We start from the raw sequence: 54,156 nt of genomic DNA, 5'->3' as shown, positions 1-54,156 counted from the left end.
ATCCTGTTCTGGAACTTCAACCACTTCGTCGTCCTCGAAGCCGCGACCGAGCACTACGTCGACGTCATCGACCCCGCGTTCGGGCGCAGACGGCTCAGCCGTGCCACCGTCGCCGAGTCCTTCACCGGCGTCGCCCTGGAGTTCGAGCGGCCACTGGCCGCCGCGAAGGGCGACCGCACGGCCCGGGACAAGGCCCGCCCACGCAGCCCCTGGCGCCAGATGCTGCACTTCGTCCCGCGCGGCAGGGAACTCGCCAAGCTGGCCGCGGTGTCGGCCGTGCTGATGTCGTTCGAGTTCGTCCTCCCGCTGACCCTGAGCCACCTCGTCGAGCGGGTGCTGCCCGACCGGCTGTCGGACCAGCTGTGGCTGACCGCCGCCGGTCTCGGCGCCCTGTGCCTGCTGTTCCTGGTGATGCAGCTGATCCGGTCGTTCCTCGTCACCCGGCGCCAGGCGGCCGTCGAGACCCGGCTCACCTGGGGCGTACTGGAACACCTGGCGTCCCTGCCCTACGACTACTTCACCGTGCACAACTCCGGTGACCTGGCGATGCGGGTGCGCACCAGCAGCTCCCTCAACCAGGTGCTCAGCCTCACCGCGGTGACCGCCGTCTTCGACAGCGTCCTGATCGCCGTCTATCTGACCGCGATCTTCTTCGCCAACGCGGTGCTCGCCGTCGTCGTCGTCACGCTCATCGCCGTCCAGACCGGCGTCCTCGCGCTCGCCTGGCGGCGCCAGACCACGTTGAGCCACGAGGTGCTGGAGCGCCAGACCCGGGCGCAGAACGAACTGGTGGAGATGCTGGAGAGCATCACCACCCTCAAGGCGGCCGGGCTGGAGGCACGGGCCGCCGAGCGCTGGTCGCACAGCCTGGTCAGCGAGGTCAACAAGCGGCTGGCCGCCCGCCGCAGCCTCGCCGTGTCCACCTCGCTCAGCCGCACGGTCCAGTTCAGCGCGCCCGTCGTCATCGTCCTGGTCGGGGCCTGGCGCGTGCTGCACGGACAGGACTCGCTCGGCGCCACCCTCGGGTTCATGGCGCTGACGATCGCCCTGTTCGCCCCGCTGGAGGCCATGTTCGACGCCGCCGCCCAGCTCGCCACCGTCCGCCCGGCGCTCGCCCGGCTCGACGACGTCCTGGGCGCGGAGCCCGAACCGCGCGGACTGCTCGCGGGCACCGGCGTCGCCGAACCCGGCCGCATCACCGCCCGCGACGTCGCCTTCCGCTACCGGGGGGCCCGCACCGCCTCGCTCACCGGCGTGGACCTGTCCATCACCCCCGGCCAGTTCGTCGTGGTCGTGGGCCGCTCCGGCTCCGGGAAGTCGACCCTGGGCATGCTGCTCGCCGGCCTCCACCTGCCCACCGGCGGCACGATCGAGATCGACGGCGTGGACCTCGCCGCCCTGGACCGCCCCACCTACCGGCGCCAGATCGGCTACATCAACCAGAACGCCCACCTGTTCGGCGGCTCCATCCGCGAGAACATCAACTTCGGCGCCGACGACGTCACCCACGCCGACCTCGTCGAGGCGGTCCGCCTCTCGCACATCCACGAAGAGATCGAAGCGCTGCCCATGGGGTACGACACCCTGGTCGGCCCCGGCGGCCACGGCCTCTCCGGCGGCCAGCGCCAGCGGATCGTACTGGCCCGCGCCCTGGCCAAGAAGCCCCGCCTGCTCGTCCTGGACGAAGCCACCAGCGCCCTCGACCCGGCCCTGGAGGAGGAGATCCTCAAGGACCTGCTGGACCGCGGCATCACCGTCGTCGCCATCGCGCACCGGCTGACCGTGCTCGAACGCGCCGACCAGGTCGTCGTCGTGCGCGACGGCCACGTCGTCGACAGCGGCACCCCCGAGGAACTGCTGGCGCGAGGGGGCGAGTACCTGTGCCTGACCTGAACCCGGCCGCCGCCACCGCCCGGCCGTACGTCCCGTTCACGTACGAGCAGGACTGGTACCGCGCCAACATCCGCCAGAGTGGCGGCGCCCACAAGAACGTCCGGCTCTCCTACGAGATCCTCGGCGACTTCGACCCGGACGCCTTCACCGAGGCCCTGCGCGGCTTCGTCGCCCGCCACGACGCCCTGCACCTGGCCCCGCTCCCCGAGGGCGGGCCCGAAGGCCAGTACCTGCGACCCCCGCGGCCCGACGAGCAGACCGTGGAGCGCCAGAGCGTCACCGCCGCCTCGGCCCGCCAGTTCTCCCACTACGCGGCGGCGCTGCTCTCCCGCGACTTCGTCACCCCCTGGTCGGAGCCCGACGCGCAGCGGCCGTTCACCCTGCGGCTGCTGCGCCACACGCCCCGGCACCACGCCCTGCTCGCCACGTTCCAGAACCTGGTCTTCGACGGACGCGGCCACGCCCTGTTCGCCCACGAGATCTGGCGCGACTACGCGACCCTGCTCGCCGGCGGGACCCCGCCGGCCACCGCCCCCTCCTTCGCCGACGCCGCGCTGAGCCAGCGCACCCGGTACGGGCCAGGCCACCTCGCCCGCGCCGCGCGGAGCTGGCGCGAACGGCTCGACTTCGCCGCCCGCAACCCCTGGCCCGGCTCCGGCGGGCAGAGCTCGGACGCCGGCTCCGTGCACGTCGAGTTCGGCGCCGAGGCCGTCGCCGCGCTGCGCCGCGCCTGCGAGCGGGAGCACTGCACCGTGCCCCAGTGGCTCGTCGCCTCCTTCGCGCGGGCCACCGCCCGCCGCACGGGCCTGGCCCGGCTCGCCCTGTGGGTCACCATGGACTCCCGCCGGGCCCGCGAGCGCGACCTGGTGGGCATGCTCGCCGGGGCGAGCCCGCTGGCGCTGCGCCGGGCGGACGCCGACGCCGCGACCGTGCGCGACGAAGTCCGCGGCCAGCTCCTGGAAGCCCTGCGCCACCAGCAGCTGACCGCCGCCGAACTCCTCGCCCTGAGCCAGGAGTTCGGCGGCGCCCAGGCGCTGCGGCGCGACATCTACGTCAGTCTGCGCACCATCGTGGACGACGACCGGGAGGTGCGCCGCGCCACCGGGCCGCTGCGCGTGACGGCGGACGCCCACCCGCTGCGCCGGACCACCCTCGTCAGCCCGTCCGCGCTCCACCTGAGCTGCGTCGAGCACCGCGACAAGGTCGTCGTCGACCTCGTCTTCGACGGTCTGCGGGCCGGGCGCCCGCTCGCCGGGGCCATCGTCGACGCCATGGCCGCGGACCTCGCGTCCCTGCCGTCCGCCCCGCCGGTACGCCCCGCCGATCCGCCCCACTGATCCGCAAAGGACCCTCCCATGACCGACCGCCCCGACGTCCCCGAGGTCCCCGACGTCCTGCACCAGGTGCTGACCGCAGCCGCCGCCGTCTTCGAGTGCGAGGTCGGGCCGTGCGACGGCTTCTTCTCGCTGGGCGGCGACTCGGTCATGGCGGTCGAGCTGGCCACCGTCCTGGAGGAACTCCTGGACACCGAGGTGCACATGGAGACCGTCGTGGACGCCGACGACTTCGGCGCGCTCGCCGCCGCGCTCGCCGCCGACGCGCCCCGCGCCACCGCCCCCGAGGCGGCGCGGCGATGACCCGGCCGCACCTGTGGAGCCCCTGGGAGACGGCCGCGCGGCAGCCCGGCCGCCTCGCGGTCGTCGCCGACGGGGAGAGCCGCACCTTCGCCGAACTCGTGCGGGCCGCCGACGCGCTGGGCCACGGCCTGCGCGGCCACGGCCTGGCGGCCGGAACCGTGCTCTCCACCGACATCCCCACCGGCCCCCGCTTCTTCGCCCTGGCCCTGGCGGCCCTGCGCCACGGCTACGGGCTGCTCCCCGTCGACGTGGCCCACTACGGGGCGGCGGTGGCGCCCGCGCTCCTGCGGGACATGGCCGTCGCCCTGCACGTCACGGACGACGCCGCCCGCTCCGGCACGATGGCGCTGCCCTGCCCCACCCTGCTCGACACCGAACTCGCCGCCGCGCCCCCGGCGCACGACCCGTACGGACCGGCGCCCGCCCCGCACGCCGGCTTCCTCGCCTTCACCACCTCGGGCACCACCGGACGGCCCCAGGGCGTCGCGCGCCCCGCGCCCCGGCGCGCGTACAAGGGCGTGGCCGTGGCCGAACGGTACGGCGCGGGCATCGGTCTCGGCCCCCACCTCATGGCCAACCCGGCCTACCACCTCGGCACCCTCGGCCCCGCCCTGTACGCGCTGCAGGCGGGCAGCGCCGTGGTCGTGCAGCGCACCTGGTCACCGGACGCCTTCGCGGCGCTCGCCGACCAGTACGGCGCGGACAGCGCCTTCCTCAGCCCCGACTGCCTCCTTGAGCTGGTGGCCGCCGGACAGGCCCCCGAGCGGCGGCTGCGCACCGTCTTCCACGGCGGGGACACGTGCCCGCCGGGCATCAAGCACCGGGCGATCGAGCTGCTGGGGCCGGTGCTCCACGAGTACTACGGCACCTCCCGGGGCACCCTCACCGAGATCACCACGCCCGAGTGGCTGCGCCACCCCGGCTCCGTGGGCCGGCCGCTGCCCGGCATCCGGATCGAGGTCCGCGGGGACGGGCGGCCGGTGCCCACCGGGGAGAGCGGCGAGATCCACGTACGGCTGCGGGCCGCCGACCTGGCGCCCGGCGAGGACGGCATGCTCGCCACCGGCGACATCGGCTTCCTCGACGAGGCGGGCTACCTCTTCGTCGTCGGCCGGGCGGGCAGGGAACACCCGTACGCGCAGCCGCGGTTCGAGTACGAGATCCGGCGGCTCGCGGGCGTCACCGACGCGGCCGTCGTGGCCGGTACGGGCCTGGAGTGCCATGTCGAGGCCCAGGCGGACCGCGACGCCGACGCCCTGCGCGCGGACATCGAGGCGGCGGCCCGCCACCTGCACCTCCCCCTCGCCCGCATCCACCTGGCGGCGCCCGGAACGCTGCCGAGGACACCCAGCGGCAAGATCCGCCGAGCCGCCCTCGTTCCCGCGCCCACGGCGCCGGAGCGGGGGTGAGCGGCAGCGGGGTGGGGGCGGGGGTGAGCACCTGCCGGGCGGATACGGGTACGGACACGGGCGCGAGCCGCACCGCCGCGGCCACCGGCACGGAACCGAGCACCACCGCCGCGAGCCCGGGGCCCACCGCCCACGACTGGCTGGCGCACCACGCCGCCGTGCGCCCGTACGCGCCCGCCGTCACCGTCGAGCGCGGCGGCCACACGGTGGCCCACCTCGACTTCGGCGGGCTCGCCGCCCTGGTCGACCGCTGCGCGGCGGGGCTGCGCTCGCGCGGCGCGGTCGCGGGCGACCGGGTGCTGCTCTCGCTGCCCAACGACCACACGTTCACCGCCGCCCTGCTCGCCTGCGTCGGCGCCGGGCTCGTCGCGGTGCCCGCCCCGACGCCCGAGGCCGTGCGCGAGGAGGCGTTCCGCGAACGGATCGCGGGCATCGCCGCCGACTGCCGTCCCACGCTGGTGATCACCTCGGCGCGGTGGCGCGACCACCTGCGCCGCGTCCTGCCCCCGGCCACCGCGCCCGAGGCGGTGCACACCTGGGAGGACCTGGCGGACCCGGCCGCACGGCCGCTGCCCCCTGGCACCGGCGCCCGTACCTGCGACATCGCGTTCCTCCAGTACACCTCGGGCTCGACCGGCCGCCCCAAGGGCGTCGCCATCGGCCACCGGGCGCTGCGGGCGAGCTGCGCGCAGGCCGCCGAGGCGTACGGGGAGCGCCCGACGGACACCGCCGTCACGTGGGTGCCGCTCCACCACGACATGGGGCTCGTCACCGGCGTACTGCGCCCGCTCCACAGCGGATACCGGTCCGTGCTGCTGTGCCCGCGGGAGTTCGTCCGCTCCCCCGCCGGCTGGCTGTCGGCCGTCACCCGCCACCGCGCCACGCTCTCCAGCGCCCCCGACTTCGCCTACCGCCACTGCGTCCGCAAGATCCCCGCGGCGGAGGCGGCGGCGTTCCGGCTGGGCACCTGGCGGGTGGCCCGCGACGCGGGCGAAGTGGTGCGCGCCGACACCGCCGAGGCGTTCACCGGCCGCTTCGGCCCGGCCGGTTTCCCCGCGTCCGCCTTCTGCCCCTCGTACGGGATGGCGGAGGCCACGCTGACCGTCACCGCCAGCACCCCGGACCGGCCCCCGCTGCGGCTGGCCGTCGCGCGGGACGCGCTGCTGCGGGGGCGGGCGGTGCCGGTGGATGGTCTGGCGGTGCCCGTGGACGGCTCGGCCGGGGACGGCCGGGCCGGGGGTGAGGGCTCCGCCGTCGTGCTGCTGTCCTCCGGCACACCTCTGCCGCACACCCGGGTACGGGTCGGCGGGGTGCCGCAGGACGGGTGGATCGGCGACATCCTCGTCCAGGGGCCGCAACTGTTCAGCGGGTACTGGCCCGTGGCCGGGGGCCGCTCCCGCGCCGCCGGGGACGGGGACGGGGACGGGGACGGCTGGCACGCGACCGGCGACCGGGGCTTCCTGCACCAGGGGCACCTGTTCGTCGTGGGGCGCGGCGACGACACCCTCGTCCACCACGGCCGGAACTTCTACGCGGCGGACGTGCAGGCGGTGTTGGCGGCGGTACCGGGTCTGCGGCCGGGCCGCAGCGCGGCCTTCACCCTCGACACCGGCACCGGCACCGGCACCGCCGACCGGAGCCCGGGGGTGTGCCTGGTCAGCGAGATCGACGAGGGCGTCGGGCCCGCCGGGGAGGACGGGGACGCCCGGGACGCCCGGGGCGAGCTGGCGGCCCGCGTCCGACGGCAACTGGCGCGGACGCTGGACCTGTACGTGTCCACCGTGGTCTTCCTCGCCCCGGGGCACCTGCCCGTGACGACCAGCGGCAAGGTGCGGCACGCGGAGACGAGGAGGCGCTTGGCGGCCGGGGAACTGGCCGCGCTGTATCCGGTGCCGCCGGTGTCCCCCGTGTCCCCCGTGTCCCCTGTGGGCGCGGCGGTCACACCGGGCTGAGCACGCCCTCCTGCGACGGCAGGGCGCCCGCGTCGACGGAACCGACGGGGGTGACGGGCGTGACGGGGCCGACGGGAGCGACGGAAGCGACCGGAGCGGCGGGGCCGGGCAGCGCGACCGCCGCCCGGTCCGCCACCTTGACCAGCCACTTCACCACGTCCCCGCCGTCGAGATCGGCGGCCTCCTGCCAGCGCACCCACTGGTGCCCGGCCAGTTCGAACTGGAGGCGGGTGCGGAAGACACCGGGCGGCTCCTCGCCGTCCGGCTTGCGGCGGATCTGCCGGCGCAGCTCCGCCTTGGACCACTGCGCCTCGACCGCCCGATCGAGCCACGCGTCCTGCTCGTCCGGCGGCAGCGCGGCCACCTCCTGGTGGTGCTGGAAGCTCAGCTCGGACCGCCGCCGCTGCGGCGCGAACTTCCGCGCCACCCAGGCGTAGTTGCGCAGCGTCTGGTAGTCGAGCGAGGTCCGCTCGACGGCGTCGCGGTAGCGGTCCGGGTAGGTGTGGTCGCCGTAGACCAGCCAGTCCCCGGCCCACCAGGCGGAGGAGTTGGTGAAGGAGCCCAGCTGCTTCCCCACCCGCAGCCACGCCGACAGCGGAAGGTTCTCGGGCATCAGCAGCGTCGTGCGCAGCGCCCGTACGGGTCCGTCGAAGCCGAGACGGTCACGGGCGGAGGGCTTGCACTGATCAATGGGCGTAGCAGCGGGCGACTCAGGCATCCGTTCTTCCTCACGCTGAATGGCGGACTGGCCCTGCCGAGCCTGCCGCAGCCGCGCCGCGGGCACGATGCCCGCGCCCCGCCACCAAGCTGCATGACCTCAACATGAAGGGGCGACATATCGTCACATTGGCAGCAGAAAGGACGTGCACCGGAGTGCCCGAGAAGCACCCGGCGCACGCCCGGCGAGCGCCCGGAAACACCCCCGCCCTCCCCGTGTCCCGCCGGCAGGACACCCCCTCCGCACCTGCGGGGACGGGGCCCCGGCCCGCCCCCGCGCGGGCGGCTGGGATTTCTTGACGAACGATTCGGCGGCGTTTCAGGATGCGTTGCACCGGCTCGCCGACGAGACCGGAACCCCCGTTCCCCACCCCGCCGCGCCCGCCTCCCGGCAGGCCCCGGCACACCCCCGACAGGCGCGGGCCCCCGGTGGCGCGCCCGCCCCGGAGCGCACCACCGGGCCCCGGGCCCGCACCGCCCCGAGGCGGCCCGGCGGACGAGCACGCCACGGCCCGCGCCCCAACGGGCTGGGCCGATATGTCCCGTACGCCAGGGACGTACCGGGGGCCCCGGCCCTCCCCCGTACGGGGCCCGCGAAGCCCGTGCGGAGCCCGTACAGCCCCGTCATGACAGGACAGAAGGAGACCCCGGTATGTCGTCCCCGTTCAGCCTCGGCCAGTTGGTCGGCGAAGTGGAAGAGTTCCTCACCACCACCTGGCGGCGGCAGCCGGCCGTGTTCCGGCCGGAGACCGCCGTCGAGCCGCCGCTCACCCTGGCGGGCCTCGACGCCGCGCTGACGACCGGCTCCCTGCCGTCCTGCTACGCCCAGGTGACCCGGGGCGGCGCGACGGTCCCCGCCGAGGCGTACTCCACTCCCCGCACGATCCACCAGACCGCCTACCCCGGATTCGTCGACGGCGCGAAGGTCCGCCGCCAGCTCGACGAGGGCGGCACGCTCCTGCTGCGCTGCGTCGAGCAGTGGCACGCCGGCACCGCCGCCCTCACCGCCGCCGTGGGCCGCGAACTCGGCCGGAAGGTCGAGGCGTTCTTCTTCGTGACCCCGCAGGGCCGGCAGGGGCTCGACATCCACCGCGACGACGCGGACGTCCTGGTCCTCCAGGTCAACGGCAGCAAGCAGTGGCACGTCCACGCCGGTCCCGCCGACGGCGACTGGCAGCCCGGACCAATCGCGGACGGCGGCCCCGAGCTGCTCTCCCTCCAGCTCCAGCCGGGCGAGGTGCTCTACATCCCCCGGGGCTTCGCCCACTACGCGACCGGGCAGGACGGCCTCTCCGCCCACCTCTCGCTCACCATCCGCGAGACGGGCGGCGCGCACCTGTACAAGGCGCTCCAGCGCGTCCTCGCCAAGGGCCTGCGCCTGACGCCCCGCCCGCTGGACGACGAAGCGCTCACGGAGCAGGCGCGCCTGCTGCTCGACCACATGGCCGACCGCCTGGCCGCCACCACGCCCGAGCAGGTCGTCGCCGCCGCCCGTGCCGCGCTGCTGGCGGAGGCCCACCGCAGCACGAGCCCCGAACTCACCGCGCTCGCAGCGACGTTGGCGGCGACGGACACCACCGACGCCCAGCCCGCCGGGCCCGGCGCCCCCGGACCCGCGGTCCCCGCCGTCCCCGTGTCATGACCTGCCTGTCACCGGAGGCCCAGCGCAGCGCGGAGAGCCGGGGGGAGCACGGCCGCGCGTGGATCGCCGCGCTCCCCGCGCTCGTCGCCGACCTGTGCGCGCAGTGGTCGCTCACGCCCGGCCGGTCCATCGACGGCGGGAAGTGGGCGTACGTCGCCCATGTGACCACCGCGGCCGGGGACGACGCGGTGCTCAAGGTCCTGCCGCCCGAGGCGGAGTTCGACCTGAGTACGTCGCTGATCGCGGCGGCCGACGGGGACGGCTACGTACGTCTGCTCGCCCAGGACACGGCCCGGCGCGCCCTGCTGCTGGAGGCCCTCGGCCCCCCGCTGGGCGCGGCGGACCTGCCGCCGGAGCGGATGCTGGACATCCTGGCCGCGACCCTGCGACAGGCGTGGCGCGCGCCCTGCGTGCCGGGGGTGACCGTGTCGGAGGAGAACGACAAGGCGCGCGGGCTCATCGGCCTGCTCGACACCCTGTGGCCCGCGACGGGCAAGCCGTGCTCGGCGCGGCTGATCTCCCTCGCGCGCGGCCTGGCCGAACAGCGCGCGGCCGACTCCGCCACCGCCCTGGTCGCCTGCCACGGCGACGCCCACCCCGGCAACATCCTCCGGGCCCGCACCCCCCGGCCGGGAGCCGAATCCGGTTACGTCCTGGTGGACCCCGACGGCATCCTGTGCGACCCCGCGTACGACCTCGCGGTCGCGATGAGCGGCTGGCAGGAACTCATCCTGCGGGCCGAGGACCCCGCAGCGCTGGTCCGCGGGTGGTCGGCCCGGCTCGCGCGGGCGACGGGCCTGGACGAACGGACGATCTGGGAGTGGGCGTTGGTCGAACGCGTCACCTCGGGCCTCTACCTCCTGCACCACGGCCATGACACCGAGGCCCGAGAACTCCTGGCTTCGGCGGAGCTGCTGGTCTGAATCGCGGGCAAGGTCCCCTCCGCCGCCTCCTCGTACCGCGCCCTCGCCGAGTCCTTCTTCGCGACGATCAAACGGGAACTGCTCGGCACGAAACCCTGGCCCAGCAGAACACTCGCCCGCACCGCGATCTTCGAGTGGATCGAGAGACCCTGTTGCCCAATTCGGGTGATATTGCCGTGACCGCTCGGCGTGGACAGCACCTTGTCCTCGAACCTGCTGGTCAGGGACGTACGAGGAGAGCCGTCCCGGGGGTGGGGTGGTGGCTGTGTCGATGGGGTCGGCTCCTGGTGACGGTGTTCCGGCGGGGACGAGCAAGGTTGCCCGTGCCGCTTTCCCCAAGGGATGCCTCGCAATGCGGATCCGTGATCATCTTGGGGTCGTGTTCGAGGACGAGGAGTTCCGCCAAGCCTTCGGGGAGCAGGGTCGTCCGGGCATCTCGCCTGGCCAGCTCGCTCTGGTGAGCGTGCTGCAATACGCCGAGAACCTGACCGACCGCCAGGCCGCGCACGCGGTCCGAGCCAGGATCGACGTCAAGTATCTGCTGGGTATGGAACTGACCGATCCCGGCTTCGACTTCACCGTCCTGACCGGCTTCCGCCAGCGGCTGCTCGACCATGGTCTGGAGGAACGAGTGCTGGACCTGCTGCTGGAGCACCTCGCTGACCTCGGGCTGGTCGGAGCGGGAGGGCGGCAGCGCACCGACTCCACGCACATTCTGGCAGCCGTTCGGCGCCTGAACCGGCTGGAGTTCATCGGGGAAACGCTGCGAGCGTGTCTGGAGGCGCTCGCTGCGGCCGGTCCGCAGTGGTTGGCGGGCTGGATCGCACCGGCGTGGCAGGAACGGTATGGCGCCCGCACCGACGCCTATCGGCTTCCTTCCGACCGCTCGGAGCGTGACCGCCTGGCCCACCAGATCGCGAGCGACGGCTACTGCCTCCTCGAGGCCGTGCACGCCGACCATGCGCCGGCCTACCTGCGCGAGATCCCGGCGGTGAGCGTGCTGCGGATGGTCTGGATCCAGCAGTTCACCCGGACTGTCACCGACGGCGTCCCGACGGTGGGTTGGCGCGGCAAGGAGGACCTCCCGGCAGGGAGAGCCCTGATCGCTTCCCCGTACGACCCCGAAGCTCGGTACTCGCAAAAGCGTGGGGCGCCCTGGACGGGCTACAAGGTCCACTTGAGCGAGGGCTGTGGCGACGCTCGGCGGCCGAATCTGCTCACCCACGTGGTGACCACCGACGCCACCGCGAACGACGCCACCGTCGTCGACGCGGTGCACGACGCGCTCACGGACAAGGGGCTCAAACCCGCCGAGCACCTCCTGGACTCGGGATATTCCTCCGCCGAACTCCTATTGACCGCGCCGGTCGACCGTAATATCTCCGTGGTCGCCCCGGTCCGGCCGAACAGCACTCCGCAAGAGGTCCGCTCCACCGGCTTCGGCAGGTCCTCATTCACCATCGACTGGCACGGCCGAACGGCCACCTGCCCGTCCGGCCAGACCAGCCGCTACTGGACAGCCGGCCTCGACAACAACGGACGCGACGCGATCAGGATCCGCTTCGCAACCACGACCTGCGCTCCCTGCCCCGTCCGCGACCAGTGCACTCGCTCCACCCAGTACGGACGCCAACTCACCGTCCGGCCCCGGGAGCAGGACGCCCTGCTTGAGCGCGTCCGGGCCGAGCAGACCACCGACGAGTGGAGAAAGCGCTACGCGGCCAGGGCCGGGATCGAGGGAACCATCCACCAGGCCGTCGCCGTCAGCAGCATGCGCCGCACCCGCTACCGTGGGCTCGCCAAGACGCATCTGGGCCACATCCTGACCGCCGCTGCCGTCAACCTGATCCGGCTCGACGCCTGGTGGACCGAGACGCCCGTCGCCCGAACCCGAACATCCCGACTCGCGGCCCTCACGCTCGCTGCATGACCGAATTGGGCAACAGGGTCATCGAGAGCTGGTACAACTTGCAGCGGCTGCACAGCAGCCTCGGCTACCGCATTCCCGCCGAATACGAGACCGTACTCGCGGCCTGACCACCACACCAAAGGTGTCCGTCAAAGCGGAGCAGGCTCAGTACCAGGTGATCGGCTGGTGGCATGGGGAGGGAGCGGCCGAGCGTGACCTGCCGTGAGGTCGGCCCCTCCGGGAGATTGGTGCCGCCCGTCTGGAAGCCCAAACGGGCCGACCTGTGTTCTACGGCATCGTGTTGAGCATCCCCTGAAGGTGATGGTTCACGGCCAAAACGAAGTCCTCACGGGCCTTCTTGTAGTCGTGCCAGTTCGGGGCCTGGTCGTCATCGCTGTGCATCGCGCGGAGGCGCTCCAGGACGGTTCGAGCCTCCTTGATCGGGCCCGTACCTTCCACGTCGATCATGTTGAAGGCGGCGCGGGTCGCCGCGTACGCGACGTCCACGGCTGCGATGGCCTCCACCTTGTCCTTGAAGCGGCCGTCGTGCCGGAAGTGGACGACATTGGACTCCGTGTCAGCGGCGGTCAGGAAGGCCGCGTACGCATCGCGGCGGGCAAGGTAGAGAGTGACCAGGGCGGCATCGTGCATGGCGTACTCCATACTCGTGAAGCGCATCCAGCGCCTCACCTGGACCGGACGGCGTCACGCTACCCAGCAGGAGCCATGGTCACTGCCAGCATGGAGCTTTTCGTCCCTGCGGGTGGTCAGCAGTCGGTCTGCGAGATCCCCGGATTGGCATAACGGACCGACCGCTTGGGCGACAGGCGGACGGACTTCTCGTCGCCTCCGCCGTTGGACCCGGTGGGCTCACAGGCCGCGTCAGGGGCACACACGGTCTGCGGTGAGCACGACTCGAAGGCCGGACTGCAATTCGGCAGACAACTGGGCGTGCTCGACACGGCTGTGTGGGGAAAGGCGTGTTCCAGCTCCGCCCGCGCGGCACGCATCGGCACCCCGGCGTAGATCTCTTGGAGGCTCTGCTCGTGGAAGTTGCCCAGCTTCATCCAGCGGGCGAACACGCATGGCCAGACGTCTCCCGAAGGGGAGATGGCGAACTTGCCCCGTCCGCACATGCCGCACAGGCGAGAGAGGTCTGGAGGGGCGCCGAGGGCTCCGCGGCCAAAGGGACGGATACGGTCCGTGCGGACGTCTCGGAGTCCGAGCTGGAGCAGCTCGGACTCGGCGGGCTTGGCGCGCTGCTCCTGGAGGACGGAGATGACGCTGCCGCGCAGGGGGATCCCGAGTTCGCGGGCCTTGATGATGTTCGCGCGGGTGCGTTCGTGAGAACCACGCCCCTGGGTGACGTCATCGTGGTCGTGTGCGTTGTCGCTGTAGTAGCTGAAGGCCAACCGCACTTCAGGGAGCTGAAGGGCGTCCCACACGGCGTCGGTGATGTGGGTCAGGTTCGAGAAGACCTCGATCCGCATAGCGTGGGTGCGAGCATGGCGGATGAGTTTGGGCAGAGCCGGGTGGAGGGTGGGCTCTCCACCGATGAACTGGACGTCGCGCACGCCCATCGTGCTCAGTTCGTCGATGGCTGCCCGCCAATCGCATTCGAGCATGCTGCCGTGGTCGCCCTGGGGTGATGAGTGGGCGTAGCAGTGCTGACAGGTGAGGTTGCACAGGCCGGTGATCTCCAGCCAGGCAAATTGAGGGCGGAGCGGTAAGGCTCGGTGCATGGCGTGCTCCTCTGAGAGTGGGCGGGTGCGACCCTGGCCCGAATCGGTCGCCATGGGGGTAGGGCTCCGCCCCGGTCACCGACCGGGGCGGAGAGTCAAGGAGCCGTCGGGTCGGACGGCGTGGGGGTGTGCCAGCGCTCCACGTCGGACATGCCGTCGACGAGGAGCGGTAAAGGCAGGTCGTTGTAGGAGGCGGCCACGGCGTAGCCGATGCGCCGCGGGCTGTCCTTGAGGTCGTCGAAGGATGCCCATCGCGAGTTCGGCAGCGATGCGACCTTTCCGGACATGACTCCGATCAGCGTGGCTCTGTCCGGTCCGACGAACCCGCCGTCCATGATGATGACCAGATGGCCGGGTTCGGTGGCCTCGTCAAGCGCGAGGATCCGGGCCAACCGAAGGTCCAGGCCGGTCTCGGCGGCCAGCGCCAGGCGGGCCGCGTTGGGCACGTCCGTCCATGAAGACACAATCGTGCCTGGTAGGCGCCAGGCGCCGTCGTCCTCGATCTGGAGGACGGTGACCTCTTCGTTGGAAGGGTCTCGCTGGGCCACGAGTACTTCGACGCGCACGGTGAAGGAGGCGGCGCTCATTGGGGGCAGCCTTCCCGCGCGATCTCTGCGGCTTTTGCAAGGTTGCGGCGGCCGGCGCGGATGAGCTGGTCGACGTAGCCGGGGATGCACAGGTCGTCGTACTGACGGGGCGCGAGGACCCAGAAGGCGCCGGGCCGGGCGGTTCGCGCTGCCTCGGGGACGCCGAGCCAGGTGGTGCCCGGGACGAGACGATGGGCGTCATCGGCGCGGTGGTGGGCACAGGACCCGAGCGGCACGAGGAAGCAGTACGCGATGCTGGCGGAGTAGGCGTCGTGGATGACCGGCCCGTCGACGAGGGCACTCAAGAACGCGGCTACCCTGGCGTCGTCCGTGTCGCCGACGGCCGCGTGCACGACCTTCGCGGCGACACGGACGGCGTCGAAAATCCTTCCTGTAGGAATCAGCGCGACGTGCCCCTTACGCGGGTCTCCCCATTCAGCTTTCGCCTGCTCAGGGTCGGGGTGCGCCGAGGCGAGCCAGTTGGCGACGCCCAGACCTCTGCTGTAGGCAACCTGTCCGGTCACGGCGTGACCACCTCGTTGGCCCACGGCCGGGCGGATTCGTCGAGGAGCAGGCCGCGGTCGTCGGGGGTGTCGGCGGCCTTGAACAGGTAGTCGACGAAGGCCGGGTGGTCGAGGCCGTCGAGCCAGGCATCAAGCCTGGCGCGGCCGAGTTTCGTCGAGGCCGCCAGGTCGGCTTCGCTACGTGCCACGATGCCGTCGACCCGGCCGTCCTCCAGCAGGCGGGACACCCGGTCGAGCGCGAAGCGGCCCGTGGTGCGATCCAGGGGGCCTGTGTCGTAAAGGGCGGCCGTCACGGTCCAGTCGCGGGCTACGGCGTAGGTACGCAGCTCATCCATGACGGCCTTGTGGTCACGACCGTCCAGAACACACGCGTACAGGGCGACGCGGCGGCGACTATTGGGGAGGCCGTTCGCTGCGTCGGCAAGGTTGCGTCGGCGACCGGTGTCGCCCGGGGTTCGGGTCATGCCCAGTACCGTCCCGCTGGCGCACGCCGGACTGAAGGGACGGGGCATGCGACTTGAGGAGCTCGCTGCACCCCAACTGGTACGGCGCATAAGGCTGTTGAAGAGTGACCGACAGGTAGTCGTATGCCCCGTACAGGTTGAGCAGATCAGAGAGCGGTACGCCTGTCAGCCGCCGCGAAACCCATGCCTTCCCGGGGGACCGGCGAGACCCCGATGATCCTCGACACCTTGCGGAGCCGTGCGGTGGACCCCGCCCCGATCTTCTCGGCGATCACTCCGGGGAGCGCCTGGTGCCGGGCCCATTCCGGGGCGTCTTCCAGTGCCCCCTCAAGGGTGTCGAGGGCCGAGTCCCACATCCGGGCGTCGGCCTGGGCCAGTGCCTTGTCCATGGCGTACCGGTGCTGTGCGGCCTTCTGGAGCTGGGAGACATCGCCGATGCTGTCGATCAGGTCGAGGGCCTGGCCCGTCTCGCCGAGGCTGACCTTGATGCCGACGGCTTGCGTTGTCGCGGTGACCGGGCCGAACAGGGTTCCGAACGCACCGTGTTCCCGGCCCATGCGGGCGCCAGCGGCATGGGACTGGGACAGGTAGTCGGCGGCCCGGACCGAGTTGGCCATCCGGCTGGCTACGACGGCCGCGAAGTTGATGTGGCTGCCGTAGACGGTCAGTTCCTCGTGGGACGCCTTCGAGAACCGGGGCTCGATGTCGGTGGCGGCCTTCTCAGCCAGGTCGAGGGCGTCGGCCAAGCGGGCGTCCCGGAGGTACACCCATGCCCGGCCGGAGTCGACCAGGGCTGCGCGCAGGGGGTCGGCTGCTTGGCTGGCGGCATGGTGCGCGTGCCCGATCGCGGCGTAGGCGAGATCGCGGGCGCCCATCAGGTTGGCCACGTAGGCGCTGATCCGGTAGGCATCCGCGAGGACCGCCCACGCTGATGCCTGCTCGCCGTCAGGCTGCACGTGGAGACGCGCGGCGGCCTCCCTGACAAGGGGGGCGGCAAGCGCACCTACCTGGGCGTACTGGCCCGTCCAGTACGTGCTCCAAGCCTGAGTGACGATCTCGCTGAGCTCGGCGACGGTAGGTGGTTCGTCGAGCGTCTCGGGCAGTCGGCCGGCGGATGTGTCGTGGATGGCGTGCGAGAGGGCGGTCATGATGACCCGGTCGGCGTGGGTGGTGGCGCGGCGTGGCGTGGACTGGCCCAGGATGACGGACACGTCGCAGTGCAGAGCTGCCGAGACCGCGAGGAGGGTGGGCAGGGTGAGTCGAACGTCGCGCTCGGCGGCGCGGATGGCATCGACACTGAGGTGGCAGGCGTGAGCCAGGTCTTCCTGCGTCATGTCTGGCCCGCGAAGGATCTTGATGCGTTGGCCCGTGCTGAATTCGCTCCACTGCGGCATGACTGACCTCCAAGTCCGTTGGGGTGTCGCCCATTTCGACGGTACTCGTGTCGTCACATGCTGTGCGATCGAAGCGGGGAGGCTGTACTTCTCCCGTAAGAAGTGGTGGCCATGCGCTGCCCCAACTTGATCGGTACGCGGAGAGCCCTCCTCGGAACTATAATCAAACATGTGTCCGAAGAAGTGTCTCCGAAGCTTGCTGCGCTGCTGTTCTTGGGACGGGTGCAACGGACCGACCCTGCCCGGACGCATCGGTGGATCGAGCAGGAACGACAGCGAGTCGCTGAGGAAGCCGCTCGACGGCCGCCCCTACCCCCGCCGGACTGGGTGATCGCCTACGTACGGCGGGGCGCGGACAAACCTCGGCTGCCCGAAGGCGTGCACATTGGTGGGTGCAGCATGGCGCCTGGTCAGCCCACAGCCATCACTCGCGAGCGGGCCCTCGCCGCGCTTTCTGAAGGCGTCCCAGCCTGTTCGTTCTGCCGCCCGGACAGTGAGCTCGGCGTGCTGGATGCATGACGAAATGCCCCCTCCGACCCGAAGGCCGGAGGGGGCATTTCATGGTGGGCGACTGTGTTGATCTATTGCTCGACGGTCAGTGCCCACCGGATTGTCGGAGACGCCGTGATGCGAATTACGCCTTCAGGGCGATCCGATTTCAGGTGGACTTCGTTGTATGTACTGCTTGACTCCGAGGCCACGCACTCCAACGGAAAACTGAGGCCCACCGGTTCGACCGCAACCTTGAGGGTTCCCTTCCCCTGGCAGTTGACCTGAATGGCCAACCGTCCCGCGCGGATCTTCCCGAGGGAAAGTTCGGCGCTGCCGCTGCGCGAGTGCTCGCTGGCGAGGACTTTTCCGTCGTTGATGGGTTGGGGCGCCCGGGTGACCGTCTCGCCGTCGATGTGCTCCGCACTCCCGCCGGGTGATGCGGTGACCCTCGGGGCGGCAGATGTAGGTGGCTTGGGGGGAGGGGCGGAGTTCTTGTCGTCATCGTCGCTACAGCCAGCCACGCCGAGCATCATCACTGTTGCCGCCAGAGCGCAGGAAGCACGGTTTGCGGCTGCGGGGCTAGGGCGCGTCAGTCTTCCCACAGATACCACCCGCGGCGCATGGGGATGTAGCTGGTGATGGTCTGCTCGGGGCTCATGTAGCAGTTGCTGTAGACGATGTAGCTGACTCCCGTGGTCTTCAGCCGGTAGACGCCGTACTTCCCGTTTGTGGTCCTGTGGGGTGGCGTATCGACCGAGATCTGATTGCCCAGCTTCGCCGTGATCTTGGTAGAGAGATTGAGGTTCCACTGGACTTCAGTCTTCGAGATCAGGAAGTTCACGCTCGTCTTGAGACCGGCTGAGACGCTGACGCCGACTTCCCCCGACACCTCCGACGTGAACGTGGTCCGGGCCGTGCGCGAAGTCCCGTTGTAATTGGAGTTCGTCGGCCCCACTCCCTGGTGGTACTGCGCGCCCTTCGACTTCGGCTTGTAGACGGCGGTCATAGCACCGCAGTAGCGGGCGCCGCTTCCCCAGTCCTTCGGCTGGTCGGTTTCCGGCAGCGCCTCCGGCGAAGGGTCCTCTACCAGGTCGGTCTCCTCGGGCACCGTCGGCGGGGCAGTATTGACCACTTCCTCCTCAGTGGCCGGCAACTGGTCGTTCGGGCCCGGCTCCGTCCCAGGATTCGTCACCTGACTCACAGCGGGAGCCGCTGCGTCCGGCCCCTCTGCGTACACCGGTGCTGCCACCGTCAGCAGCGCCGTGGTCGCGGCCGTGCAGACCAAGGCCCCCCGCCTGCTCATCCTGCTCATGAGACACCCTCCCCAAAATCTGTTCCTCATGAAGCGACAACGTGTCCATTAAGCCAGCTTCATGATCGGGAGCCCAGAGGAACCTGGTATTCCTGAGCATGACTTGAGGTGTCGGATTTCTGTTTGGCTGGATTCCAAGTCGAAGTCTTATTTTCACCCACCCATGTACTGTAGCTTCCCCCTTTGATGGACAGTGGATTCCGGATAGTCGCCTTGCTGGCATTTTGAGGCGCGCTCTCTCCTGTTGGGGATGATCGGGGATAAAACCGCGAACATCCCCAAAGGGCAGGCATAAGGGTGCAATTCAATGGCCGGTTGACTGCCACAAGCTGACCACGAGGGCCACGCATGAGGTCAAGGCTGCAATCGAGGGCAGCGGCCAGCGGGCTCGCTCCAGCGCATCCAGCCGCTTCTCGTGCTCATCGAGCGTCTTGTCCGTCTGATCGCCACGCTGGACCAGGAGCGCCAGCTGCCCGCGCTGCTCGGCGAACCCCACCTCCATGGTCCGCCGCAGCTCGGCCAGCTCCAGGGCAATCCGCTGAGACTCAGGCGGAGTCACCGGCGCCGCACCGTCTCGGTGACTCCCGGCCCCTCCGCCCCACCGGAGGTCGCTATCGCTGTGAGCACGGCCAGCAGCGCCGCACCAGCTGCGAGCGACAGACCGTCACTCCAGTCGGCATGCAGAACACCCGCCGAGTCGAGCCCCAGCGCAGCCACCAGCGTCTGCGCAGCCGTACGTACCGCCCGCTCGCCGGTCGCCTTCCAGAACGCGAGAGTGCCCATGTGATCAGTCCTTCACGGTGAAGCCGTGGGCAGCGCCCAGGCGGATGAGAGAGGTCTTGCCGGGGATGCCGTCGGCGTCGCTGCCGCTGTAGCCGTACCGGCGCTGAAGCGCGGCGTACGCAGTCACGGTGCGCGTCCCGAAGGACCCGTCGACCCAGGCCCCATCGAGGAGACCCTCCGCCTGGAGGGCCTGCTCGACGACCAGTACGTCCGCTCGGTAGGTGATGTGGCCTTGCGCCGCCGCCGGATCCTGCCGCGCTGCCGCCACGACATGCGTCAGCGACACCGTCACGGGGGCGGGCGTCGTCGGCCCGGACGGCTTGCCTCCCAGCCTGCGGCCGATACGGGCGCGCATGTCCGGCATGCCGAAACCTCTGGGGTCGTTCTTCCAGTCGGACCATTCCAGATGCCCGATCACCGAGCGGGCCGACCAGCTGTGGATCCGGCAGATCGCCGCCGCAGTGCGCTCGATCGCGTCGAGCTGCGCCGCAGGCCACGGGTCTCGGCCGTCGCCGAGGTTCTCGCACTCGAACCCATAGAAGTGCGAATTGCCGTCGATCGCCCCGGAGCTGCCTTCGTGCTGCTCGCAGCCGGGCGGACACACAGACTGCGGGACGGCCCCAAGAGGGAACCGCCCCGCCCTACAACCCCCCGAAGTCCACGCCGGTCAGCGCGCGGCTCACCTCCCACAGTCCGGCCGCCGTGTCCGCGTCGCGCAGGTGGTGCCACACCGGCTCTCGGCGGGGTCTGCCGCGTAGGGCGAATTGTCGGGGGCTCCACAAGTCGCCGCCCCGTACCGCCGGGTCCAGTACCGCTCGGACCGCGGGCCGGGCGCCCGCGTGTTTGCCCTGGAGCAGGAGGGCCGCGGGGGCCGTGGCCAGGCGGGCGGCGAGCGGGGGTGTGGGGAGCGGTGGGCGTGCGGGGGTGAGGGCGTCCAGTGCGCCGCCGGGGTGGGCCAGCACGCTCGTCACCGGGCTGCCGCACGCCCGCAGGCGGCGGTCGAGTTCCAGGGCGAAGTGCATCTGCGCCAGCTTGGAGCGCCCGTAGGCGCGTTGGGGGCGGTAGTCGCGCGCGGACTGCGGGTCGTTCAGGTCCAGCCGTTCGGACTTGGCCGCGAAGCTGCCCATGGTCACCACCCGGGCGTCCGGCGCGGCCGACAGCAGGGGCAGCAGCCAGTGGGTCAGGGCGAAGTGGCCGAGGTGGTTGGTGGCGAACATGAGCTCGTGGCCGTCCCCCGTCGTCCTGCGCGGCGGGTCGTCGAGCGCCACCCCGGCGTTGTGGACCACCGCGTCCAGACGGTCCAACTCCATTGACTCCACTGCTGTTTGGAGCGATGGGAGGTCGGCCAGGTCCAGCCGTACGTCCCGGACCCGCGCGCCCGGGACGCGTGCCCGGATCGAGGCCGTGGCGGTCGCGGCCTTGGCGGGGTTCCGGCAGCCGAGTACGACGGTGGCTCCCGTCGCGGACAGCTGCTCCGCGACGAAGTACCCGATCCCGGCGTTGCCGCCGGTGACCAGGAAGACGCGGCCGTCGGCGCGCGGCAGCCGGTGGACGTTCCAGGGCGGGGTGGGTGGCATGGCGATGGGGTTTCCCTGCTGTCGGCGGCGGTCACGGCCGCCCCACGGGCAGGGCGGGCCGACAATCGCCGCCCCATTGTCAGGGCGGCGGATTTCGGCCCGCCCGCACGGGCGGCCCGGCCCCCACCGTCGCAACGGCCACCGACACCTCGCCCATGGATCACCGACAGCCCCGGCGGGCGGCCGACATCCGGCCGACACCGGGCCGTACGGGCACGGCGCGGCCCGGCCACCGCCGGTCGGTCCCGGTGGCCGGGCCGCGTCGAGGAGCGGGGCGCCGGCTCAGCAGCCCATCGTCCAGGTGTGGGAGGCGCCCTTGTCGTTGGCCCCCGCGTTGTAGCCGACCTCCTGGCCCGGGGCGAGGCAGAGGGTCACATGGCCGAGCAGCTCGCGGGCGGAGTACACCTTGACGTGGTCCTTGACCCCGGGGCCGGAGATTCCGTGGTTCGCCCACGAGGAGTCGTGCCAGGCCATGTCGCCCTCCCACCAGTGGTCGTCGCCGCTGTGCTCGATCTTCAGGCCGGTGAAGTTGGCGTCGGTCCAGACGCAGAAGTTGCCGCTGCCGCACGGCACGGCCTGTGCGGAGGCCGAGGTCGACAGGACGGCTCCGACGGAGAGGAGACAGGCGGCGAGGGGGATCGTGAAGCGCTTCAGGGCCGTGGACGTGGACTTCATTTCTGGGCGGTTCCTCTCGATGGCTGGTGCTGGGGCTTCTGCGCCCGCTCTTGGACCTGCTCCTCCTGGAGCAGGGAGGCCGCCTGCTCGGTGGCGTGGGCGCGCAGGCGGCTCCACTCCGTGAGCTCCGCCCGGTGGCGCGCCCGGACGACGGCGAGGGTGACGCCGTCGTGCGAGGCTTCCGGCCGGAGGTTGTTGACGATCACCGAACTGTGGAACCAGAGCCGCTGGTCCCCGTAGAGGCGTTCGTTGGCGGCTGCCAGACATCCGTCGGTGTGGGCGCGTACGACGTATCCGGTGGAAAGCCGGAGCGTCATCTCGGCGGGGCCCTTGCCGAACAGGGCGTCGGACACCTGCTGCTGCTCGACCGCGGTCACCTGCTGCCCGGGGCGCGGCGGGGCGAGGCCCTGCCGCTGGAGGCACTCGTCGGTCAGGACCTGGGTGGCGGCCTTGACGAGGTCGTCGGCGGACGGGCCGTCGGTCCTGGCGGTCACCGACGTGCAGCCGGTGAGGACGAGCGCGAGCGCGGCCAGCGCGGTGGCGGTACGAGGACGCATACGACGTCAGCCCTGGTCGCACCCCATGGTGGTGTCGCTGACCCCGTCGAACTTGCCCGCCCACTCCCAGTTGTTGGAGTAGTCGTCCGGGTAGATCGCCCGGTACAGGCAGCGGCCGGCGTTCTGGTAGCTGATCGCGTAGACGGTCTTGGTGACGTGCGAGTCGAAGGAGCGCGCCTGACGCTTCACGCGCTGCTCGGCCTCCTTGTATCCCGGCGGCGCGTAGTCCCAGGCGCCGCCCGCGCCCATCTGGTTGGGGCCGGACCAGAAGTACACGTGTCCGAGCGGCACGGCGTGCCTGGTGGGGGCCGAGGAGGCGGCGGGCGTGAGCGCCGCGGCGGGCAGGAGCGCGGTGATGGCGGCGATGGCTACCGCGAGTGGTCGCATATGGGTAAATCCCCCGAGTTTGGTTACGGAAAGTAATCACTCATGACGCGGAGTGTCTTCCCATGGAAACCGGGGTTACGCCTGGGACCGGGCGAATCACCCTTTCGGGTGGCCGGGGCGGATCGCTGAACGAAAGCGGTGGGGCCGGACCAAAGGACAACGGGTCCCCGGCCGTCCGGGGCGTCGGACGGCCGGGGCCCGTCGCTGGCCCGACAGCGCCCCCCAATGGTCGGGCGCCCTGGGGTCGGGCCATACCGCGTCGGCCGCTTACTGCCGGCGCGGGGGTTCGGGCGGCAGGTCAGTCCTGGTGGCGCGCGGTCACGGGCGCGTCCCCCGCCGCACGCGCTCGGCCAGGCGCTCCACCACCTGGGCGGGCAAGTGGCCGACGTACACCAGCGCCTCGCCCTTGTGGCTGGCGCCGGACCGGACGCTGTTCACCGTCCGGTCCGGCGCCTCCACCAGCCTCAGTACGTCACGGAACGCGTCGGCCGCACTGTCGGCGGTGGCGTTGCTGTCGCGCCATTCCTGCATGGTCATGGGCATGGTTGTCCCCAGCTCGTGAGTGGTGTTGATGTGCGGAGGGGAGCGCGGCCCTCGGCGCACCCCGCTCGATGCACTCCTCTCCGTAGCGGCATCACTACCGACGCGATGCAGCGTGACGTACAGTCAGAGGTTCTTCAACTTGGCACCTGCGGAAGAAAGGTTGCCCAACACCCCATGAACCGCAAAGAGTTGGCGCCCGAGAGCAGTCCCCAAGCCGCCTTCGGGGCGCGCCTGCGCAGTTCCCGCGAGGCGCGCGGCTGGAAGCAGGAGGACCTCGCCGGGCGGATGAGCTACTCCAGTACGCACATCTCGGCGGTGGAAACCGGTCGCAAGGTGCCGACTCTGCGGTTTTCGCGCAGTGCCGACGTCGCCTTCGGCATGGCAGGGACGGTCGACACCTTCGAGCGCGAGTGGCGCGAGATCCGGCACGGGTCGCTGCTGGAGGGCTTCCCGGAGTACGTGGGCCACGAGAGCCGCGCGGCGGAGATCCGCCTGTACGAGGTGGGGATCATTCCCGGGCTGCTGCAGACCCCGGAGTACGCGGCGGTCCTCGCCAGGAGCGCCATCAAGCGGGGCGCGATCACCCCCGAGCAGGCCGAGGAGCGGGTGGCTCTCGTCGCGGAGCGGCAGGCCGCGCTCGTCCGCATGCCGCCCCCGCTGGTCTTCGTGGTGCTCGACGAGAGCTGCGTCTGCCGGTCCGTGGGCGAACCACCTGTCATGGCGGGCCAGTTGGACCGGCTTTTGGAGTTCGCCGCGAGGCCGACCACCGTGTTCCAGATCGCCCCGTTCACCATGGGTGAGCGTCGGCCCTTCGACCTCCCCATCACGGTACTGACCCTGCCGGACCGGTCGCTGATGTCGTACGCCGAGTCCGCCCAGCGAGGCCATCTCGAACGGGAAAGCAACGTGGTACTGCCTGTGTTGACCGCCTACCATCAATTGCAGGCCGAAGCGCACTCTCAGGCGGCATCTGTGGCCATGATCGAGCAGTTACGAAAGGGCACCCCGTGACCAGCGCACCCTCTCCCCAATGGTTCAAGTCCTCGTACAGCAACAACGGCGGCCAGTGCATCGAAGTAGCCGCCAACCTCGCCGCCTCGCACGGCGTCGTCCCCGTGCGGGACAGCAAGCTGATCGACAGCCCCGTGCTCCTCCTGTCCCCGGTCTCCTTCGCCCACCTCGTGGAGTACGCCAAGCGGGCCCGGTAGCCGGGGTGGTGGGGTCAGGCGGCGAAGCCCACGTTCGTCACGTACTCGTACTGGCCCCACTGCGAGCCCAGGTCCTCGATGACGAGCGTCCACGCCGCGTCCAGGGCCTCGGGGTCGTCCGTCGACCAGGCGGCCACGATCCGGTCCCAGCGGCGGACGTTCAAGGAGCGGTACTCGACGACCCGCTGGCGCGGGCGCGGGACCTGGGACTGGTTCAGGGGGTGGAGCTCCACGCGGGTGCCGCCCGCCGCGTTGAGGCGGCGCAGCAGGTGGCGGGCCACGTTGTGGCGGCGGACCGCCCGGTAGGCACGGTCGATGCGTTCCAGGTTGACCCGGGAGGGGTTGCGGGTGCCCGCCAGCCACGCCTTGAGCGTGCGGTCGGTGACCGTCAGGCCCGCCTCCTTCGCCGCCGCCCAGGCGTGCGGGGTGCGCGAGAGGTAGTGCAGCCGGGCCAGCAGGCCGCGGCGGACGGTCACCGGGGTCGCGATGCCGCCCGCGAGGGAGTCCAGCACCCGGCCCACGGCCTCGCTGCCCTTGATCCCGCGCGCCCCGTACTTGCCGAACTCATTGCTGTGGTCGGGCACTTCAGTCCTCCTGCTCCGGGTCCGGCTCGCCGACCTCGTAGGTGTCCTTCACCTTGACCTCGCTCACGCCCCGCCCCTCGGCGAAGACCCGGCGCCAGTCGCCGATGACGTGGAGCTCGTCGGTGCCCATCGCCCGTACCACGGCGAGTCCCTCCTCATGGGCCTTGAACGCCTTCATCCAGAGGTTGGCGAACGCCTGGGAGCGGATGATGTGCATCCAGTCCGGACGGTACAGCTCGCGGTTGTAGTTGGACTCGCCCATCGTCGACACGAACTTGGAGTACATCGCCTTCACGTACTCCAGCGTCACCTCGTCGCCGTCCGCGATCGCCGTGTCGCGGGCGTCCTTGAGGGCGACGCGGAACTTCTCCAGCAGGTTCTCGGTGGCGCCGGAGGTGAACGACTCGTGGATCTCGGGCGGGTCGCACAGGCCGTACTTCGGGCCCGACAGGCGCAGCAGCAGGCGCAGGGTCGGCTCGGTCACCCACAGCGGGCCCGGCTCGTCGCGGTTGCCGATCGGGTTCGGCAGGACCGCCTCGTGGTCCCAGTGCGGCGGGGTGATCAGGTGGACGCCCGCGCGGCGGCGGTCGTGGGCGAAGCCGGTGGAGTGCTCCAGCTGGCCGATCGGGAGATGGGTCTTGAGGGCCGACAGGTAGGCGCCGTTGATGTCGAGCGCCGTCACCTCGTGCTGCCCCGGCGGCAGTTCGTGCCGGGTCCACTTGGGGCGGGCCTCCCAGATCTGGTCCGGGCCCTTCGCCGTCTGCTTGCGCAGCACGTCGGGGATCCAGGGGTGGGCCACGATGTCGTACCGGGCGCCCCTGCGGGTCTCGTCGAGCAGCCGCATCGCGTCCGGGATGGCCCGCTTGAGCAGGGCCGCCGTGGCCGCGTCCACGTCTCCCCCGTGCTCGCCGAGGGCCGCCTTGACCGCCTGGCCCACCAGGTCCGGCATCGCGGACGGCTCCTGGAACGCGCGGCGGGTGGGCGGGCGCTCCGACGAGGACGCGGACGAGGACGCGGGGGCGGGGGCGGGGGCGGATTTGGGGTGCCGCTTCGGCTGCGGGCCGCTCGCCTCGCGGGGTGTCCGCGTACGGGCCGGGGCTGCGGCCTGGGCGGGCTCGGGTTCGGGGGTGCGGGCGGGGGCGGCCGTCGGCGGGGCCGGGGCCGGGGTGCCGCAGTCCGCCGGGTCCAGGTGCTGGGCGAATCCGGCCACCCGGTGCCGGGCCGGGGCCCCGCACAGCACGCACGGCTCCGGCGCCGCCAGGACCTCGACGTCGTCGTCCATGTCCGCGTCCGAGGCGGCGTCTTCGGCGTCTTCGGCCGGCGCCTCGGGCTCCGCGGCGGCGGCCCCGGGAACCTCCTCCGGCTCCAGCTTGGCGCGCAGGCCGTCCAGGAGGTACGCGTACCGCGTGCGGGTCTCGCCGGACGGGTCGCGGCCCGACTCCCAGCCGCCCACGGTCGAGGGGCTCACCGACAGGGCGCGCGCCACCTGCGCCTTCGACAGGTTGGCACGTTCACGCAGCCGGCGGCGCTCGTCGGGCTCGGGCAGCGGCTCCTGCGGGCCGACCTCGGCCAGCAGCGAGTCGATCGCGTCGAAGTCACTCACCGGCCCGCCCCTTCCGCCTCCACCTGGTGTGCCCGTACGGCCGCTTCCGTCTTCATACCGTCCGCCCGCGCGGTGGTATCGACGGCGCGCGCACGGGCGGGCAGCGCCTCGCACGCCCGGGTGGGGCCCGCCAGCAGGTCCAGGGGGGCGATGCCGAAGTGCTCGGCCAGCGCGTCGCAGTCGCGCAGGCTCCATGCCGTGGAGCCGCTCTGACGGCGTGACACCTGGGTCTGGGTGAGGCCGAGGACCGCCGCGAGGTCCCGCTGCGACTGGCCCGTGGCCTGCATCAGCGCGCTCACCGTCAGTCTCAGCAACTCCTCCAGCCCCATGGCCGCCATCCTATCCGGGGCGACGCGGAAAACGCATATCTGAATGCGATAGAGCATCATCCATGCGGATTCCGCCTGCCCACGGCTTCCCCTGGCCATGGCCGCCCCGACCGGGCGCACCCGCGCACGCGAGGTGCCCGCCTTCCTCGTCAACGGGCGGCACCCGACCGGACTTGAGCGCGCCGGAGGGGTGGAGGCCCTCGTGGGCGTGCTTGATCGACTGGTCACCCTCGCGCGCGACCGCCGATCGTCTGGTGGTCTACTTTTCGGCACACCGATATCGAGGGGGACATCGACCATGGACGAGCAGCGAGGGCCGCAGGACGGGCTCCTGACGACGCTCACCGAGCGCTTCGAGGCCGACCGGACGCATCTGCGGTCCGTCGCGTACCGCATGCTCGGCTCGCTCAGCGAAGCGGAGGACGCCGTTCAGGAGGGGTGGATCCGCGCCAGCCGCGCCGACATCAGCGGCGTGCAGAACCTCGGCGGATGGCTGACCACCGTCGTCGCCCGGGTCTGTCTGAACATGCTGCGCTCGCGCCAGACCCGCCGCGAGGACCCGCTGGACGTACAGGCCCCCGCCGTCGAGGCCGACCGGGAAGGCGGGCTCGACCCCGAGCAGGAGGCGCTGATGGCCGACTCCGTCGGGCTCGCGCTGCTCGTGGTGCTCGACACCCTCTCGCCCGCCGAGCGGCTCGCGTTCGTGCTGCACGACATGTTCGCCGTGCCCTTCGACGAGATCGCGCCGCTGATGGAGCGGACCCCGGCCACCGCCCGCCAGCTCGCCAGCCGGGCCCGGCGCAAGGTCCAGGGCAGCACCCCGCTCCCGGAGGCGGACCTGGAGCGCAAGCGGCAGGTCGCCGACGCGTTCCTCGCCGCGACCCGGGGCGGCGACTTCGAGGCCCTGGTCACCCTGCTCCACCCGGACGTGGTCCTGCGCGCGGACAAGGCCGTCGGCCCGACCCCGGCGGCGATCTTCCTCAGCGGCGGTGCCACCGTCGCGAAGGCCGCGATGGCGGCGATGGGTCGCGCCCGGTACACCGGGATCGCCCTGGTGGACGGCATGGCCGGACTCGCCATGGCGCCGCTCGGCCAGCTGCGCCTGGTCCTCAAGTTCACCGTCGCGGACGGGCTGATCACCGAGATCGACGTCATCGCCGAGCCGGAGATCGTGTCCGGCATCGAGGTCGCCGTCCTCGCGGCCTGACGGGCGGCATCGACACCGGCATACGGACCACTCCCCCCAACCACCCTACGCCCGGCGGTAGTTGAGCCCCCGTACAGGCGCGGGCGGGCGGGGCGGGACCGGCGACGGCCGGGGTGCATCCGAGTCATCGGGGGCACCCCGGCCGCTCGCTGTCACCACAGTCACACCGCCTTTCCCCACCGGAGCGACGGCGCCGCCCGCAGAATTGCAGGCATGCCTATTCCTTCCGAACTCCACCGTCTGGACAAGCACGTTCACGCCTGGCTGCCCGACTTCCCGGGCACCTGGGGCATGGCCAACTGCGTGGTCGTGGGCTCCGGCCGGGCCGACGTGCCCGAGGCCCTGCTGGTGGACACCCCGTACACCGCCGACCTCACCCACGCCCTGACGGCGGCGGCCCGGCGCGTCCTCGCGCCCGGGGCCCGGATCTCGACCGTGGTGAACACCCACGCCAACGGTGACCACAGCTACGGCAACGGCCTCTTCCCCGACGCGGAGATCATCAGCACCGAGGCCAACCTGGCCCATCTGTGCGCCGAGCCCACTCCCCCGCAGCTCCAGGCCGTACTCGACGGCTGCCGGCCCGAAGTGCCCTTCGAGCGCTATCTGCTCACCCACTTCGGCCGCTACGACTACAGCGGGCTCGACGTCGTCCCGCCGACCCGGACCTTCAGCGGCCGTCTCGACCTGCTGGTCGGGTCGACGCCCGTCGAGCTGTACGAGGTGGGGCCCGCGCACACCGCCGGGGACCTGGTGGTGCACCTGCCGGAGAGCGGTGTGGTGTGCGCGGGGGACGTACTGTTCGCCGGGGACGTGCCGGTGCACTGGGCCGGGCCGCTGGACGGGGTGATCGCGGCCTGCGCCAGGATCCTCGCGCTGGACCCGCAGGTGGTCGTGCCCGGCCACGGGCCGCTGCTCGGGCCGGACGACGTGCGCGCGTACATGGCGTACCTGGCGGAGCTGCGCGACCGCGTCCACGAGCTGCACCGCGCCGGGACCGGGGTGGAGGAGGCGTCGCGGGTGGTGCTGCGGGAGCTGCGGCGCCCCGAACTCGGGCTGTGGGAGCGCCTCGCCGTCCTGACGGCGGTGGAGTACCGCCACCTCGACGCGTCCGAGGAGCCGTTGCAGCTGGTCCAGATGCTGGCCACGGCGGTCCGGCTCGCGCCGGACTGCGTGCCGGACGCGGTGGCCGGGCGCCCCGAGCCGACGGCCGCGCTGCGGACGGGCTCGGCGGACGGTCACGCCGTAAACAATCACGCGGTGGTCGCCGACAGCTGACGCGACCAGCGCGGTGGCGCGGCCACGCACGGGAAGTCGAACGGGGTCAGCACGAAGGTGAGGCGGGTCAGGCCCAGGATGTGGGCGCGGGTGGGCACCTCCTCGACCAGCCTGCAGATCTGCAGGCCCCGGCGCGGGTCGGGGTGGCGCAGCACCCGCAGGGGGCCCTCGGGGTGGGCCGGGTCGGCCGCCCCGTCCGGGGCGCAGCCGTCGACGGCGTCGCGGCACAGGGCGCGCAGCGAGGGGCGCCGGTGCACATCGGCGTGCAGGGCGCGCAACCCCGGGTCGTGCGGGTCCTGTTCGCGCGCCGCCGCCAGCGCGGACAGCAGGGAGATCCGCCAGTCGGCGTGGTTGACGAGGAGGCTGCCCGCCTCGGGGTGCAGCAGGCCGAACCGCAGGAAACTGGCGGCCGGGTCGGCGCGGGGGTCGGTGCCCAGTCCGGTGAACAGGTCGCGGTAGGCGTCGTTGGCGGCCCGCACCTGCCAGCGGTGGTCCATCAGGAGGGCGGGCAGCGACAGCGCGTCCATCAGGACGTCGTAGTCGGCGAGGAAGGCCGCCTCGGCCTTGCCGGGGGCGCGCCCGCCCTGCGGGTGGGGCTGGCGTACGCGGGCGGGCGGGCGGCCGACGGTGAGCCGGAACAGCCGCTCCACCTGGTAGTCCGTCATCTCCAGGACATCGGCGAGGGCGAGGAGCTTGCCGTCGGTCCACTCCTTGACCCGGCCGCGCTCCCAGTTGCCGTACGCCCGCGAGCTCACCCCGAGCCGTTCGGCCACGGTCTCCTGGCTCAGCCCCAGGTGGTCCCGGCGGCCCCGGATGAGCTCCTGGAGGGGGTCGGGGCGGGCGGGCCGCCCCCGTGCCCCCGCCCGTGCCGGATTCCCGGTCCCGCACGCACCGCGCACACTCACCGTCATGGTCGTCCCCGTTCCCCGTCCCCGTGGTGTGAGGGTCTTCGGCCGTCCCGTGCGGTGGCGGATGCCACAAGTTGCCCACCGCACCGTAGTGTTGACGCTCCGTCACCTCTTTACGTGATCCTGCAACCCTCTCGCAACCCATGTCAACCGGGTACAGCGGCGGCCGGCGCCACGGCCCGGCCGAGATCGCCAAGGCGTACGGCTCCACCCGGACGTGGCCGTCGGCGTCCTGCGCGGCCCCGGCAGACCCCCGGCTCGCCGCTCCCCCGCTGTCGGCCGCCGAACTCGGTCCGGTCCACACGGCCCTGACCGGCCTTCCTGGCCGGATCCCGCCCTGACCGGATCTCGCCGGAGAAAAACCCGCCGGAAGCGCCGTTTCCTGGTCATGGTCCCCCTCCTCCGATAGGCATCGAGTCCCGCGCACCACACGGCGGGACAGCGACAGCCACGAGTGGAAGGGGGATCCATGCACAGCCTCGCGTCACCGGATCGCGGGACCGGGTACGAGAGCCGGAACATCGTGTACGAGACCTGCTGGGCGGGCGAGCCGCGCGATCCGGACGGGGAGCACGACTCGTACGGGGAAGGCGGGGTGCGCGGAGAAGACGATCCGCCCGGGGCGGGCTGGCCGCACGGGGCGGGCGGGCTGTTGTTCGGCGCTCTCGCCACCGCCCAGCGCCAGGCGGAGCACGCCTACCTGCTGACGTGCGGCGGTCCGGGCGGCACCCCGCCCGCCGACGGCGGACCGGGACGGCTGCTGTGGTCGCGTCAGGACCCGCACGCCGCACGGCCGTACGAGACCTGGACCCTGTTCGACTCCGGTGAACGCACCCCGGTCTCCATCAGGGCGCGGCCCGTCCACGACGGAGCCGTGCTCCCCACCACCGGTACAGCGTGGCAGCCGGGCTCCCCGCAGCCCTGCCCGCCGCCCCGACCCCGGCGCGGCGGCCGGGCCGTCCACGGCCGGGCGAGCCCGGAGTACCGCGCCCTCACCCCTTCGGGCGCAGCACGCGGCGCGGCTTCGGCGGGCCCGTACGGCTTCCGCGCCCCGGCCGTGTCGTCGGTCGAGGAGCTGCTGGGCCGACTGCGCGACCACCCGGGCCTGTCCGAGTCGATGTACGCGCTGTGCGGGTTCGACCTGTCCTGCCGTGACCACGGAGAGGTGCTGACGTCGTCCTCCGGCGAGCCGGTGGAGGGCTTCGCCGGGGACGACGTCGGCGGCACCTACTTCCTCTACGGCGACCCCGACGAGGTGCCCGCCGTGGTGTACGCGAGCCCCGAGGGCGAGGGCGGCCTGATCGCCGACAGCCTCGGCGACGCGCTCCGCGTCATCATCGGACTGCCCGGCTGGCAGGACTGTCTGCGGTTCTCCGCGGGTGGCAGCCTGACGGCGATGCGGGCGGCGGCAGCGTACTTGGAGAACGACCTGCGCCGCGTCGAGCCCCACCTCACGGCCCGCCGCGCCCATCTGGCGGGCGCCCTCTCCCTGGACCTGCCCCCCGCCCATCTCCTCCTGGCCCGCCTCCAGGACGCGGTGTCGCGGACCACACCGTCGTACGTGCTGAGGACGGCCCGTGGAGACACGTACACCTCACTGTTCGGCACGCTGACGCCCATGGACAATCCAGGGTGGTGCGGGCCGTAGGGGCGTACGGCGGGGGGACAGGGGCGCGGTCGGCGTCCCCTCCCCCACCGATTTCAGGCCACGTTCGCCACCTTGAGGCCGTGTACGCCTCGCTGGCGGCCTCGTACGCACTCCCGGACCGGATCACACCGGGCCCCACCTGAACGGCCGCCTGAGTGCCCATTCTGGGGCTCATTTTTTGTCCCTATTGCGGCAGTTGCGTTTTTGGGACCTTTTGCGGCGTCCTTGTGTCGGGGTGCTCAGATCTCTGCGGTTATCACGGCGTGATAGGTCAGGGGCCGCCCCGCGGCTCGCTCGACCTATCACGCCGTGATAATCCGGCCCCTCCCCCGCGCCTCAGCCCGTCGCCGACGGTTCCGTGGCGTTGGCCTCCCGGGTTGCCTCTTCCTGAAGGCGTACGAGCATCCGGCCGCGCTCCGCGGAGTTCATCCGCGAGATCGCGATCTCCGCACAGGCGACACCGTCGTTCCAGGGCATCTTCACGACGGGACGCGCACCGGGGGTGGAGGGGGCCTCGGGGCGGGGGGCCGGGAGGTCGTTTCCCTGAGCGGACGCGGGCTGGGAGGCTGCGGCGGGAGCAGGGGCCGGGGCGGCGCCGGGGGTTGAGCCATCACGGCGTGACAGCTCGGTGGCAGCCTCACGGTCATCACGGCGTGATGGGCCGCCCCCGTTTCCACGGCTATCACGGCGTGATAGGTCAGCCTCGGCTTCACGGCTATCACGGCGTGATAGATCGGCGTCGGCCTCATGGCTATCACGGCGTGATAGATCCGCACCGGCTTCACGATTATCACGGCGTGATAGGTCCCCGTGCTCGACCCCACTCCCCCGGCCCGAGCCATCACGGCGTGATAGGTCGGCGCCGGGTTCATCCATGGAGCTATCACGGCGTGATACTTCGGTCTCCCCGAGGGAGCTATCACGCCGTGATAGCTCCGCCGCCCGCTTGCTCGCCTCCCGGCGTTCCTCCGCCGCCACCGCGCGGGCGTCGGCCTGGGCGCGCTGCTCCTCGGCGTCGTACTTGGAGAGGTTCCGTACGTGCTCGACCTTGCGGCGGCCCTCCAACAGGTCGGCCTGGAGCTCCGGGGCCAGGTCCAGGACCGACAGCTTGGAGGAGATCGTGGACTGGGCGATACCGAGGCGCTTGGCGGCGCGGCTCTGCGAACCGTAGAACTCCACCAGCTTCTTCAGCGCCTGCGCCTGCTCCAGCGGGTTCATGTCGTCGCGGTGGACGTTGGCGACGAACGCCGCCTCCAGCAGCGACTCGTCCGTGGAGACGAGGGCGTTGTCGACACTGACCCGTACGGTCGGCACGCCCGCGAGCCGGGCCGCCGCCAGCCGGCGGTGACCGTCGATGACGATGAACCGGGTGTCGGGTTCGAGGTCGTCGGCCCGTTCGGGGCGCTCCCGCAGATACGCCTCGACCGAGGCGACCGTGATCGCGGTGACCAGGCCGACCTCGCGGATGCTCTCCGCCAGGCCCTCCAGATCGCGCAGCTCCTCACGCGGGTTGTCGGGGTTCTGGCTGATGCGGCCGACGGGCAGTTCCGTCGGATCGGGGACTCCGGCGGTGGGCGCCACGGTCGCGGCGCCGATCGCGGCGCGCCGCGCGGACACCGCACGGGCCTGTCCGAACGAGGATCCCGCTCCGAGGTTCTTGGCCTTGCTGCTCACTTGCTGATCTCCCGGGCGAGGGCACGCAGCCCCACGGACTGGTCGCAGCGCGGGGCGTACGACAGGAGCGGACGCTTGACCCGTACCGCTTCCTTCTGTTCTTTCAGGTCACCGATGACGCCGACGACGCGCGGGTCCTTGATGTCCATCCAGGACTGGAGGGAGGACGTGGCGATGTAGCCGCGCCGGGCGTCGTAGTGGTTGACGACGATGCCGAGGTAGTCGAGCTCCAGGGCAAGGTCGGTGCGCATGTCCTCTATCTGCGACGTCAGCAGGTCGTAGGCGTCCGCGCTGCTGTCCTCGGCCTGCACGACGATGAGCGCGCCGGAGTTGCCGGGCACCTCGTCGGGGCGGCGGCGTCCGTAGTACGCGGCGGCGTCCATGCTCAGGCCGAGGCTCGGCGGGCAGTCGATGAGGATGACGTCGTAGTGGGCTTCGAGGGGCGCGAGGGCCCGTTCGAGCGCGGCTTCCCGGGCGCGGACGGAGGCCAGGCGTACGTCGAGGAGGAACGCGTCCGTGCACGCGGGCAGCAGGTGGAGCCGGTCCCCGAAGCGCTCCTCGTCGATGGCGACGATCACTTCACGCAGCTCGCCCTTGGCGTCGCCCGCCATGTGGTTGGTGAGGGAGTCGCCGCCCATGGGCAACGGCTCCTCGCCGAGCTGCTTGGTGAGGTGGCCCTGCGGGTCGAAGTCGACGAGCAGGACGCGCTGGCCGAGACCGGGGAGGTCTTCGAGCGCGAGCGGATCGCTGCCGCCGTCACCCTCGTCGAGGAGCGCCGCGAAGTGCTTCGAGACGCGTACGGGCATGAGGGCCGTGGGGTCCTCGGCCAGCGCCTCACCCGTACCGGCGGTGATCGCGGTCTTGCCGACGCCGCCCTTCTGGTTGCAGACGACGATCCGCCGCACGATCGCGGGGCGCCGGACGGCGGGGGCCGGGTGGTGGTCGAGCCACACCTGTACGGACTGGGCGAGGCCCTGGATGAGGGAGACGCCCCGGTCCTTGCAGTCGGTCCGGAAGCCGGACCACTGCTCGGCGGGCAGGAAGGTGGCGAACGATTCGGCACCGGAGGTGTCGATGGGGGAGAGGTTCGAACCGAGGCTGCGCCAGGTCGTGATGCCGGTCTCCACGGCTTCCTGGATGTCGACGCCGAGCTGAGCCGCCCGGATCTTCAACTCCTGGCGAAGCCGCAGGGGGAGCTTCGAGACGACCTTCTCCCGGTCGCTTCTGGATGCAGATGAGGTGGGTGAGGTCATGGAACGTAACTGTACTAACGCTGGAGATCGTTTGATGGATCGACACGTTAGCTTTCTGGCTTGGTTGGTGGGGGAGTGGGGGAAGAAACCGCCCAATAGGGATGAAGTGGTCGGTGGGGGAGGGGAGTTATCACGCCGTGATAGCCCTGCACGGCCCAACGGCCCCATCACGGCGACCTATCACGGCGTGATAGGTCGGTGCTTCGGCCCGCCGAGAAGAACGAGGCGAGTCGTGACCTATCACGGCGTGATAGCTCGGCCCCCGTCCGCCGGACCGGGCCGGGAGGCCCCCGAAGAGTGGCGGGACCTATCACGGCGTGATAGGTCCCGGGGACGGGCGACAGGGGAGCAGGACCTCCCGACTCCGATGGCCGCACCTATCACGGCGTGATAGGTCCCGGCGGTGAGTGAACCGGGGGAGTGGGGCATCCCCCTTCACGGCGGCTCCACCTATCACGCCGTGATAATCCGTCCCCGCCCCCGACTACGTCAGCGACACGTACAGCACTCCCACCATCCCGTACACGCCCGTCACCACTCCGCCCCACCCGCACGCCAGCAGGATCTTGCTGCGGTGGCGGATCTCGTACGGGTCGTGGGGCGGGCGGGTGCTGAATCTGGTGCGCAGGCCCCGGTGGTCGGTCAGCAGCGCCAGCGACGTCAGCGTCCAGATGACGAAGACGAGGAGCAGGAACAGGTCCAGGGTGCTCATGGATGTCTCGTACTCTCCGCCCGCAGCATCGGCGTACGGGCATGCCTGCGGCGTTCGCCGGGATGGAAGACCAGGATGATCATGCGGGCGCCGGGCGCGGCCATCGGCTGTGCGGCGCAGACCGTGACCCAGCCGGAGCCCAGGGCGAGGTGGCACAGGGGGCGTTCGTCGCCGTCGAGGGGGAGGTGGGCGCCGGCCCGCTCGTAGATCCGGGAGGAGACCGGGTCGGCGAGGACCTCCTTCTCGATCTGCTTGAGGGTCTCGTCGTGCGGGTCGGCCGCGAGCGCGCCGCGCAGATGGGGGAGGGCGAAGGGTGCCCACGAGTTCTCCCAGTCCAGCAGCATCGAGCGGGCCGCCCGGTCCACGACCATCCAGCGCATCGTGTTGTGCGGGACGCGGCCCGGCGGGAACAGCGCGGTGAACGCGGAGTTCACCGCCAGCAGGTTCCAGGAGCGGTCGTGGACGTACGCCATGTGCGCGATCCCGTCGACCGCCTCCTGCCAGACGCCGGGGATCTCCTGGCCGGAGCGGGAGTTCAGGGGGTGCGGCGGATCCTGCCCGAGGCCGTAGCGCCACAGCGCCGTCCACTCCTGCTCGTTCATGTCGAGCAGCCGGGCCACGTCCTCCAGGAGGTCGGCGGGCGGATGGGGATAGCGGCCGGACTCCAGGCGCCCGTAGGTGTCGGGGGCGCGGTGCAGCAGATGGTCGATCTGGGCCTGGGAGAGACCGGGGGCGCGGCGGCCCTGCCGGGTGGGCCGGTGCAGGCCGTGGCTCTCGGGGGTGATGCGGGCGCGGCGTTCGCGCAGCAGGCCGCGCAGAGCAACCTTGTCCATGAATCGTGTGTCCCGTGCGTGGGCGGCGCCGCACGCACGGGCGCCGCGATGAGCTGTGCCGGTGTTCGTATGTACGTACGTACTTGTGCGAATGTTTTCGGCCGCCGTCGAGTCCTCCGGAAGGGCTCGGCGGCGGGGTTCGTGCAGGTCCCACGGGTACGCTGCCTCGTCTGACATGCGGCGATCAAGCGGTGACGGTTGCGTGCGTACGCCCGGCGTACGCACGCATGCCACCGACGGGGGCGAACCAGGTGGAGAGCGACATTCCGGTGCGGGGCACGGACGCGGCTGCCGGAGCGACTGGAGCGACCGAAGCGACCGGGACGGCCGGCGGGCCCTCGGCAGCGGCTCCGGGCGGAGCCGTCCGGCTGCCGCCCGAGGCCGTCGAGCTGTACGGGCGGATCACCCGGCACGAAACGCTGACCCCCCGTGACGAGCCGGTCCTGGCCCGGCTGGTGGAGCGCGGCCTGGTGGCGGTGGACCCCGATCTGCCGGACATCCCCGTCGCCCTGGACCCCCAGGAGGCGGCCCGGCGGCAACTGGACGCCGATCTGCGGGAGATGGCGGCGCGGGCGGCCCGGATGGCGGCGATACCGGAGGACGCGGACGAGCTGAGCGTCCACTTCGAGCGGGCCAAGTGGCGGGCGGGGCGCGGCTCGGAGTTCCTGACCGAGCCCGGACTGGTCAACGCCCGGATCGAGCACGCCATCAGCCAGGCCCAGGGCGAGCTGCTCACCGCCCAGCCCGGCGGGCCGCGCACCCGGGACCTGCTGTCCGTGGCGATGGACCGGGACAGCCGGGCGCTGGAGCGGGGCGTGAGCGTGCGCACGCTCTACCGCGACAGCATGCGCGACGACGAGGCGACCCGGGAGTGGGCGCGGGTGATGACGGGCAAGGGCGCCCAGTTCCGTACGCTCATCGGGCCGTTCCAGCGGTGCATCATCGTGGACCGGCGCACCGCGTTCATCTCGGACCACATCGTGAACTCCGTGCCCAGCCACGCCGCCTGGCACGTCCTGGACCGGGCGGCCGTCGCGTACATGGCGGAGGGCTTCGACCAGGAGTGGCGGCGCGCGGAGATCTGGCACGGCGACCCGCGCCCCTCGGACGTGGCCGCCGGGGCCCGGACGACCCGGCTCCAGCGGGAGATCCTGCGGGACACGGCGGCGGGCATCGAGCAGCGGATCACCGCCCAGCGCCTCGGCATCGGGCTGCGCACGCTCTCCAAGGAGATCGGCAAGCTGCGCGAGCTGTGGCAGGTCTCGACGCTCGCCGAGCTCACCTACTGCTGGGCGCTGTCGGCGGAACGGCTGATCGACGACGAGTGAGCCAATTGGTGAGCGATCGACGACGGGTGAGACGGGCGGGGCGCCGGGAGGGGCGTGCGGCCCGAGGGGCGGGGGAGGGGTGGCGGGGGTCCCGGGGCAGGTTTTCCGTACCGGTTCACCCACCTTTTTTAGGCGGAGAAATCATCGGGAGAAAACTCGGTCCGCTCTGTTGCATGCTGAGCCAGGCCGATCGGAGAAGCCCGCAACCTGGGGCAACGCCGATCTGTACGTCCGCTGTCACGGGGGACTGCCATCCGCACGCATGCCAGAACCGGCAGTGCAGGGCTCGTCGAGATCCTGCCGGGCATCGCGCGGGGCCGGGTGTCCCAGCCGGGACGCCCGGACGCTGCCGAGTCCCGGCCAGCCTCCCGTGGCACAGCGCCGGCGTGCCCGGCGCCCGTCCCGCCCGCAGGCCCGGCGTGGACGGTCGCCCGACATCCTTCCCTCCCGCCTCCTCCCCGGCCGCTCGGGCCGACAGCGACTGAAGCTCCCGGGGACGCCTCGGGCTGCCGCAGCGACTGAAGGAGCGCGGCTGCTGGAGCGACCGGAGCTACCGGAGCGACTGAAGCCGGGAGACGGTTCAAAAAGCGGCCCAGGGAGCGGGGAGGACCGGCGGGGGACAGGGCGGTCGTCCGGCCGCCGGGCGTACCCGTAGGACGTGCTCCGGGGCGTACGCGCTGTTCAGGGCAGCTACTCAAGCGACTGAAGCGACCGGGAGCCGGACATTCTTGGCGTGTCCCGGACCAATCGCGGGGGCATGTCCGCGGTTCAGTCGCTTCAGTCGCTTCGGTAGCTCGCCCAGAAGACTTCGGTCGCTGCCGTTCAGTCGCTGCGAGAGGCTTCAGTCGCTGTTACGCCTGGTAAGGGTGACGGCGATTTGGGTGTTTTGTGATCCCAGCTACTGAGGCGAGCGACCGGCAGTGCTTCAGTAGCTGTTCAGTCGCTGCCACAAAACACCAGGTCAGAGGGGGTAGGCTCGCCCAGACAGCGACTGAAGCGACTCTGGCTCCTATATTAGGTACGGGTTTTGGGGTTTTCCTCATGTGCGCGTGCGACTCATAGATAGGGAGTTTTAGTCGCTCTCAGTCGCTTTTGGATCTGTACACAGCCTCTGACCTGGTGTTTTACTCAGCACCGAAGACAGCTACCGAAAAACGCTCAGTCGCTGTCCTTCAGTCGCTGTCGCTCGTTGAGTAGCTGGGCCCCCGAGCGGGCCCGCTCAGCGGGGCCTCCGACACGGCAGGCGAATGCGGGGGCCTTTGCACTCCCCGGTGCCTATGCTTCGCTAACCTATGTCCGTCGTTGAGTCGCTTCAGTCGCTGAGTAGGGGAACCACATGACTGCTGAGCTGCGGTTTTCACGCAGCGATTCAGAGCAGTCAGCGCCTGGGCCGACGCTCGCCGAGCTCGCGGGCACGGGTCCGCTCGCTCTGGCGCGGGGCTGCGCTGCCCGGGGCTGGCCCGTGCACCCCCTGGGGGCGGGCCGGAAGACTCCCGTGGCCAACTGCTCGCGCTGCCGCCGCCCGGGCCATCGCCACGACGACTGCGCCTGCGTGGCCGCCGGCCGCTGGTGCCACGGCTTCCAGGCCGCCACCACCGAGCCCGCACGGGTCGAGCGCTGGTGGGGCGGCGGCTCCGCCCTCGGCGTGGGCGTCGCCTGCGGAGCCGCGGGCCTCGTGGTGATCGACATCGACGACCACGCCCAGCCGCTCCCGGGCCGCGACCGGATCCTGCCGGGCATCCCGATCCACGACGCCGTCGACCTGCGGGGCATGACCAACGGCTTCCACAGCCTGGCCGTCCTGGCCGCGCTGCGGGGCGAGCGGAGCCCGGCCGACGACACGTCAACCCTGCGCGTGCGCACCCCCTCGGGCGGGCTGCACGTCTGGTACCGGGCCGTGCCGGACGGCCGCCGCTGGCACTCCTCCGTGGGCCAGGGCGGCGGCTGCTCCCTGGCCTGGCAGGTCGACGTACGGGCGCACGGCGGGTACATCGTGGCGCCCGGGACCGTCACCCCGGCGGGGACGTACACGCCCCTGGAGGGCGCCGGTGACCCCGCCGAGCTGCCCGCCTGGCTGGCCGAGGAGCTGTCCCGCACCGGGCATCTGCGGATCGCCCGGCGCGTGGCGCGCCAGCACGCGCCCAACCGCGCCCGCCAGGCCGTCATCGCCGCCGGCGGCGGCCGTGAGCAGGCCACCCGGGTGCTGGCCGCCGCCCTGGCCGAGGTCGCCGACTGCGCGGCACTCGCCGAGGGCGCGGGCTTCACGGACAAGCTGAACCGGGCCGCCTACACCGTGGGCGGGCTGGTCGCCGCCGGGTACCTCGGGCAGGACGCGGGGGAGCGGGTGCTGCTGGAGGCCGCCGAGTACGCGCGCCCGGGCCAGGAGCGCCGGGCCGCCCCGATCGTGCGCGGCGGCATGGCCGCGGGCTCCCGCCGTCCCCTCGAACTCCGGAGCCGCCCGTGACCGCCTCCGGCAAGGGCAGCGGCGGAGGCGGCCGGGGCCACGAGGACGTGCTCTTCGACTTCGACCCGCAGCTGGTCGCCTCGCAGATCCTGGCGCACTCGGCCGACCCCGGCCCCGCCGAGGCGCTGCTGCCCGCTCAAACGGGCAGCCAGGGCCCTTCCGAGGGCCGTCCAGGACCCGGCCCGGCCCCTGACGGGGCGTCGGACCCGGAATCCGGCGAGGATTCCGCCGCGCCCGCGACGGCCCCGGACGCGGCGGCGGACGCCAAGTCCTCCACCCACGCCGGGCTGCTCCCCGACACCCTCACCGACCGCGGCAACGCCAAGCTGTTCGTGAAGCTGTTCGCGGACGACTACCGGCACGTGCCGGGCCTGGGCTGGTACCGCTGGAACACCACGCGCTGGCAGCTCGACGAGGACGACACCGTGATGTGGGCGGCCGGGGACCTGGCCGAGAACATCGCCGCCAACGACCCGCGCGGGCTCTACACCGTCCAGTCGCTCCAGCAGCACCGCCGCCGGGCCCTGTCGACGGCCGGGATGAACGCGATGCTGGCGCAGGCCCGCTCGGCCCCGGGCATGGTCCTGAACGCGGCGCTGCTGGACGCCGACCCGTACGCGCTGTGCACGCCCGCCGGGATCGTGGACCTGCGCACCGGGCTGCTGCGCACGCCCGACCCCAACAAGGACTTCCACTCCCGCTCCACCTCGACCGGGCCCCGCCAGATGCCCACGCCCCGCTGGAACAGGTTCCTGACCGACACCTTCGGGGAGGACGCCGAGTCCGCCGAGATGATCGGGTTCCTGCACCTGCTGCTCGGCTACTCGATCACCGGTGACGTGGGTGGGCAGATCATGCCCTTCCTGTTCGGATCGGGCAAGAACGGCAAGTCGGTCCTCCTGGACGTGGTGATGAAGCTGCTCGGCGACTACGCGGACGCCGGGCCGCCCGGGTTCCTGATGGCCCGGCCCTTCGAGGGCCACCCCACCGACCTCGCCGAGCTGCACGGGCGGCGCGTGATCGTCTGCTCCGAGGTCAAGCCGGGCGACCGGTTCGACGAGGCCCGGGTCAAGCTCCTCACCGGCGGCGACCGCATCAAGGCCCGCCGGATGCGGCAGGACTTCTTCAGCTTCCAGCCGACGCACAAGCTCTGGCTCCTCGGCAACCACCGCCCCGAGGTCGGCACCGGCGGCTTCGCCTTCTGGCGCCGCATGCGGCTCATTCCGTTCGAACGGGTCGTGTCCGACGAGCGCAAGATCGACAACCTGGCGGACGTGCTGGTCACCGAGGAGGGCCCCGGCATCCTCAACTGGCTGATCGACGGCGCCCGCCGATATCTCGGCGGGGACAAGGATCTGACCGGCCCGGAGCGGGTACGGATCGCCACGACCGTGTACGCCGAGACCGAGGACCACACCGGACGCTTCTTCGAGGAGAGCTGCGCCCTGCACCCCGACCACCGTGCGGAGCAGACCCGCCTCTACGCGGCGTACCGGGCCTGGTGTCAGAATGAGGGAGCACCCGTCATCACCTCCCGCGCGTTCGCCGCGCGCGCACGCGAACTGGTCGGGCTCTCCTCGCCCAAGGAGATGATCTTGTCCAATTCGCGGAAGTACTACCCGGGCATCGGACTGCTCGCCGACGAGGAGAGGGCATGAGCTCCCTGATCACGGACGACGAGATCAGCCACGAGACCGAGCTGGTCTGGCTGGAGGACATCTCCGGTCTCGACTACGTACGCCAGAGCCTGGACCGGCTCTCCACCCGCCGCAGCAAGCCCGCGTACCACCGCGACGGGCGGATGGTCGGCTACGCGCTGCTCGGCCCCAAGGCGAAGGCGTCGCCGTCCTCCGGCACCTGGCGCCGCCGCGTCTTCTGGGTGCTGCCGCACGACCGCGACAGCGAGCCGGACGGCCTGTACGCGACGGGCGCCCCGGCCGAGGCCATCGACCCGCGCACGCTCGCCCCGGGCAGCAAGGGACGCAAGACCGAGCGCTCCGAGGGCGGACCCCCGTCCTCGGCGATGCGCGAACTCGGGATAACGCTGCCGCTCTGAGCCCCGCGCGGGACCCTCCCGGCCCCGCCCACCCGCCGTCCCGCCGGGCTCCGGGGGCGCCCTTGCGGGCGACTTCGTACGACGGGCCGGTCCGTACGAGGGGCCCGGCGACGGGCCGCTACCGGGCCGCAGTCGTACGCGGGCCCGCCCGCAGGCCCGTACGGCAGCCCGTACGACCTGCTCCCGCGGCCCTCACCAGGTCGCCCCGGCCGGCTGCCGGGTCGTCACGTTGAGCCGGTTGAAGAGGTTCGTCAGGGCGATCCACAGGGTCAGCGACGCCAGCTGCGGCTCGTCGAAGTGGCGCGCCGCCTCGTCCCAGACGGCGTCCGGCACCGGGTCCGGGCGGTCGTCCAGCCGGGTCGCCGCCTCCGCCAGGGCCAGCGCCGCGCGCTCGGCGTCGGTGAAGCAGCCCGCCCCGCGCCAGGCCGCCACCGCGTCCAGGCGCTCCGGGCTCTCCCCTGCCTTGCGGGCGCTGATCACCCCGCCGTGCAGGCAGTACGCGCACCCGTTGATCTGACTCGCCCGCAGATGCACCAGCTCCAGCGTCGACTGGGGCACACCGCCGCTCCTGGCGGCCTCCAGCACGCCGAGCAGCGCCCGCATCGCCCCTGGCAGCACCACGCCGGGGTTGCGCATCCTGGCCGGGGGCACAGTCGTGGCCGTCATCCGTCGTCTCCCATCGCCGGGCCGTAGCCGGGTGACCGTTGTGCCGGTCCCCTGACGACCAACGAGCCAGTACCGCAAACGGGACGATGCGCACCGAAAGACGATGGGCACCGAAAGAGACCGGGCCGCCGCCACCGTCCCGGAGGGAGGTGGCGGCGGCCCGGTCGCCACTGCGCGAAGCGGCCTCAGCTGCCGTTGGCGCCGTTGCCCGAGAGGACCGGGATGTTGTTGAGGATGTGCGAGGCCGGCTCGTCGCCCTTGGCCTGCGTGGAGTTCTCGGTGCACTGCTGGTTCTGCGGCGCCGACAGGATCGGGATGTCCTGGAGGACGCCGACGGCGGCGACGCCGACGATGCCCTGCGCGTTCAGCTTGGCCGGGACGCCGAGGCAGAGCTTGTTCAGCGAGCCCTGGACGGCACCGAGCTGCGGGCTCATGTCGCCCTTGCTGACCTGGTTGCCGAAGGACTGCTCGGCGTCGTTCCCGCTGAACGACGTGGTCCCGCCGTCATTGCCGATGGCCATGGCCTGGGGCGCCACCATCATCGTGACACCGGAAACGGCTGCGGCGACGGCCGCGGCCGACCACAACTTCTGCATCTTGGCTCCTCTAAGGGGTCCGACTCCAGGACGGAGATCTGCAACCGTCAACGGGTCGGATCGGGTGCTGGTTGCTGTGAGTTGCGATGAATAGCCCGAATGGCTCATTGCCGCCGTCAACCGGCGTCCCGCGCGGTATGGGTGAGGCATCCCCGTCCGCCGCCTGATGCGAGGAAAGATGACGCAGCCCGAACGCGCCTGGCACAGACAGGCGTTCATCCCCGCCAGCCGCACCGAGACCCCGTCAGCCCCCGCGTCGGCGCCGGGGCCGGTCGCCGGACCGCCCATCTACCAGGAGCTCGCCGCCGCCTGGGCCGCCCAGGGCCGCACCCTGCCCGGCCGCCCCGACCGCGAGTGGACCGCCGCCGTGACCCGCCCCTGCTGGCCCGTCTGAGCCCGGCGGGCGCCGCGGCCCTGGGCACGCGAAAGGCCGGACCACCGGGAGTGAGAGCGGTGGTCCGGCCTTGTCACCGGCGCGCGGTGCCGGGCGCGACGGTCGGGGTGCGTCAGCTGTGGCTGGCGCCGTTGCCCGAGAGGACCGGGATGTTGTCCAGGATGTGCGACAGCGGCTCGTCGCCCTTGGCCTGGGTCGAGTTCTCGGTGCACTGCTGGTTCTGCGGCGCCGACAGGATCGGCACGTCCTGGAGGACGCCGACGGCGGCGAGGCCCACCAGGCCCTGGAGGTTCAGCTTGGCCGGCAGGGCGATACAGGGCTTGTTGAAGGAGCCCTGGATGAGCGCCATCTGCGGGCTCATGTTGCCGTACGTGGAGGAATTGCCGTAGTTCTGCATGGCGTTGTTGCCGCTGAACGTGGTGGTGCCGTTGTCGTTCCCGATGGCCAGGGCCTGGGGAGCCGCAGCCGCGGAAACTCCTACGACGGACGCGGAAACGGCAACTGCCGCCATAGCCTTCTTGAGCACGCTGGTCCCTTCTTAATGAAAGCCCCGGGCCGGAATGGGCATCCCGTGTGGACGCCCCGTCCGAGGCTCTCGCGAGCTATCTGGTCAACTGACTTGTCGCGCTTTGGTTTCCCGCCTTCACCCGTACGGCCGAACGCGGGGGGCAGGCCGCGGTGCCGAGCGGGTGAAAACGGGTGCCGGACGTCAACTCCGTTTGGCGGCGGGCATGTTGGGGCGCCGGTGCAGATGGAGGAAGGACAGCCGCGTATTGGTCTCGCCGGTGCGCGGCCGGTCCGGGCCCGCGGCGGGCGGGCGGTCGCCGAGGCCGGCGAACAGGTCCCAGTCGTCCGGCGCCACCCGCCAGGACAACCGCCCGGCCGCCGTGTGCACGTGCACCAGCGACCAGCCCGTACGCTCGGAGGTGATGTCGCCGCCGTGCAGCCGTGCCACGTACGAGATCAGGGCGGCGCGTTCCTGGTGCAGGGCGTCCAGCTGATGGTGCAGGGCCGCAAGACGGTCGACCAGCCTCAGCTCCCGGTCGCTCCAGAAACCGCGGCGCCGCCGTTTGGCGGTGCTCGCGTGAGCCGCGCTCGCGCGCTTCAAAGGACCTCCTGTTGTGATCCCGCTACCACTGGTGAAGAGCTCCGCACGGTTTTGCGCACACCTGTCCTTCCGTACAGCTTTCCGGCGAACGGACGGAGAGCGAACGGCAGGCCCGGCAGAGCTCCGGAGAAACGAAACGGAATGATAAACGGCCTGTAGGTGCGCGCCTCCGTGGCGCGCCGCGCGGCAGCCTCAATTCCCTTCCCCACCGATCGGGTGAATGAGCGTCACTAAACGTCGTGCAAGACAGTTGATCGGAGTGCAGTAAACGCGTGAACTCCTCTCTCCAGAAAAGGGACTCCCTGTGATCAAGAAGGTTATGGCGGCCACGGCGGTCACCGCGTCCATCCTCGGCGCCGCGGCTGCCACCGCTCCCCAGGCCCTGGCCATCGGGAACGACAACGGCACCACGTCGTACAGCGGCAACGGCGCCAAGCAGGCCTTCGGCAACCAGAAGACCGAGGGCGACATGAGCCCGCAGCTCGGCCTGGTCCAGGGCACGCTCAACAAGCCGTGTGTCGGCCTCCCGGTCAAGGCCAACCTGCAGGGCCTGGTCGGCCTCGCCGCCGTCGGCGTCGCCCAGGACATCCCGGTCCTGTCGGCCCCGCAGAACCAGCAGTGCACGGAGAACTCCACGCAGGCCAAGGGCGACGAGCCGCTGTCGCACGTCCTGTCGAACATCCCGGTCCTCTCGGGCAACGGCGCCGTCGGCAGCTGAACCCCGCCTTCCGGCGCGCTCACTGAGTGACGGAGCTGTCGGCACCCTTTTCCTGGGGTGCCGACAGCTTTATTTTGCTTTTCGGGCCCGTTGTCGTCCGGCTGGCAAGCGAGTGAATATGCGGTGTATTTTCCGGCGCTGGTTTCCTTTGCCGGGCCGGATCGTTACCCATTTGTCTGCGGTGCCTCTCGGGTGCGCCGTGCGCAGCAAATTCGCTGCGAGGGCCATTCTCCAAGGAAAGAGAAAACAAGTGAAGTACATGAAGACTGCCACCGTTCTGGCCGGCCTCCTCATGGCCGCGGGCGCGGCTGCCCCGGCGATGGCCGACGCGGGCGCCGACGGTGCGGCCATCGGCTCCCCGGGCGTCCTGTCGGGCAACCTGATCCAGGTCCCGGTCCACGTGCCGGTCAACGTGTGCGGCAACACGGTCGACGTCATCGGCCTGCTGAACCCCGCGTTCGGCAACACGTGCGTCAACCGCTGACGCAGCACCACGGATTTCTCCGGCCGGCTTCGGGACGTGCGGCGGCATATCCCGAAGCCGGTTGCCGTACCGCGTGATTGAGCGCATCGAGAGCGTGAGCAGAACGTGAGCCAGGAAGGCACCGCATTGCGACAGGTCATCAAAAAGACGCTGTTCACCGCCATGGCGGCGAGCAGCGTTCTCTCCATGAGCGGAACCTGCGCTCACGCGGTGGGCGCCCATTCCGAGGCCGGCGATTCCCCCGGATTCCTGTCGGGCAACTCCATTCAGGCGCCGCTCGACGTCCCGGTGAACGCCTGCGGCAACACGGTCGACCCGGCGGGCGGGCTCAACCCGTCGTTCGGCAACAGCTGCGCCAACGCGGCCCGTGAGGCGTACCACCGGTACGAGGAGCGGGAGCGGCTCGGCCGCGAGGACGACGAGGCGTACGGGAACGAGCGGCAGGGGGACGGGCGCGAGGAGCCGTACGGGGACTCCGACCGCGACCGCGGCTCCTACGGCCACCGCGACGACGACCGCGACCGGGACAGGGGCCGCGGATCGTACGGGGACGAGGGCCGGGGCGAGGAGTACGGCGACCGCCACGGGGACGAGCGCGGGTACGGGGACGAGCGGGAGTACGGCCGCGAGCGCGGGTACGGGGACGAGCACCGCGAGGAGTACCGCGAGCACGCCCCCCGGCACGAGGACAGCGACACCAGCCACGCCGAGGCGCACGGCTCACCCGGTGTGCTCTCCGGCAACGTGGTGCAGGCACCCGTCAAGGTGCCGGTCAACGTGTGCGGCAACACGGTCGACGTCATCGGGCTGCTCAACCCGGCGTTCGGCAACAGCTGCGCCAACACGGGCAAGTCCGCGCCCCGGCACGCCCGGCCGCGCGTGCACCACCCGGCGCCGCACGCCGAGCAGCGGGTCCACCCCCCGGTGAAGCCGACGCCTCCGGCCCACCACGAGGCACCCCCGGCCCCGGCCCACCACGCGCCGCCGGTCCACCACGCGACCCCGCCCGTGCACCAGGTGACTCCGCCGGTCCACCACGCGCCGCCCGTGCACCACGCGCCCCAGCCGCACCACCCGATGACGCAGGTGCCCGAGGCGCAGCCGCCGGTCCACCAGGTGCCGCCCGTGTTCCACCGGCCGGTGACCCCGCCGGTCGAGGCGCCGCCGGTGATGCACCTGCCGCCCGCGCCGCAGCCGCCGGAGGTCACGCCGCCGGTGCACCACGTGCCGCCGACGGTGACCCCGCCGGTCACCGTGCCGCCGAAGGCCGAGCAGCCGCCCGCCGCCCCGCCGGTGGCCCCGCCCGCGCAGCACCGGCCGGTCACTCCGCCGCAGACCCGGGCCGCGGTGCCCGTGCAGCACGCGCCCGCCTACAAGCCCCGGCACGCGGCCCCGCCCGTCGTGGCGGCGCCCGAGCGTCCGCAGCTCGCCGCGACCGGCGGGGACTCGGACGCGCTGGGCCTGGCCGGAGCGGCTGCCGCCGCCCTGCTGGTCGGCGGCGGGATCCTCTACCGCCGGGGCACGGCGGCAGCGGCCACCGTCCGCAGCTGAGCCGGAACCGAGCCGGAACCGAGCCGGGCCGAACTGTGCGGAGCCGCCGACCGGCGGTCGGCGGCTCCCACGCGCTGGTGGGAACCGGTCATCCCGTCCCGGGGCGCGTGCGCCCCACCCGTCTCTCCACTCCCTCCACCACTCGTTCCGCCGCGAACCCCACCCCCTGCACGCACCGCAGCGCCGGTCCGAAGGCCGGTGCCGCCACCGGGCCGGTCAGGAACAGGCCCGGGTGCGGGGACTCGAAGCGGGGGCTCAGCCATGGCGGCGCCTCGGGGGCGGGGCCCAGACGCCGGTGGACCGGCATGGACAGCAGGGTGATCCGGGCCGTCGCGGGACGGTAGCCGGTGGCGGCGACCACATGGTCGGTCTCCAGCGAAGTGGCCGCGCCGAGCGGGCCCGTCAGGGTCAGCCGGACGCGGCCCCGCGCCGTCGCCGCGGCGTGCGTCACCTCGTGGCGCACCAGGACGTCGAGCCCCGCCCCCTCCACCGCCTCGCGCAGCCACCACGCCCCGGCCGCCCCCGGCGCCGTCCGGCTGCGCAGGCCCGCGGGCAGCCGCCGGAACAGCGCCGGGTGGCGGGCGCAGAACCAGTTGCGCCAGCCGTCGCCGAGCACCCCCCGCGGGGAGCGCAGCCGTTGGGGGAGCGGGCGTGCGCCCGGGGGCGGGGGCGCCGCCCAGGCCAGTGCGGGGGCGCGGACGATCAGCCGTACGCGGGTGGCGTGCTCCGCCAGCCGCAGCGCCGTCTCCAGCGCCGCCCGGCCCCCGCCGATCACCGTCACGTCCCCGCAGGCGCCCGCCGGGGCGTACCGCTCGCTGCTGTGGGTGAGCAGGTGCGGAGCCAAGTGGCGTACGGGGTCGGGGACATGGGCGAAGGGGCGCGCGCCCACCGCGAGCGCGACCGTCCTGGCGCGCACGCTCTCGCCGTCCTCGGTCACCACCTCGAAGCCGCGCGGCCCGTACGGGCGCACCGCCGTCACCGTACGGTCGTCCAGCGGCGGCACCGGCGGGACGGATCCGCGCGGGCCGGGGCGCGGCGGGCGGCCGAACAGCCTCAGGTCCAGGCCCGCGGCCCCGGCCCGGGCCGCGATCGACCGGCCGTAGGGGCCCGCGCCGACCACGATCACGTCGTACGGGTACATCCTCACGCGCCCCGCCTCCCGCTCCGGCGGAAGAGTGCGGCGGCGGCCCGGCGGGTGGCGTGCCGGCCCCAGGCGGCCGTCATGGCGAGCGCGGGGGCCGGGTCGTCCGGGGCGAACCAGGCGGCCTCGGTGCCGTGCGCCGGACCCGCGCCGCGCGGTGCGGGCGCGGCGAGCAGGGAGAGCAGCGCGTAGTTCTCCACCACGAGACGGCGGCCTGGCCGGGGCCGGCCAGGCGGTGCTTGACGGTCCGTCAGGTCCTGGTGGAGGGCGCGGACCACGTCCAGGCCCGAGCCGTCGGCGAAGAGCCGGAACTGGGCGCCGGGGCGCGGGTTGAAGTCCAGCAGGTGGTAGGCGCCCGACGCCGGGTCCAGCCGGAAGTCGAGGTCGGCGATGCCCCGGTGGCCCACCATCGCGAGCAGTCGGCGGGCGGTGTCCTCGACGGCCGGGTTGGGCACCCAGCGGCCCACCGCCGTCAGCCCCGCATCGACCGGCCAGGCGCGGTCCTTGCGCCCGCAGCCGCCCGCGCGCACGGTGCCGTCCGGGCCCGCGCAGCCGTGGAAGAACCAGTCCCGGCCGGGCCCGGCGGGCAGGTACCGCTGGAGCAGCAGCGCCCCGCCCGCCCCGGCCCGCGCCCCGCGCTCGTACAGCTCGGCCGCCTCGGGGGCGGTCCGCAGCAGCCGGGTGCTGCGCAGGCCCGCGCCCGGCGGCAGCAGCCAGGGGCGGCTCCACTTGGCGACCACCGGCAGCCCGAGCCCGCGCGCGGCCACCTCCGCCTCGCGGGCGCTCGCGGGGCACACGGTGGTGGGGTGGGCGATGCCGTACCGCTCGCACAGCCCGGCCAGCCGGGCCTTGTCGGCCACCGACTCCAGGCCCTGCGGGCACTGTTCGGGCAGCAGGAAGCGGCCGGAGAGCCTCCCGCGCAGCCGGGCCGCGGCCAGGGCGCCCAGATCGTCCATGGGAATGAGGACGGCCCGGCGGGAAATGCGCTCCGAGGCCCGCAGGAGCGCTTCGAGCACGTTTTCGTCGTCGTGGCCGCGCGGCGCCGGATGCGTACGGCTCAGATAGCGCGAGCGGACCACCGGTCCCGCATTCCGGTCGGCCACGAGATGGACGCCGATTCCCGCCCGGCCGAGCGAGCGGACCGCTCCCAGGGTGCCGTGGTGGAAAGGGTTCTGATCGATCCGCAGAAGTACGGCGGGGACACTGCGGTCGAACGTGTGCATGGTCGCGATGCCCTTCGTGAGGGTGGCTCCGATCGGCCTTGACGGCGGGGATCCGGAGTGTTTGCCTGTCGCTGTGTCAGTTTCCCTACCCCAATAGGGGGATCAACCTCCCGTACGGATTATCTTCCCGATCAGCGTAATAAGAATATTTTCCGATCGGGTATATCGGATAGGGGGACGCCGACGGGCCGCCAAGGAGTGCACATGCGCCAGGGAAGACACCGGAACGCACAACGCCGCAGCGGCCGCAAGGCCCCGGCGGCGACCTACAGGGCGGCGTGCTCGCTGCTCGTGGCCGGGGCGCTCGCCTCCTGCCTCGCCGTCGCCCCGCCGGGCCGCGGCGACGCGCCCGCCGACCCGGCGCCGCCCGTCCTCCACCCCTCCACCACGTCCTTCGGCGCCTTCCTGGAGTCCGACGACCGGGGCGTGGAGCGGATCGCCGAGCTGGAGAAGTGGCTGGGCGGAGCCGATCTGAGGGTCGGTCACACCTACCTCCCCGGAGAGACCTGGGGCGACATCGAGGGCCGCGCGTACTTCCTGCAGAGCTGGGCGAAATGGCGCCGCGAACGCGCCGACCGGCTGTTCGTGCTCAACGTCCCGATGCAGGCGAGAAACGAGGACGGCGTCCCCGACGAGGCGGTGCGGCTGCTGCTCAGGCAGGGCCGGAACGGAAGGTTCGACGCGCATTTCAAGGCGCTCGCCGAAAGACTGGTCGCACTCAACATCCCCGATACGGTGATCGTGCTCGGCTGGGAGATGAACGGCACCACGTACACCCATCGCTGCGGGCCCGACCCGGAGGCGTGGAAGGAATACTGGCGGCGGGCCGTCGCCGCGATGCGTTCGGTGCCCGGCCAGAAGTTCCGCTTCGATTTCGCGCCGAGCCGGGGGCGGGACGCCGTACCGTGGACGGAATGCTATCCCGGTGACGACGTCGTCGACATCATCGGAATGGATTCCTACGACCAGCCGCCCGGCCGGGACTTCGACCAACAGGTCACGGAACCGTACGGACTCCAGCAGCACGTGGACTTCGCGGCGGCGCACAAGAAGCAGATCTCCTATCCGGAATGGGGGCTGTTCCGCAACGGCGACAACCCCGAATACATGCGGCGCATGCTCGAATGGATGGACGCGCACAAGCCGCTCTACAACACGATCACGGACTACTGCCCGCACGGCGTGTGGCAGTGCGGGGCGAACCCGAAGGCGGCACAGGTCTACCGGAAGGTCCTGTTCGGCCGCACGGACCCGACCCCGGCGACGCCACCGGTGACTCCGCCGGTTACGCCTCCGGTCACGCCTCCCGTGACTCCGCCGGTTACGCCTCCGGTGACTCCGCCTTCGACGCCGGTCACGCCGCCGTCGACTCCGGTCACGCCGCCCGTGACCCCTCCGTCGACCCCGGTGACTCCGCCGGTCACGTCTCCGGCCACCCCGCCGGTGACTCCGACCGTGACCCCGCCGGTCACCCCTCCGTCGACCCCGGTCACACCCCCCGTATCCCCGCCCGCCGTGACGCCCCCGGTCACGCCTGCGGTGACTCCGCCCGTCACTCCGCCCGTCACCCCGCCCCTCACGCCTCCGAGTCCGCCCGCGCTGCCGTCCACCGCCCCGGTCGGTCCGCTGGCGCCGCTCAACTGCCAGCCGCTGGACCTCGGTCCGTGGGTGGAGTACTGGCTGGGCGGGAAGCTGTGTCTGCGGCTCGACTGGTACACGCGGAGCCACTGAGGACCACGCGCCCGGGGCGCCCCCGGTCAGGAGTTCGTTCACCCACTCCTGACCGGGGGCGCCCCGGGTCCGTCCTCACCCCTCCCGCCCGCACCTCCTGGCGCGCCTGCCCCGCCACCCCCGTACCACCACGGCCACCCGCTCCCTGGCCGCCGCGTACCCCACGCACCACCACAGCAGGGGGGCGGCGCGTTCGCCGTGGGCCAGGAGGTAGCGCTGGTTGCGCAGGGCGGTCGGGCGCCAGTGGTGCTTGTAGGGCTCGTTGCCGCGCAGGAAGCTCAAGGTGGTGCGGCCCGAGTCCGATGCGGTGCGGGCGCTCGCCCGCAGCAGCATCGTCGCCACGTCCACCTTGGCCGTGCGCAGGGCCGGATCCGCGCCGTAGAGGTAGCCGCCGGACAGGGTGGGGGAGCGGAGGGTGAGTTCCGCCGCGACCACCCGGTCGGCCAGCTCGAACTCCGTGACGACCGCGTCCCCCCGCGCCACCATCAGCCGCACCGACCGCGTCAGGTGCTCGGCGAAGCGCGGGCGCAGGTGCTCGCGGGTCACCCCCCGGCCGCGCCACTGGCGCTGGTGCAGGGTCAGCAGCCGCTCCACGGCCGCCGGCACCTCCTCGACGGAGACGGGGCGTTCGGTCACCCCGACCGCGTCGATCTTGCGGGCCTTGGCCCGGATCCGCTGGGCCGGCTTCGAGGCGAGGCGGCCCAGCAGGGCGTCCAGCGGATCGGCCGGAAGCTCCAGACAGCACGAGTCGGGCAGCCGCGCACGGGCGCCGGGCCAGTGCGCGTGCAGCGACTCCACCGCGCCGCCCGGCCGCACCTCGCGGAAGTCCACCAGCGCGCCCGCCGCCGCCTCGCGCACCGCGTCGGTCAGCGCGCGGGCCGCCTCCTCGCGGCAGGAGTCGTCCAGCAGGACGTCCGTGAAGTCGGAGATCGGGACGCCGAGCGGGACGAGCGTGCGCAGCGGGCGGAAGAGCAGCATCAGGGGCGCCGCGGCGATCAGTTCGCCGCCCCGGCGCACGAGGACGACCCGCAGCCGCCCGGTCACGCCGTACGACAGCCACCACGAGTGCAGCCAGGCGTGGCTCTGGAAGGGGGTGGCCGTGCGGCAGCGGGCGTGCAGGTCCTGCCACTGGGGGGCGAGCGCCCCGAAGCGGCCGGTGTCCGTGCACACCTCCACCACCGTCGGCCGTGCCCCCGTCACCACCGTCATCACGCACCGCCGGTGGGCAGCGCCACCCGGCCCGCCGGGGCCGGCACCGGGGCGAGGGCGCGCGGCCGGCCCGGACGGACGAGCAGCAGCAGCCCGCCGGTGAGGCCGCCCGCGCAGCCGCCGACCAGGGCGGTCAGGGACGGCGGCGCGGAGGACGGGTCGACGGGCCGGGCGGCCCGGGAGAACTGCACGAGCCGCACTCCCGTACTGGCCTCGGTGTGCTGCCCGTTGAGCGCCAGCGAGCGGGCCACCGCGTTGGCGATGTCGGCGGCCTCGCCGGGGCGGCGCGAGGTGCCGGTGATGGCGATCATGGGCGCGTCCGGGGAGGTCGCGGTCTGCACGTTGCGGCGGATGGTGTCGGCGGGGACGCCCGCCCACGCCTGCGCGTCCCCGATGACGGCGACCTGGGTGGCGACCCGCCCGTACGCCTGGGCGAAGCCGAGCGCGGTCGCCGGGTCGGACTTGCCGGTGGGGGTGACCACGACATAGCTGGTGGCGCTGTACTCGGCCGGGCGCACCTGTCCGTACACACCGCCCGCCACCGCCCCGAGCAGCGCGCACGCGGGCAGCGGCCACCACCTCGGCAGCGGCCGTCCGCCCAGGAACCGCCGCAACGGGTTGGGGTTTTCGCTCATGGAACGTTCACTCCTGATGGGTCCGGTGACTTCGAGGCGAGGGGCTGTTGCGGGAAGGGCGTGGTGCCGTGCAGGGCCGCCTCGTAGACCGCGCCCAGGCGGGCCGCCGACGCCGCGACCGTGTAGTGGGCGACGGCCGGGGGCACCGGCAGGCGGCCGGTGCCGCTCTCGCGCACCCCGCGCAGCGCCGCGACGAACCCGCCCGGCTCCGCGCGCACCGCGCCGGGCGCGTCCGAGGGAGGCAGGTCGTCGACGGCGGGGCAGGTGGCGTAGACGACGGGCAGGCCCGCCGCCAGGCCCTCGACGACCGCGAGTCCGAACGACTCGTCGGCGGAGGGGGAGGCGAGCACGTCCATCGCCGCGAGCAGGGCGGGGAGGGTGGGGCGGCCGGTTCCGGGCGGGAGGCCGGTGGGCGGGGCCTCGCCGCCGTACGGGTCCGCGCCGCCGGGTGCTCCGCCGCCGTACGCGCATTCGCCCGCGAAGCACACCCGTGCGG

General features: G+C 72.1%; 56 protein-coding genes and 2 pseudogenes (2 of these 58 cut by a window edge). 25 read left to right on the top strand and 33 right to left on the bottom strand.

The genetic code is table 11. The annotated features are described in order from the left end of the window. The 5 genes in view from AB5J87_RS38465 to AB5J87_RS38445 are tightly spaced (at most 18 nt apart) and all read left to right on the top strand, a layout consistent with a single transcriptional unit that may run on beyond the window. Positions 1-1,893: the 3' portion of a peptidase domain-containing ABC transporter gene (locus AB5J87_RS38465; RefSeq protein WP_369383968.1), read on the top strand. 396 nt of this gene lie to the left of the window's left edge; only the last 1,893 of its 2,289 coding nucleotides appear in the window; the start codon falls outside the window, past its left edge; the stop codon is at positions 1,891-1,893. Continuing rightward, positions 1,881-3,230 (top strand): condensation domain-containing protein, encoded by a 1,350-nt coding sequence (locus AB5J87_RS38460; protein ID WP_369383967.1) that lies wholly within the window; start codon positions 1,881-1,883, stop codon positions 3,228-3,230. The genes AB5J87_RS38465 and AB5J87_RS38460 overlap by 13 nt, the downstream gene beginning before the upstream one ends. A gap of 18 nt (positions 3,231-3,248) precedes the next feature. Beyond that, positions 3,249-3,530: an acyl carrier protein gene (locus AB5J87_RS38455; protein WP_369383966.1), complete on the top strand. Its 282-nt coding sequence runs from the start codon at positions 3,249-3,251 to the stop codon at positions 3,528-3,530. Beyond that, positions 3,527-4,939 carry a class I adenylate-forming enzyme family protein gene (locus tag AB5J87_RS38450; RefSeq protein WP_369383965.1) on the top strand — a complete coding sequence of 471 codons (1,413 nt, stop codon included), beginning with the start codon at positions 3,527-3,529 and terminating at the stop codon, positions 4,937-4,939. The genes AB5J87_RS38455 and AB5J87_RS38450 overlap by 4 nt, the downstream gene beginning before the upstream one ends. Beyond that, a complete protein-coding gene (locus AB5J87_RS38445; protein ID WP_369383964.1) occupies positions 4,936-6,891 on the top strand; it encodes an AMP-binding protein in 1,956 nt (651 codons plus the stop codon). The genes AB5J87_RS38450 and AB5J87_RS38445 overlap by 4 nt, the downstream gene beginning before the upstream one ends. Here AB5J87_RS38445 and AB5J87_RS38440 read toward each other — a convergent pair. Beyond that, complete coding sequence (locus AB5J87_RS38440; RefSeq protein ID WP_369383963.1) at positions 6,878-7,609, bottom strand: LmbU family transcriptional regulator; 732 nt, start codon at positions 7,607-7,609, stop codon at positions 6,878-6,880. The two genes, AB5J87_RS38445 and AB5J87_RS38440, sit on opposite strands and share 14 nt — an antisense overlap. A gap of 651 nt (positions 7,610-8,260) precedes the next feature. On the opposite strand from AB5J87_RS38440, the gene AB5J87_RS38435 reads away from it, so the two are divergent. The 3 genes from AB5J87_RS38435 to AB5J87_RS38425 all read left to right on the top strand — a co-directional run bounded on the left by AB5J87_RS38435 (position 8,261) and on the right by AB5J87_RS38425 (position 12,103). Continuing rightward, positions 8,261-9,250 carry a cupin domain-containing protein gene (locus AB5J87_RS38435; protein WP_369383962.1) on the top strand — a complete coding sequence of 330 codons (990 nt, stop codon included), beginning with the start codon at positions 8,261-8,263 and terminating at the stop codon, positions 9,248-9,250. Further along, positions 9,247-10,173 carry an aminoglycoside phosphotransferase family protein gene (locus AB5J87_RS38430; protein WP_369383961.1) on the top strand — a complete coding sequence of 309 codons (927 nt, stop codon included), beginning with the start codon at positions 9,247-9,249 and terminating at the stop codon, positions 10,171-10,173. Before AB5J87_RS38435 ends, AB5J87_RS38430 begins: the two co-directional genes overlap by 4 nt. Positions 10,174-10,444: 271 nt before the next feature. Continuing rightward, on the top strand, positions 10,445-12,103 hold the full coding sequence (locus AB5J87_RS38425; protein ID WP_369384193.1) for an IS1182 family transposase: 1,659 nt from the start codon (positions 10,445-10,447) through the stop codon (positions 12,101-12,103). Between the two features lie 267 nt (positions 12,104-12,370). Here the strand turns inward: AB5J87_RS38425 and AB5J87_RS38420 are convergent, their stop codons facing one another. From AB5J87_RS38420 to AB5J87_RS38395, 6 genes are all read right to left on the bottom strand, one after another. Beyond that, a complete protein-coding gene (locus AB5J87_RS38420; protein ID WP_369383960.1) occupies positions 12,371-12,733 on the bottom strand; it encodes a hypothetical protein in 363 nt (120 codons plus the stop codon). A gap of 116 nt (positions 12,734-12,849) precedes the next feature. After that, the gene (locus tag AB5J87_RS38415) at positions 12,850-13,824 is read right to left on the bottom strand and encodes a radical SAM/SPASM domain-containing protein (RefSeq protein WP_369383959.1); all 975 of its coding nucleotides are present in this window, start codon (positions 13,822-13,824) and stop codon (positions 12,850-12,852) included. 95 nt (positions 13,825-13,919) lie between these two features. Then, positions 13,920-14,411 carry a hypothetical protein gene (locus tag AB5J87_RS38410; protein ID WP_369383958.1) on the bottom strand — a complete coding sequence of 164 codons (492 nt, stop codon included), beginning with the start codon at positions 14,409-14,411 and terminating at the stop codon, positions 13,920-13,922. Then, positions 14,408-14,935, bottom strand: a complete 528-nt coding sequence (locus tag AB5J87_RS38405; protein ID WP_369383957.1) for a hypothetical protein — start codon at positions 14,933-14,935, stop codon at positions 14,408-14,410. The genes AB5J87_RS38410 and AB5J87_RS38405 overlap by 4 nt, the downstream gene beginning before the upstream one ends. Further along, positions 14,932-15,399, bottom strand: a complete 468-nt coding sequence (locus tag AB5J87_RS38400; protein WP_369383956.1) for a hypothetical protein — start codon at positions 15,397-15,399, stop codon at positions 14,932-14,934. Before AB5J87_RS38400 ends, AB5J87_RS38405 begins: the two co-directional genes overlap by 4 nt. Positions 15,400-15,545: 146 nt before the next feature. Continuing rightward, complete coding sequence (locus AB5J87_RS38395; protein ID WP_369383955.1) at positions 15,546-16,793, bottom strand: helix-turn-helix domain-containing protein; 1,248 nt, start codon at positions 16,791-16,793, stop codon at positions 15,546-15,548. A 111-nt stretch (positions 16,794-16,904) separates the two neighbouring features. On the opposite strand from AB5J87_RS38395, the gene AB5J87_RS38390 reads away from it, so the two are divergent. Then, positions 16,905-17,312 carry a DUF6233 domain-containing protein gene (locus tag AB5J87_RS38390; protein ID WP_369383954.1) on the top strand — a complete coding sequence of 136 codons (408 nt, stop codon included), beginning with the start codon at positions 16,905-16,907 and terminating at the stop codon, positions 17,310-17,312. A 562-nt stretch (positions 17,313-17,874) separates the two neighbouring features. On the opposite strand, the gene AB5J87_RS38385 is transcribed toward AB5J87_RS38390, so the two are convergent. From AB5J87_RS38385 to AB5J87_RS38345, 9 genes are all read right to left on the bottom strand, one after another. Further along, on the bottom strand, positions 17,875-18,597 hold the full coding sequence (locus AB5J87_RS38385) for a hypothetical protein (protein WP_369383953.1): 723 nt from the start codon (positions 18,595-18,597) through the stop codon (positions 17,875-17,877). 304 nt (positions 18,598-18,901) lie between these two features. Then, a complete protein-coding gene (locus tag AB5J87_RS38380; RefSeq protein ID WP_369384192.1) occupies positions 18,902-19,099 on the bottom strand; it encodes a hypothetical protein in 198 nt (65 codons plus the stop codon). 53 nt (positions 19,100-19,152) lie between these two features. After that, positions 19,153-19,380: a holin gene (locus AB5J87_RS38375; RefSeq protein ID WP_369383952.1), complete on the bottom strand. Its 228-nt coding sequence runs from the start codon at positions 19,378-19,380 to the stop codon at positions 19,153-19,155. 4 nt (positions 19,381-19,384) lie between these two features. Then, entirely contained in the window at positions 19,385-19,984 is a 600-nt protein-coding gene (locus AB5J87_RS38370) for an N-acetylmuramoyl-L-alanine amidase (protein WP_369383951.1), read from the bottom strand. A gap of 37 nt (positions 19,985-20,021) precedes the next feature. Continuing rightward, the gene (locus AB5J87_RS38365) at positions 20,022-20,957 is read right to left on the bottom strand and encodes an SDR family NAD(P)-dependent oxidoreductase (protein ID WP_369383950.1); all 936 of its coding nucleotides are present in this window, start codon (positions 20,955-20,957) and stop codon (positions 20,022-20,024) included. 282 nt (positions 20,958-21,239) lie between these two features. After that, positions 21,240-21,632 carry a peptidase inhibitor family I36 protein gene (locus AB5J87_RS38360; RefSeq protein WP_369383949.1) on the bottom strand — a complete coding sequence of 131 codons (393 nt, stop codon included), beginning with the start codon at positions 21,630-21,632 and terminating at the stop codon, positions 21,240-21,242. Then, positions 21,629-22,189, bottom strand: a complete 561-nt coding sequence (locus tag AB5J87_RS38355) for a hypothetical protein (RefSeq protein ID WP_369383948.1) — start codon at positions 22,187-22,189, stop codon at positions 21,629-21,631. The genes AB5J87_RS38360 and AB5J87_RS38355 overlap by 4 nt, the downstream gene beginning before the upstream one ends. A 6-nt stretch (positions 22,190-22,195) precedes the next feature. Next, positions 22,196-22,576, bottom strand: a complete 381-nt coding sequence (locus AB5J87_RS38350) for a hypothetical protein (RefSeq protein WP_369383947.1) — start codon at positions 22,574-22,576, stop codon at positions 22,196-22,198. A gap of 318 nt (positions 22,577-22,894) precedes the next feature. Next, positions 22,895-23,113 carry a hypothetical protein gene (locus AB5J87_RS38345; protein WP_369383946.1) on the bottom strand — a complete coding sequence of 73 codons (219 nt, stop codon included), beginning with the start codon at positions 23,111-23,113 and terminating at the stop codon, positions 22,895-22,897. A 180-nt stretch (positions 23,114-23,293) separates the two neighbouring features. On the opposite strand from AB5J87_RS38345, the gene AB5J87_RS38340 reads away from it, so the two are divergent. Both AB5J87_RS38340 and AB5J87_RS38335 read left to right on the top strand, forming a co-directional pair. Further along, a complete protein-coding gene (locus AB5J87_RS38340; RefSeq protein WP_369383945.1) occupies positions 23,294-24,130 on the top strand; it encodes a Scr1 family TA system antitoxin-like transcriptional regulator in 837 nt (278 codons plus the stop codon). Continuing rightward, a complete protein-coding gene (locus AB5J87_RS38335) occupies positions 24,127-24,327 on the top strand; it encodes a DUF397 domain-containing protein (RefSeq protein ID WP_369383944.1) in 201 nt (66 codons plus the stop codon). Before AB5J87_RS38340 ends, AB5J87_RS38335 begins: the two co-directional genes overlap by 4 nt. 14 nt (positions 24,328-24,341) lie before the next feature. On the opposite strand, the gene AB5J87_RS38330 is transcribed toward AB5J87_RS38335, so the two are convergent. Genes AB5J87_RS38330 through AB5J87_RS38320 form a run of 3 tightly spaced genes read right to left on the bottom strand, consistent with a single transcriptional unit; the run spans position 24,342 to position 26,843 of the window. After that, positions 24,342-24,911 carry a transcriptional regulator gene (locus AB5J87_RS38330; protein ID WP_369383943.1) on the bottom strand — a complete coding sequence of 190 codons (570 nt, stop codon included), beginning with the start codon at positions 24,909-24,911 and terminating at the stop codon, positions 24,342-24,344. Between the two features lies 1 nt (position 24,912). Then, positions 24,913-26,514 (bottom strand): helix-turn-helix domain-containing protein, encoded by a 1,602-nt coding sequence (locus AB5J87_RS38325; RefSeq protein WP_369383942.1) that lies wholly within the window; start codon positions 26,512-26,514, stop codon positions 24,913-24,915. After that, entirely contained in the window at positions 26,511-26,843 is a 333-nt protein-coding gene (locus AB5J87_RS38320; RefSeq protein WP_369383941.1) for a helix-turn-helix domain-containing protein, read from the bottom strand. The genes AB5J87_RS38325 and AB5J87_RS38320 overlap by 4 nt, the downstream gene beginning before the upstream one ends. Before the next feature lie 298 nt (positions 26,844-27,141). Between AB5J87_RS38320 and AB5J87_RS38315 the strand changes: the two genes are divergently transcribed. Together AB5J87_RS38315 and AB5J87_RS38310 are read left to right on the top strand one after the other, a co-directional pair. Next, complete coding sequence (locus AB5J87_RS38315; protein WP_369383940.1) at positions 27,142-28,050, top strand: sigma-70 family RNA polymerase sigma factor; 909 nt, start codon at positions 27,142-27,144, stop codon at positions 28,048-28,050. A 213-nt stretch (positions 28,051-28,263) separates the two neighbouring features. Next, positions 28,264-29,328 carry an MBL fold metallo-hydrolase gene (locus AB5J87_RS38310; RefSeq protein ID WP_369383939.1) on the top strand — a complete coding sequence of 355 codons (1,065 nt, stop codon included), beginning with the start codon at positions 28,264-28,266 and terminating at the stop codon, positions 29,326-29,328. Here the strand turns inward: AB5J87_RS38310 and AB5J87_RS38305 are convergent. Beyond that, a complete protein-coding gene (locus tag AB5J87_RS38305) occupies positions 29,304-30,239 on the bottom strand; it encodes a helix-turn-helix domain-containing protein (RefSeq protein ID WP_369383938.1) in 936 nt (311 codons plus the stop codon). The genes AB5J87_RS38310 and AB5J87_RS38305 overlap by 25 nt on opposite strands. A gap of 140 nt (positions 30,240-30,379) precedes the next feature. Between AB5J87_RS38305 and AB5J87_RS38300 the strand changes: the two genes are divergently transcribed. Beyond that, entirely contained in the window at positions 30,380-30,577 is a 198-nt protein-coding gene (locus AB5J87_RS38300; RefSeq protein WP_369383937.1) for a hypothetical protein, read from the top strand. Positions 30,578-30,705: 128 nt separating this feature from the next. Then, positions 30,706-31,884 (top strand): hypothetical protein, encoded by a 1,179-nt coding sequence (locus tag AB5J87_RS38295; RefSeq protein WP_369383936.1) that lies wholly within the window; start codon positions 30,706-30,708, stop codon positions 31,882-31,884. A gap of 336 nt (positions 31,885-32,220) precedes the next feature. Here AB5J87_RS38295 and AB5J87_RS38290 read toward each other — a convergent pair whose 3' ends face one another. The 4 genes from AB5J87_RS38290 to AB5J87_RS38275 all read right to left on the bottom strand — a co-directional run bounded on the left by AB5J87_RS38290 (position 32,221) and on the right by AB5J87_RS38275 (position 36,356). After that, entirely contained in the window at positions 32,221-33,558 is a 1,338-nt protein-coding gene (locus tag AB5J87_RS38290) for a ParB/RepB/Spo0J family partition protein (protein WP_369383935.1), read from the bottom strand. Then, on the bottom strand, positions 33,555-34,811 hold the full coding sequence (locus tag AB5J87_RS38285; protein WP_369383934.1) for a ParA family protein: 1,257 nt from the start codon (positions 34,809-34,811) through the stop codon (positions 33,555-33,557). Before AB5J87_RS38285 ends, AB5J87_RS38290 begins: the two co-directional genes overlap by 4 nt. 484 nt (positions 34,812-35,295) lie before the next feature. Next, positions 35,296-35,523, bottom strand: coding sequence for a hypothetical protein (locus AB5J87_RS38280; RefSeq protein ID WP_369383933.1), 228 nt, complete (start codon positions 35,521-35,523; stop codon positions 35,296-35,298). Then, a complete protein-coding gene (locus AB5J87_RS38275; protein WP_369383932.1) occupies positions 35,520-36,356 on the bottom strand; it encodes a helix-turn-helix domain-containing protein in 837 nt (278 codons plus the stop codon). Before AB5J87_RS38275 ends, AB5J87_RS38280 begins: the two co-directional genes overlap by 4 nt. Positions 36,357-36,607: 251 nt before the next feature. On the opposite strand from AB5J87_RS38275, the gene AB5J87_RS38270 reads away from it, so the two are divergent. The 4 genes from AB5J87_RS38270 to AB5J87_RS38255 all read left to right on the top strand — a co-directional run bounded on the left by AB5J87_RS38270 (position 36,608) and on the right by AB5J87_RS38255 (position 42,204). Next, positions 36,608-37,684, top strand: coding sequence for a hypothetical protein (locus tag AB5J87_RS38270; RefSeq protein WP_369383931.1), 1,077 nt, complete (start codon positions 36,608-36,610; stop codon positions 37,682-37,684). Positions 37,685-39,113: 1,429 nt separating this feature from the next. Next, positions 39,114-40,148, top strand: a complete 1,035-nt coding sequence (locus tag AB5J87_RS38265) for a bifunctional DNA primase/polymerase (RefSeq protein ID WP_369384191.1) — start codon at positions 39,114-39,116, stop codon at positions 40,146-40,148. A gap of 287 nt (positions 40,149-40,435) precedes the next feature. Then, the gene (locus AB5J87_RS38260) at positions 40,436-41,806 is read left to right on the top strand and encodes a phage/plasmid primase, P4 family (protein WP_369384190.1); all 1,371 of its coding nucleotides are present in this window, start codon (positions 40,436-40,438) and stop codon (positions 41,804-41,806) included. Then, the gene (locus tag AB5J87_RS38255) at positions 41,803-42,204 is read left to right on the top strand and encodes a DUF6009 family protein (protein WP_369383930.1); all 402 of its coding nucleotides are present in this window, start codon (positions 41,803-41,805) and stop codon (positions 42,202-42,204) included. The genes AB5J87_RS38260 and AB5J87_RS38255 overlap by 4 nt, the downstream gene beginning before the upstream one ends. Positions 42,205-42,396: 192 nt before the next feature. On the opposite strand, the gene AB5J87_RS38250 is transcribed toward AB5J87_RS38255, so the two are convergent. Together AB5J87_RS38250 and AB5J87_RS38245 are read right to left on the bottom strand one after the other, a co-directional pair. Continuing rightward, entirely contained in the window at positions 42,397-42,870 is a 474-nt protein-coding gene (locus AB5J87_RS38250; RefSeq protein WP_369383929.1) for a carboxymuconolactone decarboxylase family protein, read from the bottom strand. Between the two features lie 185 nt (positions 42,871-43,055). Beyond that, positions 43,056-43,466, bottom strand: a complete 411-nt coding sequence (locus AB5J87_RS38245; RefSeq protein ID WP_369383928.1) for a rodlin — start codon at positions 43,464-43,466, stop codon at positions 43,056-43,058. A gap of 178 nt (positions 43,467-43,644) precedes the next feature. Here AB5J87_RS38245 and AB5J87_RS38240 point away from each other — a divergent pair, with 178 nt between their 5' ends. Continuing rightward, positions 43,645-43,860, top strand: a complete 216-nt coding sequence (locus tag AB5J87_RS38240; protein ID WP_369383927.1) for a hypothetical protein — start codon at positions 43,645-43,647, stop codon at positions 43,858-43,860. A gap of 112 nt (positions 43,861-43,972) precedes the next feature. Here AB5J87_RS38240 and AB5J87_RS38235 read toward each other — a convergent pair whose 3' ends face one another. Further along, positions 43,973-44,386: a rodlin gene (locus tag AB5J87_RS38235; protein WP_369383926.1), complete on the bottom strand. Its 414-nt coding sequence runs from the start codon at positions 44,384-44,386 to the stop codon at positions 43,973-43,975. A 183-nt stretch (positions 44,387-44,569) separates the two neighbouring features. After that, on the bottom strand, positions 44,570-44,968 hold the full coding sequence (locus AB5J87_RS38230) for a hypothetical protein (protein ID WP_369383925.1): 399 nt from the start codon (positions 44,966-44,968) through the stop codon (positions 44,570-44,572). Positions 44,969-45,272: 304 nt separating this feature from the next. Between AB5J87_RS38230 and AB5J87_RS38225 the strand changes: the two genes are divergently transcribed. The 4 genes and pseudogenes from AB5J87_RS38225 to AB5J87_RS38210 form a co-directional block, all read left to right on the top strand. Beyond that, entirely contained in the window at positions 45,273-45,686 is a 414-nt protein-coding gene (locus tag AB5J87_RS38225; protein WP_369383924.1) for a rodlin, read from the top strand. Between the two features lie 259 nt (positions 45,687-45,945). Further along, positions 45,946-46,170: a chaplin gene (locus AB5J87_RS38220; protein ID WP_369383923.1), complete on the top strand. Its 225-nt coding sequence runs from the start codon at positions 45,946-45,948 to the stop codon at positions 46,168-46,170. Positions 46,171-46,332: 162 nt separating this feature from the next. Continuing rightward, positions 46,333-46,518 (top strand): annotated as a pseudogene (locus tag AB5J87_RS38215) (chaplin); the annotation flags it as partial. Positions 46,519-46,863: 345 nt separating this feature from the next. Beyond that, positions 46,864-47,013 (top strand): annotated as a pseudogene (locus AB5J87_RS38210) (chaplin); the annotation flags it as partial. A gap of 796 nt (positions 47,014-47,809) precedes the next feature. Here AB5J87_RS38210 and AB5J87_RS38205 read toward each other — a convergent pair. Both AB5J87_RS38205 and AB5J87_RS38200 read right to left on the bottom strand, forming a co-directional pair. Continuing rightward, on the bottom strand, positions 47,810-48,862 hold the full coding sequence (locus AB5J87_RS38205; protein WP_369384189.1) for an FAD-dependent oxidoreductase: 1,053 nt from the start codon (positions 48,860-48,862) through the stop codon (positions 47,810-47,812). Positions 48,863-48,864: 2 nt separating this feature from the next. Next, positions 48,865-50,085, bottom strand: a complete 1,221-nt coding sequence (locus AB5J87_RS38200) for an ATP-grasp domain-containing protein (RefSeq protein ID WP_369383922.1) — start codon at positions 50,083-50,085, stop codon at positions 48,865-48,867. Between the two features lie 204 nt (positions 50,086-50,289). Here AB5J87_RS38200 and AB5J87_RS38195 point away from each other — a divergent pair, with 204 nt between their 5' ends. Further along, positions 50,290-51,816 carry a glycoside hydrolase family 26 protein gene (locus AB5J87_RS38195; RefSeq protein WP_369383921.1) on the top strand — a complete coding sequence of 509 codons (1,527 nt, stop codon included), beginning with the start codon at positions 50,290-50,292 and terminating at the stop codon, positions 51,814-51,816. Positions 51,817-51,891: 75 nt separating this feature from the next. Here the strand turns inward: AB5J87_RS38195 and AB5J87_RS38190 are convergent, their stop codons facing one another. The 3 genes in view from AB5J87_RS38190 to AB5J87_RS38180 are tightly spaced (each overlapping or abutting the next) and all read right to left on the bottom strand, a layout consistent with a single transcriptional unit that may run on beyond the window. Further along, positions 51,892-53,025 (bottom strand): GNAT family N-acetyltransferase, encoded by a 1,134-nt coding sequence (locus AB5J87_RS38190; protein WP_369383920.1) that lies wholly within the window; start codon positions 53,023-53,025, stop codon positions 51,892-51,894. Beyond that, entirely contained in the window at positions 53,025-53,660 is a 636-nt protein-coding gene (locus tag AB5J87_RS38185) for a lipopolysaccharide biosynthesis protein (protein WP_369383919.1), read from the bottom strand. The genes AB5J87_RS38190 and AB5J87_RS38185 overlap by 1 nt, the downstream gene beginning before the upstream one ends. Continuing rightward, positions 53,657-54,156, bottom strand: partial view of a glycosyltransferase gene (locus AB5J87_RS38180; protein ID WP_369383918.1) — the end only. 730 nt of this gene lie beyond the right edge of the window; the window shows 500 of its 1,230 coding nt (coding positions 731-1,230); its start codon lies off the right edge, out of view — the gene reads right to left on this strand; its stop codon occupies positions 53,657-53,659. Before AB5J87_RS38180 ends, AB5J87_RS38185 begins: the two co-directional genes overlap by 4 nt.

It is taken from the genome of Streptomyces sp. cg36, from assembly GCF_041080675.1.
Taxonomy (GTDB): domain Bacteria; phylum Actinomycetota; class Actinomycetes; order Streptomycetales; family Streptomycetaceae; genus Streptomyces.
Note: the sequence above shows the minus strand (reverse complement) of the source record. Positions and strands in the feature narration are given on the sequence as shown.

What these genes read in the sequence shown, in the direction of transcription:
- AB5J87_RS38455 (WP_369383966.1), top strand. Translation starts at nt 3,249, where the DNA reads ATGACCGACCGCCCCGACGTCCCCGAGGTCCCCGACGTCCTGCACCAG.
- AB5J87_RS38450 (WP_369383965.1), top strand. Translation starts at nt 3,527, where the DNA reads ATGACCCGGCCGCACCTGTGGAGCCCCTGGGAGACGGCCGCGCGGCAG.
- AB5J87_RS38440 (WP_369383963.1), bottom strand. Translation starts at nt 7,609, where the DNA reads ATGCCTGAGTCGCCCGCTGCTACGCCCATTGATCAGTGCAAGCCCTCC.
- AB5J87_RS38435 (WP_369383962.1), top strand. Translation starts at nt 8,261, where the DNA reads ATGTCGTCCCCGTTCAGCCTCGGCCAGTTGGTCGGCGAAGTGGAAGAG.
- AB5J87_RS38430 (WP_369383961.1), top strand. Translation starts at nt 9,247, where the DNA reads ATGACCTGCCTGTCACCGGAGGCCCAGCGCAGCGCGGAGAGCCGGGGG.
- AB5J87_RS38425 (WP_369384193.1), top strand. Translation starts at nt 10,445, where the DNA reads ATGGGGTCGGCTCCTGGTGACGGTGTTCCGGCGGGGACGAGCAAGGTT.
- AB5J87_RS38420 (WP_369383960.1), bottom strand. Translation starts at nt 12,733, where the DNA reads ATGCACGATGCCGCCCTGGTCACTCTCTACCTTGCCCGCCGCGATGCG.
- AB5J87_RS38415 (WP_369383959.1), bottom strand. Translation starts at nt 13,824, where the DNA reads ATGCACCGAGCCTTACCGCTCCGCCCTCAATTTGCCTGGCTGGAGATC.
- AB5J87_RS38410 (WP_369383958.1), bottom strand. Translation starts at nt 14,411, where the DNA reads ATGAGCGCCGCCTCCTTCACCGTGCGCGTCGAAGTACTCGTGGCCCAG.
- AB5J87_RS38400 (WP_369383956.1), bottom strand. Translation starts at nt 15,399, where the DNA reads ATGACCCGAACCCCGGGCGACACCGGTCGCCGACGCAACCTTGCCGAC.
- AB5J87_RS38395 (WP_369383955.1), bottom strand. Translation starts at nt 16,793, where the DNA reads ATGCCGCAGTGGAGCGAATTCAGCACGGGCCAACGCATCAAGATCCTT.
- AB5J87_RS38390 (WP_369383954.1), top strand. Translation starts at nt 16,905, where the DNA reads ATGCGCTGCCCCAACTTGATCGGTACGCGGAGAGCCCTCCTCGGAACT.
- AB5J87_RS38385 (WP_369383953.1), bottom strand. Translation starts at nt 18,597, where the DNA reads ATGAGCAGGATGAGCAGGCGGGGGGCCTTGGTCTGCACGGCCGCGACC.
- AB5J87_RS38380 (WP_369384192.1), bottom strand. Translation starts at nt 19,099, where the DNA reads ATGGAGGTGGGGTTCGCCGAGCAGCGCGGGCAGCTGGCGCTCCTGGTC.
- AB5J87_RS38375 (WP_369383952.1), bottom strand. Translation starts at nt 19,380, where the DNA reads ATGGGCACTCTCGCGTTCTGGAAGGCGACCGGCGAGCGGGCGGTACGT.
- AB5J87_RS38365 (WP_369383950.1), bottom strand. Translation starts at nt 20,957, where the DNA reads ATGCCACCCACCCCGCCCTGGAACGTCCACCGGCTGCCGCGCGCCGAC.
- AB5J87_RS38360 (WP_369383949.1), bottom strand. Translation starts at nt 21,632, where the DNA reads ATGAAGTCCACGTCCACGGCCCTGAAGCGCTTCACGATCCCCCTCGCC.
- AB5J87_RS38355 (WP_369383948.1), bottom strand. Translation starts at nt 22,189, where the DNA reads ATGCGTCCTCGTACCGCCACCGCGCTGGCCGCGCTCGCGCTCGTCCTC.
- AB5J87_RS38350 (WP_369383947.1), bottom strand. Translation starts at nt 22,576, where the DNA reads ATGCGACCACTCGCGGTAGCCATCGCCGCCATCACCGCGCTCCTGCCC.
- AB5J87_RS38345 (WP_369383946.1), bottom strand. Translation starts at nt 23,113, where the DNA reads ATGACCATGCAGGAATGGCGCGACAGCAACGCCACCGCCGACAGTGCG.
- AB5J87_RS38340 (WP_369383945.1), top strand. Translation starts at nt 23,294, where the DNA reads ATGAACCGCAAAGAGTTGGCGCCCGAGAGCAGTCCCCAAGCCGCCTTC.
- AB5J87_RS38320 (WP_369383941.1), bottom strand. Translation starts at nt 26,843, where the DNA reads ATGGGGCTGGAGGAGTTGCTGAGACTGACGGTGAGCGCGCTGATGCAG.
- AB5J87_RS38315 (WP_369383940.1), top strand. Translation starts at nt 27,142, where the DNA reads ATGGACGAGCAGCGAGGGCCGCAGGACGGGCTCCTGACGACGCTCACC.
- AB5J87_RS38310 (WP_369383939.1), top strand. Translation starts at nt 28,264, where the DNA reads ATGCCTATTCCTTCCGAACTCCACCGTCTGGACAAGCACGTTCACGCC.
- AB5J87_RS38305 (WP_369383938.1), bottom strand. Translation starts at nt 30,239, where the DNA reads ATGACGGTGAGTGTGCGCGGTGCGTGCGGGACCGGGAATCCGGCACGG.
- AB5J87_RS38300 (WP_369383937.1), top strand. Translation starts at nt 30,380, where the DNA reads ATGTCAACCGGGTACAGCGGCGGCCGGCGCCACGGCCCGGCCGAGATC.
- AB5J87_RS38295 (WP_369383936.1), top strand. Translation starts at nt 30,706, where the DNA reads ATGCACAGCCTCGCGTCACCGGATCGCGGGACCGGGTACGAGAGCCGG.
- AB5J87_RS38285 (WP_369383934.1), bottom strand. Translation starts at nt 34,811, where the DNA reads ATGACCTCACCCACCTCATCTGCATCCAGAAGCGACCGGGAGAAGGTC.
- AB5J87_RS38280 (WP_369383933.1), bottom strand. Translation starts at nt 35,523, where the DNA reads ATGAGCACCCTGGACCTGTTCCTGCTCCTCGTCTTCGTCATCTGGACG.
- AB5J87_RS38275 (WP_369383932.1), bottom strand. Translation starts at nt 36,356, where the DNA reads ATGGACAAGGTTGCTCTGCGCGGCCTGCTGCGCGAACGCCGCGCCCGC.
- AB5J87_RS38255 (WP_369383930.1), top strand. Translation starts at nt 41,803, where the DNA reads ATGAGCTCCCTGATCACGGACGACGAGATCAGCCACGAGACCGAGCTG.
- AB5J87_RS38250 (WP_369383929.1), bottom strand. Translation starts at nt 42,870, where the DNA reads ATGACGGCCACGACTGTGCCCCCGGCCAGGATGCGCAACCCCGGCGTG.
- AB5J87_RS38245 (WP_369383928.1), bottom strand. Translation starts at nt 43,466, where the DNA reads ATGCAGAAGTTGTGGTCGGCCGCGGCCGTCGCCGCAGCCGTTTCCGGT.
- AB5J87_RS38240 (WP_369383927.1), top strand. Translation starts at nt 43,645, where the DNA reads ATGACGCAGCCCGAACGCGCCTGGCACAGACAGGCGTTCATCCCCGCC.
- AB5J87_RS38220 (WP_369383923.1), top strand. Translation starts at nt 45,946, where the DNA reads ATGAAGACTGCCACCGTTCTGGCCGGCCTCCTCATGGCCGCGGGCGCG.
- AB5J87_RS38205 (WP_369384189.1), bottom strand. Translation starts at nt 48,862, where the DNA reads ATGTACCCGTACGACGTGATCGTGGTCGGCGCGGGCCCCTACGGCCGG.
- AB5J87_RS38200 (WP_369383922.1), bottom strand. Translation starts at nt 50,085, where the DNA reads ATGCACACGTTCGACCGCAGTGTCCCCGCCGTACTTCTGCGGATCGAT.
- AB5J87_RS38195 (WP_369383921.1), top strand. Translation starts at nt 50,290, where the DNA reads ATGCGCCAGGGAAGACACCGGAACGCACAACGCCGCAGCGGCCGCAAG.
- AB5J87_RS38190 (WP_369383920.1), bottom strand. Translation starts at nt 53,025, where the DNA reads ATGACGGTGGTGACGGGGGCACGGCCGACGGTGGTGGAGGTGTGCACG.
- AB5J87_RS38185 (WP_369383919.1), bottom strand. Translation starts at nt 53,660, where the DNA reads ATGAGCGAAAACCCCAACCCGTTGCGGCGGTTCCTGGGCGGACGGCCG.